The organism is Mammaliicoccus sp. P-M59 (assembly GCF_022386135.1).
Lineage (GTDB): Bacteria > Bacillota > Bacilli > Staphylococcales > Staphylococcaceae > Mammaliicoccus > Mammaliicoccus sciuri_A.
The window spans coordinates 403,701-461,371 of the sequence record NZ_JAJNJJ010000001.1 but is presented as its reverse complement, the minus strand read 5'-3'; the positions used below and the strand labels follow the sequence as shown (position 1 = coordinate 461,371).

Here is a 57,671-nt window from a genome sequence, read left to right as displayed (position 1 = left end):
CTAAATAATACTCACAACCCCAAGGGAAGTAATCAAAATCAAATGAAAATTGATTATTGGATTGCTCTGCTAAATGATCTAATACACGAACCCCTTCGTTAATAACTTCTTTACCAATACCATCACCTGGAATGACAGCAATTTTAAATGTTTTTTGTTGTGACATGATAAATAACCTCCTGTTTCTTTGTGATACATCCATTATTAAATAATGTATACGTTAATGTCAACATATAACTTAAAAAGAAAAATATTTCACTAAATTATTGACTTAATGTATACGTTAATGTACGATGATTGAAATGAAAACGCTATCAAATTTTGGAATAAGGGGTGTTTAGTATGGATAGTTCAATAATTACTTTAATATTTTTAGTATTTGCAATAGTTATGTTCGCTTGGGAAAAGATACCGTTAGCAGTAACTGCGATGATCGTCGCAATTGGATTAGTCATTACAGGCGTACTTAAACCTGAAGAAGCTTTTGCAGGATTCGTTGATAGTAACGTACTATTATTTATGGCTATGTTTATTGTTGGTGGCGCGTTTTTCGAGACAGGAATGGCTCAAAAAATAGGGGGAATCTTCACAAAATTTGCTAAAACTGAAAGACAATTAATTATTTCTGTAATGTTAATAACTGGTTTAATGTCAGGGGTACTTTCTAATACAGGTACTGCAGCAGTTTTAATACCAGTTGTAATTGGTATTGCAGCAAAATCCGGTTTTTCAAGATCTACTTTACTATTACCATTAGTTTTTGCAGCTGCAATGGGTGGTAACTTAAGTTTAATTGGTGCACCTGGTAACATGATTGCACAATCAGCGCTTAAACAAATAGGTGATGGATTTGGATTTTTTGAATATGCAAAAGTAGGATTACCAATTCTGATTATCGGTATATTATATTTCACTTTAATTGGACATAAATTATTACCTAAAAGAGAAGAAGTCGATCTTGAAGAAGATTCAATATATGCACAGGAAGTTGATTATTCAAAGGTTCCAAAATGGAAACAAGTTATGTCTTTAGGCGTATTGATTTTAACCGTTATTGCAATGATTTTTGAACAGCAAATAGGTATTGCGTTACATGTTTCTGCATGGATCGGTGCTTTAGTATTAATAGCGACGAGAGTTATTCCTGAGAAAAAGGCAATGAGATCAATTGATATGAATACGATACTATTATTTGTAGGTTCACTTGCTTTAGCAAATGCTATTCAAGTATCTGGTGCAGGAAAGGTGATAGCCAGTTCATTAATGAGTACATTAGGTAAAGACCCATCACCGTATGTATTATTATTTGTTATACTCGTGTTATCTGCTACTATGACGAATTTTATGTCTAACACAGCAACAACTGCATTATTAGTTCCGATTAGTATTTCTATAGCAAATGGTATGGGAGCTGATCCTAGCGCTGTATTAATGGCGACTGTAATCGGTGGTTCACTAGCATTTGCAACACCAATTGGTATGCCTGCCAATACAATGGTTTATGGTCTTGGTGGATTTAAGTTTAAAGACTATGCTATAGCGGGTATCCCACTAATTATTTTATCTATCATTGTTTCAATGATTCTATTACCAATATTCTTCCCATTTTATTAATTAAATCTGTTAATTTTATAATTTTTCTGTAACATATAAATAGAACGAAATCTTAAGAAGGTGGCGTTATTCATGAAAGTATTAATTGCACCAGATTCCTTTAAAGGTAGTATAGATGCACTCAGTGCTGCGCAAGCGATAGAACGTGGCATTTTAACAGTAGATCCTGAAACTAAAACGTTTCTTCTTCCAATGGCAGATGGTGGAGAAGGTACGATGATTAATTTAGTGCAAGCAACTAAAGGAACAGTAATTGAAGTTAATAGTATAGATCCATTATCAAGACCAATACAATCAAGTTATGGTATAACTGGCGATGGAAAGACAGCTATTATCGAACTAGCAACAAGTTCAGGGATTGATTTACTAAAACAAGAAGAACTTAATCCATTACATACGACCACTTATGGAACAGGCTTACTTATTAAAGATGCCATTGAAAAAGGTATTAAACATTTTATTGTATGCTTGGGTGGAAGTGCTACAAATGATGCGGGAATTGGTTTGTTACAAGCATTAGGTTATCAATTTTTAGATAAAAATGGAGTAGATATACCTTTAGGTGCAGAACATATTCATAACATTGTTACGATAGATGAATCAAATGTGATGCCACAAATACATGATGTGAAATTTGAAATTGCTTGCGATGTGACGAATCCATTCGTTGGTAAACAAGGGGCGAGTTATATATTTGGTCCTCAAAAAGGTGCAACTCCAGAAATCGTTGAAAGGCTAGATCAATCATTTATTCATTTTGCAGATGTTATTAAGACAATTAAAGGCAAAGTAATAAGCAATATAGAAGGTGCTGGCGCTGCAGGTGGAACAGCAGGTGGCATGTTAGCGTTCTTAAATGCAGAATTAAAAAGAGGTATCGAACTTGTAGTAGATTTTGTGAATTTTAAAGATATTATTAAAGAAAATAAAATAGACTTGATTATCACTGGTGAAGGTAAAATTGATGGTCAAACTTCTGGTGGTAAAGTCATATCAGGAATTGCACAAATTGCAAAATCTTATCAAATACCTGTTATTGCAATTGGTGGTACGGTTGAGAGTCCTTTATCAGCACTTCATGAACAAGGTTTAACTGCGGCTTTTAGTATTACTAATGGTCCTATGTCTTTAGAAGAAGCTATGAATAATGGTGATAAACTCATTGAACAACAAACTGAACAAATTTTTAGAGCGCTTAAATGGAAATAATGAAAAGAGGTGGGAAAAATCCCACCTCTTTTTTAATGATTATACCGATATTTCTGAACTTGATTAATAATGAAGACGCCACAAATCATGAATAAGATAGCTAAAATAAGTGTGAATTTAAAATCAATCATACTTGTAATAAGTAGTGCAATTGTTGTTATGGTACCGTTAAAAATTGCAATCGGTACTTGGGTCTTGTTGTGATCTTTATGATCTGCACCAGCACCTGTAGATGATAATATGGTCGTATCTGATATTGGAGAACTGTGATCGCCGAAAATACCTCCAGAAATAACAGCTCCAATACAAACTGCTAACGAAATGTCTAAATGATACCCTAATGGAATTGCGAGTGGCAACATAATAGCAAATGTCCCCCAAGATGTTCCGTTTGCAAAAGACATACAAGCACCGACTAGGAATATTAAAGCAGGTATTATAGCAGGTGGTATCGTGCCATCAATAACTTGAACGATGTAGTTAGCCGTTCCTAATTTATCCAATACACTTCCTAATGACCATGCTAATACTAAAATAACTAAAATATCTGTCATGTTTTTCATACCAGAAGTATAAATATTTAATGATTGACTAATTGTTTTAACTTTATAAAATAACATTAATAAGATAATAGAAATAGCTGCAAAGAAATAAGATAAACTTAGAGCTATTCTGAAATCTTTTCCTTCCACACTTTGGAATGGAAAGCCTTTTGGTGCTAATAATGTAAACAATGAAACAATTAAGATGACGATAGGTAACCAAATTAAAATAGGTTTACTTTTATTTTCTACATCTTTATCGACTTCCACACTTTCTCTTAATGGTTTCGCATTGTCCCAATAAATTTGTCCAGTATTCATTATTCGATCCTCAGCTGCTTTCATAGGTCCGAAATCTAATTTTAATAAAACAATAAGAGGGACGATTAATACTGCAAGGACTGGATAAATAAAGTATGGTAATGAAACCATAAAGGCATCCCATGAGGACATATCTATACTTAATTGTTTAAATTCTGTATCAATTAACCCCATAATATAAACGCCCCAACCAATAAACGGTACCATTACAGAAACTGGCGATGCTGTTGAATCAATAATCCAAGCTAATTTTTCTCGAGATATCTTCGCTTTATCAAATAAACTTTCATAAATTGGTCCAACAATTAAAGGTGTGCCCATTTCTGAAAAGAATATTATAATACCACTAAACCAAGCAGCAAGTTGGATTTTGATACGACTTTTCGCACCAGATATAAATCGATTGGCAAATGCTTTTGCACCACCTGAATTCTCAAGCAACGCAACAAAGCACCCGATAAACACTAATAAAATAAGTATTCCAGCATTATATTCATCTGCAACTGTGCTGTACAAATAATCTCCAAGTAATTTTTTTAATGAAGAAATTGGATGGAAACTCGATAACAAGAGTATGCCTGAAAATAATCCTAAAAATAATGAAACAATAACACTTCTCGTAAGTAATACCATAATGATGGCTATAATTGGAGGAATAATCGACCAAAAGCCAAAATGATCCATAAAAATACCCCCTTCAAAATATTCTGAAATATGTAATTATTTAATCTTCACATATAATTACAAATAAGTAAATATGATTTTAATAAATTAACAAAGATATGCATTCTTATACATAGTAGTTGTGACAATTATATATAACAAAATGACAAGTATAGTTGTCATTTTGACTATAATCATGTATATTAAAAATGTAGGTGGTGGTCAAATGAGAAATAGGGTAAAAGAGTTAAGAGCTCGGGAAGGATTTAACCAAACTGAATTGGCTAAAAGAGCAGGGATTTCAAGACAAACAGTTTCTTTGATAGAACGGAATAACTTTATGCCATCTGTATTGACTGCTGTTAGAATAGCAAGAATACTCAAAGAAAATGTTGAAGATGTTTTCATATTCGAGGAGGATGAATTATGAAAAAGAATAAAATTATGTTAATAGGTAACTTAATATTATATATGTTGATCGGTGGTCTAGTAGGAGGATTACTAACAAGTATTTTTAAAAAAGGACATGACTTTTTAGAAATTGAACTTACGACCTTGCAAACTGATATTACAGCCATTATTCTAGCAATCGCATTTATCATTTTATTTATCATTTTATTAAACGTTTATAAAAAAGCTGAAAAATATAGAAAATATGAAACAAATCCAGAAAATGAAGATGAAATAGAAATACAGTTAGAAAAAACATTAATTTATCCACCCATATTGCTTGGTATCATTATGACAATAGCATTAACAATATTAAATATCGTCATTAATTTAACAAAAGAACCAAGTATGATGTCATTATTAATTGCGATGATTTCATTAATAGCAACAGCACCGATATCATATATGCATTTATCTAAATTGAGAAAATTATACCCAGAGCGAAACTATCCAAAAGCAGGAGATAAACAATTAAACGAAAAAATGATTGATATGATGGATAGTGGAGAACAATATATTACATTAATTGCACTACAAAAAACTTATACACTGAACCAACAATTAATAATAGGATGTATAGCACTAGCATCAATATTCTCGGTTTCTTCAGATAATAATCAATTCTTTAGTGTGTCATTATTAATCATTTTATATTTAGTCAACACAATGTATTTCTCTAAAAAAGTATCAGAAACAATATAAAAAACTGCCTATTATGGGCAGTTTTTTGTTTAAATATAGGGGGATGTACAATAGAAGGAATCCAAGTCATAGCTTAACGACTGAGTAAAGCCAAGAGATAGCCTAAGTCATGGCTTAACGTCCTAATTAAGCCAAGAGATAGGTCAAGTCATGGCTTAATACTCAACTTGAGCCAAGAGCTCATCCACAATCATTTCCTCAAATCAAAACAAAGCCAAGAGACCTTAAATCTCTTGGCTTTTTTCCCATTTCTCAATATTCAATATTACAATGTATACGTATCAAATGATTGTAAGGCTTCTATTGCGCGATCTCTGTCTGTGCTTGATTTGAAGCTTAATCTTAATGCACCCATAATATCTTCTCTTACTTCTAATATTCGGATGTTTGTAATAGAGATGTGATTTTGTCCGAGTATTCTTGTTACTTCACTAATCATACCTGGTTTATCTGGGATATCAACATATAAATCGAATGTTGAAGTTAAGGCACCTTGTTCTTTAATAGGGAGTTGGTCTCTATATGTTTTGGCTGATTGATAAAAATCATGAATTAATGCTGGATTTCCTTCTTCAATCATTTCTTTCGTATGTGTCATTTGTTCAATCCAATTTTCCATAAGTGTGACAAGATGTTCTTTATTTTCTAATGTGATGTCACGCCACATATCTGCATTACTACTCGCGATTCGTGTGATGTCACGGAAACCGCCTGCTGCTAGTGTTCTGACATATTCGGATATTTGTGTATTTTCTTCATTCATATGAATTAAACTTGATGCGATGACATGTGGAAAATGACTGACGACACCTGTTACATAGTCATGTTCTTTTGCTGACATTTTGATGAATTTTGCTTTAGTAGGTTCTAGCAAATGTTTAACTTCACTATAAGCCGCTTCATTTTCCGCTTGATCATATATCAATACATAATAAGCATTCTCGAATAAGTGCTTTTTAGAATTTGTGACACCTGACTTATGACTACCTGCCATTGGATGTCCGCCGATTAAATGAATATCCTGTTCTAACAATTGTGATTCAAGTGAACTTAATCCTAATTTCGTACTACCTGTATCGGTAACGATTAATCCTGGTTTAGTATCAATTTCTAATAAGCGCTTACCGTACTCGATAGATTGTTGTACGGGTGTGGCTAATATAATTAAATCTGCTTGACGAGCACTAGAATCAAAGTCTGTTGCGATTTCATCTATAATTTTCATAGATAATGCGATTTCTGAATGTTTTTCAAAATAATCGTAACCTGTTATATGTAAATTTGGATGATAAAATTTAATATTTTGTATTAAACTCCCACCAATTAATCCTAGTCCAACTATAAATACGCGTTGCATAAAATCCCTCCAATACTTTAATAGTTTAAAGTAAGTTAGTGTGTGAAAGCAAGTGTTATTGATTTATTTTTTTAAAAGTATAGAATGATAATAAATGTATAAGGAGTGGTAATATGACAATTAACGTAAAAGAAACGATCGATACAATTAAAGAACTTGTTTACATTAATAGTCCGTCTGGATTTGCTGATCCAGCAGTTGAATATTGTAGAAAAGTTGCTGAGTCATTAAATTATGATACAAGTGTAACACACAAAGGTGGATTATTTATCAACGTACCAGGAAAAAATGATGATGCACAACGTCTGATTACAGCACACGTAGATACATTAGGTGCAATTGTTAAAGATATTAAAGAAGATGGTAGATTACAACTAGATTTAATTGGGGGATTTAGTTGGAATGCGATTGAAGGGGAATATTGTACCATCACAACTCAAAGTGGAAAAGAAATAACAGGTACCATTTGTTTACATGAAACAAGTGTCCATGTATATAAAAATAATACTGAAATTCCACGAAATGCCGAACATATGGAAGTCAGATTAGATGAAAAAACATTTAATCCAGAAGATACAAGAGTATTAGGCATTGAAATTGGAGATGCTGTGAGCTTTGATCCAAGATTTGTACATACAGAATCAGGATTTGTTAAATCTCGTCACCTTGATGATAAAGCAAGTGTTGCGATGATATTACAATTTTTGAAATACCTTAAAGAAGAAAATGTTGAACTTCCACATACGACACAATTTTATATTTCGAACAATGAGGAAATTGGATATGGTGCAAATTCAAGTATTTCTGATAAAGTTGTAGAATTTATCGCATTTGATATGGGTGCATTAGGAGATGGACAAGCTTCTGATGAATACACAGTATCTATTTGTGTGAAAGATGCTTCAGGACCGTATCATGTAGGTTTAAGAAATCATTTAGTCAATTTATGCAAAGAAAATGATATTGAATATAAATTAGATATATATCCTTATTATGGTTCTGATGCTTCTGCTGCGCTACATGCAGGCGCTGATATTCGACATGGATTATTCGGTGCAGGTATTGAATCTTCACATGCTTTAGAACGCACACATGAAGATTCTATTCTTGAAAGTGAAAAGTTATTAAGAGCTTATTGTTTATCAGAAATTAAAAACTAATCAGAATTTAAGGGTTGACATTTAAAATTTATTCTCGTATAGTGATATTTAATTAATCCGAAGAAATCATTCGGAATTTGAAAGATGAGTATCTCGTGTTGATAGTAGCAAATAGAAAGCTAATGGTTGATGTAAATTAGCACTACACACAAAGAGAGAATTGGGCTTTCAAATTATCAATTAAATGAAATTTAGAGTGAACATGAAATTCAATGTTAACTAAGGTGGCACCACGGTAACGCGTCCTTACAGATAGCGTATACTGTGGTGTCTTTTTGTATACCTAAATCAGTGGTCATAAGTATAAATTAAAACCTGTAGCAAACAGAAAGTTAGTGGTTGATGTAAACTAACACAGTTTAATTTAGAAATGGGGACCATGTAGAAATAATTAAATATTTAATGAGTGAATAAGTTTTATACTTATTAATGAAGGTGGTACCGCGCATAAGCGTCCTGTTTGATTAGGATGTTTATGCGCGGTTTTTTATTAAGGAGGATTAAGATGATTATTAAATTTAAAAAGTTAAATGCTGATATTACCCCAGAAACTTTAGGACAAATAAATCGTAAGAAAATGATTTTAGAAAGTGCCAGTACAGATCAAATGAAAGGTAGATTTTCGATTGTAGCTTTCGATGCAGTAGGAAAAGTGAACTTATTTGATGATTATTTACAAATATTCATAAATGAAGATGAACAACTTGTACATGAACATCCATATGAATCACTAGAGGATTTCATCAATAATATGAAAGTTGATGAAGTTCCAGAAGACTTAACGCATTTACCATTTATATCTGGGATGATCGGGTATTGTAGTTTCGATTTAATTAGATATCAAAATAAATTACTTAAACAAATTGAATTGCAATCAGATATCCCAGACGCTTCATTTAATCTCGTTGAATCAGTATATGTATTTGATCATTTTAAAGAAGAATTGTTTGTTATCGCATCGAACTTGTTTAGTCAGAATACGGAAACACAAGTTGAGCAAGAACTTAATAATATGATTGAAACATTAAAAGATATTTCACTATTTCAAAATAAAATTGATCACACATTAAGAGGTGAACTTGAAACAAATATAAGTGAAGAAGATTTCATGCAAGAAGTCGAATATTATAAATCACTGATTAGTAAAGGTGATATGTTCCAAGTCGTACCTTCAAGGATTTATAAATATAAACATTACTTTAACGAACAACATAAAGATACATTGAAACTTCAAATTTATAAAAACTTAAAAAGACAAAATCCAAGTCCATATATGTATTACATTGACGATGAAGAAAGAAGCATCATTGGATCTTCACCAGAAAGTTTCATTAAAAAACAAGGTGACATCATTACAACGAACCCAATAGCTGGTACTAACAAAAGGGGTCAAACAGAAGAAGAAGATAAACAAAATGAGATTGCACTGATTACAGATGAAAAAGAATTAGCTGAACATCGCATGCTTGTCGACCTTGGAAGAAATGATTTGAATATGATTGCTCAAACAGGTTCAGTTTATATGCCTAAGTTAATGACTGTTGAAAGATTTGAACATGTTATGCATATCGTCTCAATCGTCGAAGGTAAAATTAGACCAGACATTACACCGCTTCAAATGATTACAGCACTATTACCAGCAGGAACAGTATCAGGTGCACCTAAGACGAGAGCAATCACAAGAATTTATGAAAGCAGAAAAAGAAAACGCGGTATATATGCTGGTGGTGTTGGTTATATCAATTGCAACCATGATTTAGATTTTGCTTTAACAATTAGAACGATGGTTGTAGATAACGAATATGTAAATGTAGAAGCTGGCTGTGGTGTTGTATATGATTCAAACCCACAAAAAGAATTAAAAGAAACGATGATCAAAGCAAAAAGTTTATTGGAGGTTACACCATGATATTAGTAATTGATAATTATGATTCATTCACATATAACTTAGTAGATTTAATTAAGCAACATGATGATGTCGTGATCTATCATCCGGATGAGGCACCATTCAATTTAAATAATGATGGATTGGTTATATCTCCAGGACCTGGTCATCCTGATGATACAGAAGACTTAAAAAATTTAATAGAAGCATATAAAGATAAACCGATATTAGGTATTTGTTTAGGCGCTCAAGCATTAACGACATATTACGGTGGAGAAGTTGTCGTCGGGAAAGAAGTTAAACACGGTAAAGTAGATCAAATTGATATTATTGAAACTTCTAAATTGTATCAAGAATGCGAGCAGCATTTTAATATTATGAGATATCACTCATTAATTAGTGATGAAAAAACATTTCCTAACACTTTGAAAATTACAGGAAGAACGAAAGATTCCATACAATCATTTGAACATAAAATAAAACCACATTTCGGGATACAATTTCATCCTGAATCATTTGCTTCAGATCATGGAAATGAAATTATAAAAGCTTTTATCGACATAACAAAGGAAGGTGCAAATTATGAACACATTAAAACAACTCATTCAGTATCATGATTTATCGCAACAAGAAATGAAATCATTTGTAGATTTAATGATGGATGAACAAGCAGATGTATCATTGAAGGTTGCACATTTAGTGGCATTAAGTATGAAAGGTGAAACATCAGATGAATTATCGAACTTAAGTCAAAGTTTAATCGAAACAACATATAAAGAAAGACCATATTTAGAAGATAGTATTTGTGTTTGTGGCACAGGTGGTGACCATTCTGGCAGCTTTAATATTTCAACAACCGCTTCATTTGTTGTTGCGGCAGCTGGCTTAAAAGTTTTGAAACATGGTAATAAAAGTATTACATCTAAAACAGGTAGCATTGATATCTTATCTGCTTTAAATATTCAAACAACACCTATTAAAGATGCGACAGAAAAAGTAAACGAAACAAATTTAGCATTTTTAAGTGCAACTGAAACATATCCGATTATGAAAACTGTACAACCTGTTCGTAAATCAATACCAACACCGACAACATTTAATTTACTTGGACCAATGATTCATCCATATCATTTAGATTATCAAGTGATGGGCGTTTATGATGAAACGAAACTTAAAATTATTGCTGAAGCAATTTATAAATTAGGTAGAAAACGTGCCATTATCGTGCACGGTGCAGGTGGCATGGACGAAGCTACTTTATCTGGTGACAACATTATATATGAAGTGTCTCAAGATGAAGGCATTAAACATTATACTGTAAATGCTGAAGACTACGGATTACAATCAGCGCCAAACGAATCATTAAAAGGTGGAACACCTGAAGAAAATAAAGTTATTACTTTAGATATTTTAACAGGACAAGATCATGGTCCTAAAAGAGATGTCGTTGTATTAAATGCTGCTTTAGCGTTATATGCTGGTCAAAAAGTAGACTCTATCAAAGAGGGAATTACGTTAGCAGAGTCTTTAATAGATGAGAAACATGCATTAAATATATTAGAAGCTGTAGGAGGCAAAGTTTATGACAATATTGGATGAAATCGTAGAATATAAAAAAACATTACTAAATAATCAATATTATGAACAAAAATTAAATACATTGGAAAAAGTGGATGTACAACATAAAACTTCTTTCTTAAGTCGTACACAGCAAGATAATAAGTTAAATATTATTGCTGAATTAAAAGCAAAAAGCCCTACAGTATCAGATATTCCGAAACGAGATATGGCTACTCAAATAAAACTATATGAACAATACGGTGCATCTGCTATATCTATATTAACGGATGAAAAATATTTTGACGGTAGTTACGAAAGGTTACAAAGTTTAACGACAAAGACGACATTACCTGTATTATGTAAAGATTTTATTATTGATAAAAGACAAATTGACTTAGCACATCATGTTGGTGCCTCTATCGTATTATTAATCGTGAATATTTTGTCAAAAGAAGAACTCGAAACATTATACGCATATGCGACAGAAAAAGGTTTAGAAGTACTTGTAGAAGTGCATGATAAAGAAGAACTCGATATTGCACATGAAATTGGTGCACAATTAATTGGTGTTAATAATCGTGACTTAAAAAGATTTGTAACAGACGTTAAACACACGAATGAGATCTTAACACAAATTAAACCAGGTGTAACATACATTTCTGAAAGTGGTATTCGTACTTTAGATGATGTGAAAAGTATTATCGGTAGTGGTATAGATGGCGCATTAATTGGGGAGTCGCTAATGAAACATCCACACTTAGATGAATTTCTACCAAGTTTACGACTAGAAAAACAAGGTGAGCAACATGTTTATTAAATGTTGTGGCTTTCAAGATAAAGAGGCTATCGAAACAGCTGTCTTAAATCATGTCGATGCAATTGGATTTATCACGTATCCCAAAAGTAAACGATATGTATCTGTTGAAGAAATAAAGTCATTAAGTAAAGAAATTCCCCAAACGATTGATATCGTAGCTGTTGTTGTGAATTTAACAATGGTAGAAATTGATCAACTTATTCAAGAAACTTCTATTAATACACTTCAATTTCATGGTGATGAATCTGTATCATTTATACAAGTGGTTAAAGAAAAATATCCGCATATTAAGATTTATAAAGCTTTACCCGCTAATGATCAATTACTTGCTAATATAGAAGCTTTTAAAAATGATGTAGATTTATTTTTAATTGATACGCCTTCAAAAGATTATGGTGGTACAGGGGTATCTTATGACTGGTCCATATTAAATGAATTATCCAATATTCCGTATTTAATTGCCGGTGGTATTAATATAGATAAAATTAAACAAATCGAATCATTAAACTTTAATCATAATGGTTATGACATATCAAGTGGAATTGAAACGAACGGTCAAAAAGATAAAGAGAAAATTAAAGCATTACTAACATATGTAAAGGAATGATTGAATTGAATAAAAATATACAATTAGAAGCAGATGAATTAGGATTTTTCGGTGAATTTGGTGGCCAATATGTACCAGAAACATTAATGCCAGCTATACAAGAATTAAACGATACGTATCAACAATTAAAAAATGATCCGGAATTTCATAAAACATTAAATGCTTATTTAAAAGATTATGTAGGTAGAGAGACACCTTTAACATATGCTGAGCGTTATACAGAAGCACTTGGCGGCGCAAAAATATACTTAAAAAGAGAAGATTTAAATCATACTGGTGCTCACAAAATTAATAACGCATTGGGACAAGCACTAATTGCAAAGAAAATGGGTAAAAGGAAGCTCGTTGCTGAAACTGGTGCTGGTCAACATGGTGTAGCGAGTGCAACAATTGCAGCGTTGTTTGATATGGAACTTATAGTATTTATGGGTGAAGAAGATATTGAAAGACAAGCATTAAATGTGTTCAGAATGGAATTGTTAGGCGCTAAAGTTGTACCTGTAACAGACGGACAAGGTACATTATCAGATGCCGTAAATAAAGCATTACAATATTGGGTTTCACATGTTGAAGATACACATTATTTACTTGGATCAGCGCTAGGTCCTCATCCATTCCCAACTATCGTAAGAGATTTACAAAGTGTGATTGGTAAAGAAATTAAGAAACAAATATTAGAAAAAGAATCCCGATTACCAGATGCAGTTGTTGCATGTATAGGTGGCGGTTCAAACGCAATTGGTACATTCTATCCGTTTGTAAATGATGAATCTGTTAAATTATACGGCGTTGAAGCTGCAGGTGAAGGTGTAGATACTACTAAACATGCTTTAGCTATAGAAAAAGGGAAACCTGGCGTGTTGCATGGTTCTAGAATGTATTTAATTCAAGATGAAAATGGACAAGTCGAACTTGCGCACTCAATTTCAGCAGGATTAGATTATCCAGGTGTAGGTCCGGAACATAGTTATTATAACAATATAGGTCGTGTTCAATATCCGAATGCAAGTGATACTGAAGCGATGGATGCGCTTATTAAATTTACACAATTAGAAGGTATTATTCCAGCTATAGAAAGCGCGCATGCATTGAGTTACGTCGAGAAACTAGCGCCAACAATGGATAAAGACGAAATTATTGTTGTGACGGTTTCTGGTAGAGGAGATAAAGACATGGAAACAATTAGAAAGTATATGCAAGAGAAGGGGGATCATCATGCGTAAATTATTTATACCATATGTCATGGGAAACAAAGATTTTATAGATTCAGTCAAACTTATGGACGAAAATGGTGCAGATTATATTGAAATTGGCTTACCTTTCTCAGATCCTGTAGCTGATGGTCCAACGATTATGGCAGCCGGTCAAGAAGCGATTAAGCAAGGTATGTCTGTTAATAAAATCATTGATCAACTAATCGAACATAAAGATGAAATCAATACACCTTACTTATTTATGACTTATTATAATTTAATTGATGCATACGGTGTCGACGCTTTTATAGAACGAATTGCTGAAGCGAATGTTTATGGGTTAATCATTCCAGATTTACCATTTGAACTTGGACAAAGATTTAAAAAACATTTACAGCCTAAAAACATTAAATTAATTTCTTTAATTGCGATGACTTCTAGTGATGAACGAATTAAGCAAATAGCTGAGCACGCGGAAGGATTCATTTACACAGTGACAATGAATGCGACGACTGGTGATGGCAGAGGTTTCCATGAATCTTTAAAAGATAAAATTAAATTTATACAACAACACGCTAATGTACCTGTTGTTTGTGGATTTGGTATTAGAACTGAAGAACATGCTAAAGAAATAAAGTCATTTAGTGACGGCATTGTGATTGGTAGTGAAATTGTTAAAAGATTAAAAAATGATTCAATAGAACAAACTCAAGCATATTTGCAAAGTATTAGAAAAGCTTTAGATGAAGATTAAAAAAGCATAACCCTTAATAGAAGAAAAAGAAACACACTTCATGTATAATCGACATTAACAAATGAAAAGGAGTGTTTCTAATGAGCAAAAAAGTTCTCATAGTTGTTACAAATGCATCTCAATTTAAAGATGGAAAACCAACTGGGTTATGGCTAGAAGAAGCAGCAATTCCTTATAAAGTATTTATTAAAAATGGATTAGAAGTGGATATTGCATCTGTAAAAGGTGGTAGTGTTCCGATAGATCCAAATTCAACTCAAAATGACGAAGCTAAAGAATATCATGACGTATTAGAAAAGTTACAACAAACATATAGTATTAGAGACATCGTGTTTGAGAGTTATGATGGCATATTCTTACCTGGTGGTCACGGAACAGTATTCGACTTCCCAAATAATGAAGACTTGGAAGATATGCTAGCATATTATAGAAATAACGATAAGGTGATTGGTGCAGTTTGCCACGGTCCAAGTGCATTTGTTGGCGCTAAGCTTCCAAATGGGAACTATTTAGTGGATGGTGTTAAATTAACTGCTTTTACTGATAGTGAAGAAAAAGCAATGAATTTAGAGAATGATGTACCATTCTTGCTACAAACACAACTTGAAAAGCAAGGTGCTCGATTCGTTAAAGGTGCTGACTTTGAATCGCATACAGTTGCAGACGGTAAATTTGTCACAGGACAAAATCCAAATTCTAGTGAAGAGGTTGCCGAAAAATTTGTAAATGTATTAAAATAGTTTAGCAATATAAATAAAAACCTGCCATTTGGTAGGTTTTTATTTATGAAATAATGGTATAGTAATGAGTATTATTTTAGAATAAAGACAAAATATTGTATAATTGTAACAAATACATAAAAATGAGATTGGGAGTATTGTATAAATGAAATTTACAAATTTAACAACTGGTGAATTTGAAGCTTTTACAAATAAAATGCCGTACGCGCATTTTACACAAGCAGTAGGTAATTATGAATTAAAAACATCTGAAGGTACTTCAACACATTTAGTAGGGGTCAAAGATAATCAAGGTGAAGTATTAGCTGCATGCTTGTTAACAAGTGTACCAGTTATGAAGAAGTTTAATTACTTTTACTCAAATAGAGGACCAGTAATGGATTATGACAACAAAGAACTTGTTGACTTTTTCTTTAAAGAAATCGTGAGCTATTTAAAAAGTTATAAAGGATTATTCTTTAGAATCGATCCTTACTTGCCATATCAACTAAGAGATCATGATGGCAATATTAAGAAATCATTCAACCGTGATGGTTTAATTAAACAATTTGAATCATTAGGCTATGAACACCAAGGCTTCACAACTGGTTTCCACCCAATACATCAAATTAGATGGCATTCTGTACTTGATTTAGAAGGTATGGACGAAAAGACACTCATCAAGAACATGGATAGTTTGAGAAAAAGAAATACTAAAAAAGTTCAAAAAAATGGTGTTAAAGTACGTTACTTATCAAAAGATGAAATGCCGATATTCCGTCAATTTATGGAAGATACAACAGAGAAGAAAGATTTCAACGATCGTGGCGATGACTTCTATTACAACAGATTAAAATACTTTGAAAATGTAAAGATTCCTTTAGCTTATATAGACTTTGAAACTTACATTCCACAATTAGAAAAAGACCATGAACAATACAACAAAGATATTGCGAAAGCTGAAAAAGATTTAGAAAAGAAACCAGATAATCAAAAAACGATTAATAAAATAGACAACTTAAAACAACAAAGAGAAGCAAATGAAGCTAAATTAGAAGAAGCACGTCAATTACAACAAGAACATGGTGATACATTACCAATAGCAGCAGGTTTCTTCATTATCAATCCATTTGAAGTTGTATATTATGCAGGTGGTTCATCTAATGAATATCGTCACTTTGCAGGTAGTTATGCAATTCAGTGGGAAATGATTAAATACGCTTTAGATCACAATATTGACCGTTATAACTTCTATGGTATCAGTGGAGACTTCTCAGAAGATGCACCTGATGTTGGCGTTATTAAATTTAAAAAAGGTTACAATGCAGATGTTTATGAATATATTGGTGATTTCGTTAAACCAATTAATAAACCAGCGTACAAAGCATATACAACACTAAAAAAAGTATTAAAAAAATAAATGATTTTCAGTAAGAGAGGAATTTAGATAATATGAAATTTACAGAATTAACGGTTACTGAATATGATGAGTTCGTATCTGATAGTCGATACGAAAGTCACTACTTTCAAGTAAAAGAAAACATCAAGACGAGGGAAAATGATGGTTTTCAAGTTGTATTATTAGGTGTTAAAGATGAGAATAACCAAGTCGTTGCAGCAAGTTTATTCTCTAAAATACCAACATTAGGTAGTTATGTGTATTATTCAAATCGTGGTCCGGTAATGGATTATAGCAATCTAGATTTAGTGACATATTACTTCAAAGCACTTGAAAAGTACTTAAAACAACATCAATGTCTATATGTTAAAGTCGACCCATACTGGATTTACAATATATACGATAAAGATATTAAACAAATTAAAGAAGATGGCGCAAATGACCAAATCGTTGATCTCATTAAATCACTAGGCTATGACCATCACGGCTTTACGACTAAATATGATCCATCAAGCCAAGTAAGATGGATGGGTGTCTTGAACTTAAAAGATAAAACATTAGCAGAAGTTAAAAAAGGATTCGACAGCCAAAGAAAACGTAACGTCAATAAAGCGCATAATTATGGTGTTAAAGTACGTTTCTTAGAACGCGATGAATTAGATATATTCTTTAAACTATATAGAGAAACAGAAGAAAGAGCTGGCTTTATTTCTAAGACAGATGAATATTTCTTAAACTTTATCGATACATATGGTTCTAAAGCATTAGTACCATTAGCATATATCGATTTAAACGAATATATTCAATCAACTCAAGAGAATTTAAACGAATTAGAAACAAAACGCGATCAAATGATGGCTAAAGAAAACAAATCTGAAAAACAATTAAAGAAAATTGCTGAAACAGATCGTTTAATCGACCATGCACAGAAAGAATTATTAGAAACTAGCGAACTTATTAAAACAGATGGCGAAATCTTAAACTTAGCATCTGGGGTATTTTTCGACAATGCATATGAAATCAATTATTTCTCAGGTGGCTCAAGTGAAAAATACAATCACTTTATGGGACCATATATGATGCACTGGCATATGATTAATTATTGTTTCGAAAATGGATTCGATAGATACAATTTCTATGGATTATCAGGAGATTTCACTGAAGATAGCGAAGATTACGGTGTATATCGATTTAAACGAGGATTTAACGTTCAAATCGAAGAATTAATCGGAGATTTCTATAAACCAATCAATAAGAAAAAATATTTCTTACACAATGTAATCCAAAAAGTACGATCTAAAATTAAAAAGTAATCAAAAAAAGCTGAAATTCATTTTTCAGCTTTTTTGTGTTAAATATGGGGTTAATAGCATATATCATATTTATTTTATTAATTAGTTTACATAATATATATTATAGGAAGTTGAGTATATTGTCTTAGGGGACGCCTATTCTACATATATATCTAACTATTTTATATTGTTACATGTTTAACTTGTAACGCTTTATCAATTGCATATAGATCTGGATTCTTTAAAGCTTTCCATTCATCAAAGCCAAATTGTTTGTCGAAATGATTTAGTAATAATGACATGATGTTTCCATGTGTTACGATTAATGCATTTTCATTTACTGGTATTGACTTAAATACTTCTAAAATTCGCTGTTGAGCTTCTAAACTTGGTTCGCCATTATGTATACGATAATTAAAGTCACTGAAAGTCATTTTAAGCTCAGTTAGCCAATTATCTATTGGTAAGTCACTTAAAATGCGCTCATTTAAACGGATATCATAAGTTAACGGTGTTTGGTATTTTGCTAAATATGGTTTAATTGATTCATAAGTACGATTCATTTCACTGACATATATATGGTCAATATTGAGTTTAGCTAATACAGGTACTAATTGTTGTGCTGACTTAATGCCATCTGCTGTTAAAGCTGCATCAAAGTCTTGTCCATTAGCTTTGCAATGTCTTAATACATAAATCATACAATCACTCCAAATAGATTTTAGGAAAGCATATCATACATCATTATAAATAAAAACCACTATAAATCGAAATAAATACGATTTATAGTGGTTTATGCTATTGATTCATTTTGACATAACTTGCAATTGCTTTACTTGCAAATTGTGCGGTACCGTCACCAAATTTATTGATATTTTTAGTAAATCTTTCATCACTTACATACATATCACCAATACTACCAAACACTTCTAAACTATACTCGCAATCAATATTAGAATTTAAATATGTGTACCATCTTTGTACAATTGATTGAGCAATTTCTGAGTCTGGAGATTCATTTCTGTTAGCTGCAAATGCTCTAAAGATATCATTCATTTCTTCTTCTTTTGAAGCTTTTTCTTCTTTAGACCAACTATTAATACGATTGTTCGCTTTATCTACAGTTTTATTCCCCCACTTTTCACGTGCTTCATCTTCATATTCATTCTGATTAAACTCAAAGCCTATAAATTTATCTTCATTCGTCATGTTAATTTCTCCTTTCATATGTTTCGTCGTTTGATCTATCGTTTGAATCATTTGATCAATTCTTGTTCTTTTATTGATGAGCATCTTTTTATGCATATTTAATGCTTCTTCTTTATCAAACGAAGGATCATCAAGAATTTCTTTTATCTTTTTTAGAGGAAAATCAAGTTCTTTAAAAAATAAAATTTGCTGTAATCTGTCTACATTCTCGTCTGAATACAATCGATAACCAGATGATGATACATTAGACGGATTCAGTAAATTAATTTCATCATAATGGTGAAGCGTGCGCACACTTATACCCACTAATTGAGCAATTTCTTTAACAGTCATTTCCATTTACTTAACCTCCTCATAACCCTACTATAAAGTCTTACGTTACGTTAGAGTCAACTATATAATCAAAAAAATAAATAAAGTCAATTTCGTACATGTTATAATACATATAGAATATCATGTAAGTCAGGAGTTTTATAATGAATAAAGAGATACAACTTGAATTAAAATTAGAAACATCTCGTTTAATACTACTAGCTGGAGAACAAGTTTTTTCATACAAAGAAACAATAAAGGACGAAATGCTGAACTCAGTAGATACGTTAAAAGATTGGGTAGCGTTCTTCAACTATCAATTTGACGAATATAAAGTGACTGATTTTCTTAATAAATCAACTGACACACAGTATAACAAAGAATATTTTAGATACTTTATCTTTGAAAAAGACACGATGCAATTTGTAGGATCAGTTGTCCTTCAAGATATCGATCTAAGATTACCATCATGTGAAATTGGTTATTGGGCAGTCAATTCAGGTTTAGGCAAAGGTTATATAACAGAAGCTATTCAATATATTACGCAACATGTTATAGAAAACCATGGCTTTGTAAGAATAGAAGCATACATAGATGTTAAAAATACAAGAAGTATTAATACCATTGAAAGATGTGGATATGAACGAGAAGGAACATTAAAGAACTCAGATTTAAGCGCAGACCAACAAAGTATTATTAACGAAGCACTCTATGCAATCACTACACCTGTTTATTTTAAATAAAGAAAGATCGAGCGACTGGGATATATAAGAAATATCTCAGTCGTTATTTGCAAGTTTGGTGAGAAGTGCAAATACTGGTGTCGTTATTAGCAAGTTTGGCAAGAAGTGCAAATACTGAGGTCGTTATTAGCAGTTTTGGTAAGAAGTGCAAATACTGGTGTTGTTATTAGCAGTTTTGGCAAGAAGTGCAAATAACGAGTGTGTTAGTAACACTTCGGCCTAGTTTTGTAACTATAGCGGTCCATAATAACAGTTCAACCGAGTTTTGTAAATAACGCCCCCGTTACGAACAAGTTTGGCGAAAAGTGTTCACAAGAGCCCCGTTACGAACAAGTTTGGTCAGAAGTGTTCCTAACGCCCGACTAAGCAATCAAAAAACGACTAAGATATAGAACTATCTTAGTCGTTTCACTATTTATTACGTCTTTTTAATTCATTAAATTGACGTTCATCTTCTATTGTTTCATCTTGACTATGTTTTTCAGCTAATCTTTTTTGATTCTTTCTCATTAAGTACCATGTTAATAAGCATACAAATAAACTTACGATTGCCATAAATGCTGCATAGCCTAATAATGGTTCGTATGTAATATCATAAAAATTAGGTAATATAAATGCGATCATACCTAATACGACAAATGTCAAAATTGCACTGATGACGTGTTTTTTAAGTATTAATGATGATAATACAGAAAAAACAATAACGACGACAAATGAAATCCATAAGTAGTTTGGGAAATCAAAAATGTTCAAGATGCACGCCTCCTTTATCTAGTTGTACTGGTCTATACCCCTTTTATTTATGTTTAATTACGATATAGATAGAAATTTGATTATATCATATAAATTTAAATGTACATTTGCAATTTTGTTTAAATTTTACGGACATTAGCGCACAAATGTGACCATGATGCGCGAGATGAATTGTTCGAATAATCCGTTGTATCATATGACGTAGAAGATGTTTATATGTATAATATGTACATAAGTACATAAATAAGTAAATTTTAAAAAAGGGTGATTTGATGGGACAATTATTAAGAAGCGAAGTTCCAGTTCAAGAAACATGGGATCTTTCAAGTTTGTATCAAGACAATGATGCATTTTATAGTGCATTAAAAGAATTAGTTGAGAACGTTACAGCATTTAATGAAAAATATGTGAATCAGTTAAATGAAATATCAACGATTGAATCTGCTTTACGTGAACAAGCTGACCTTATTGTAAGTATTATTCACTTAAGTACATATGCAGAATTACTTTATTCGACTGATACGACAGATGAACAAAGTCAAAAAGTAGCTGCACAATTTTCTACTACATATGGAAAAGTAGCTGGTTTATTGTCATTTGTAGAGTCAGAAATTTTGCAATTAGATGATGAAGCATTCAATGCTTTAATTAAACAATCTGAGTATCCTAAATATTTAACATTGTTAAAACGTCAAAAAGAACATACATTACATCCTGAAGTAGAAAAAGCGTTAGCAACCTTCTCACCTACTTTTGGTGCGCCGTATGAATTATATGGTATTACGAAGATGTTAGATATTGAGTTTGGTACTTTTGAAGCGAATGGAGAAGAAATACCTTTAGATTATGTATCATTTGAAGGTGATTACGAAGTTGACTCTAATACGGAAGTTAGACGCAATGCATTTAAGAAATTTAGTGATGCGTTACGCCGTTATGAAAATACAACTGCAGCAACATACAACGCTCATGTTCAAAAAGAAAAAATTGAATCTGAATTACGTGGTTACGATTCTGTAATTGATTTCTTATTAGAATCACAAGATGTAACGAGAGAAATGTATGATCGTCAAATTGATGTTATTTCAGAAGAATTAGCACCACATATGAGAAGATATGCGCAATTACTTAAACGTACAAATAATCTAGATAAATTGAAATTTGAAGATTTACGTATATCATTAGACCCTACTTATGAACCAGATGTATCAATTGAAGGCTCTAAAGAATATATTAAAGAAGCATTAAGTGTACTTGGTGAAGATTATATGCAAATGGTCAATGATAGTTATGATAAACGCTGGATTGACTTCCCTCAAAACAAAGGGAAACAAACAGGTGCTTATTGTGCAAGCCCATACGGTGTTAATCCATTCATATTTATTTCATGGACAAGTAAAATGACTGAAGTATTTGTATTAGCACATGAACTTGGTCATGCAGGACACTTTAATTTAGCAAATGCACATCAAAATGTATATCAAGCTGATTGTTCAATGTACTTTGTTGAAGCACCATCAACAATGAACGAAATGTTAATGGCTAATAGTTTATTGAAAAAATCAGATGATCCGAAATTTAAACGTTGGGTTATTAGTTCAATTATTTCAAGAACGTATTATCATAATATGGTGACACATTTATTAGAAGCTAAATATCAAAGAGAAGTTTATAGACACGTTGATAAAGGTGAAGCACTCACTGCCCCACTTTTAAATAGTATTAAGAAACAAGTTATTTCTGATTTCTGGGGAGACGAAGTTGAAATAACTGAAGGTGCAGAATTAACATGGATGCGCCAACCGCATTATTATATGGGCTTATATCCTTATACGTATTCAGCAGGTTTAACAATCGGAACTGCTATGAGTCAAAGAATTGAAAAAGAAGGACAACCTGCTGTTGAAGATTGGTTAAATGTCTTAAAAGCTGGTGGCTCTAAATCTCCTGTTGAACTTGCTCAAATGGCAGGAATTGATATTACGACAGATAAACCACTTAAAGAAACAATCGCGTATATCGGTCACTTAATCGACGAGCTTGAATCACTAACAAACGAAATTGAATAATATCTTATCTAATATTAATGTAGAGACTGGTACATCTTATGGTGTGTGAGTCTCTATATTTTTATATAAACATACCTTATTAAATAACCGCATTATATATTATTCTAATTTTAATATTATTTGTGTTACAATATAATCAAACAAATTCGAACTTATTAAAAAGTTAATATATAGGAGGATCACAAGTGAAATTAAAAGTTGATAGGCACCGTTTTATAATGGATGAACTTAAAAATAATATGTCTGTGAAAGTATCTTCCCTTTCAGAGAAGATGAACGTTGCTGAAATGACAATTAGAAGAGATTTACAAGAACTAGAAAACAATGGTTTGTTAAATAGAATTCATGGTGGCGCTAAATTAATTGAAGATAATTTATATAATGAAAAGTCACATAAAGAAAAGCAAACTATTAATGTATCTAATAAAATGAAAATTGCTCAAAAGTGTGGAGAACTCATTCATAATGAAGATATTATATTTATCGGTTCAGGTTCTACAAATGAACTTATATTTGATTTTATAAAAGACAAGAACTTAAGCATATTTACGAATTCGCTTGATATATTCTTACAATATAAAGATTTATCAAACATTGATGTATTACTCGTAGGTGGTCGATTCAGATCTAAAACGGGTACATTTATCGGACACTTTGCGAATAAAATGATGGAAGACTTTCATGTAGCAAAAGCATTTGTCGGAGTTAACGGTATATATGGTCAAAAATTAACAACTGCTAATGAAGAAGAAGGTAAAGGTATTCATATCATTTTAGAAAATGCAAAGCTTAAATACATCACAGCAGACAGTACAAAATTCGGTGTTCAAGCATTATATAACTTCTATAATATTAACGATGTCGATGCTGTTATATCAGATGATGATGTAAGTGAAGAAATATTAAACACATATCCAAACAAGATTAAATAGTTATCAAAATGAATATTAAAAGAAACGCAATATAGAATAGCATATCGCTATTTTATATTGCGTTTTTTATTGACAGAAAGTATGTTTGATTTTATATTATAATTAACAAAAACGAACAATTACAAACATAGGAGGAAGTATATGAAAGTTTTTATTAATTGTATTCGTAAATCTAGCCCTTTAAAAGACAAGATTATTCAGGAACTATCTCATTCTAACATTGAATGGATCGATTTGTATGATGAAACACTTGAAGATGATGTGTTTGCAGTAACTGTAAATACTATAGAAAAAGTTAAAAATAATGAAGATGCTAAAGCTTTAATCATTGATGATTATGGCATTGCACCATTCATTATTGCGAACAAACATAAAAATATAATCGCTGCTTCAGTTTCAGATGACCGTTCTGCTTATATGACAGCACGTCACAACAATACAAAAATTATGATTCTTGCTTCTGAAATCGTTGGCCCTACTCTAGCGGTTAATTGCGCTAAAGCATTTGGAGAATCATCTTATGATGCTGGCCGACATCAAATCAGAATAGATATGTTAAATAGTTTGTGTTAAGGAGGAAGTTAAATGAAGATAGCTATTGGATGCGATCATATCGTTACGGATGAAAAAATCAAAGTATCAGATTTTATTAAAAGTATTGGTCATGAAGTGATAGATGTTGGAACTTATGATCATCAAAGAACACACTACCCTATTTATGGTGTAAATGTCGCAAAAGCTGTTACAGAAGGAAAAGCTGCCTTAGGTGTTGTACTTTGTGGTACAGGTGTAGGTATTAGTGTTTCAGCAAATAAAGTGCCTAATGCGAGAGTTGCACTCGTACGAGACATTACAAGTGCTCGTTTAGCGAAAGAGAAATATAATTGCAATATTATTGGTGTTGGTGGAACAATTTCAGGCATTGATTTAATAACTGATATCGTTGAAACCTTTATAAATGCTGAGTATATCCAAACAACGGAATCAGATCAATTAATAGAACGCATGAATCAATTGTTAACAGACGACCAAGCTCATTATGATTCCAATCAGTTTAACAAATATATTGATAAATGGAATAAAGGAGAATATGTGGATGAGGTGAAACATTGAAATTATTAACAATTACATTAAATACTTCAGTGGATATCGCCTATCAACTAGATTATTTTGAATTGAACCAAACGAACCGGGTTAAAAATGTTATTAAAACAGCTGGTGGCAAAGGATTGAATGTTACGAGAGTGGCAAACATTTTAGGTATTGATCATTTAGCTACTGGCATTATCGGCGGAACTACAGGCACTTTTATTAAGTGTGATTTAGATAAAGATCATATTAAACATGATTTTTATGAAACAAATATTGAATCGAGACAGTGTATAGCGATTTTAAATGGAGCACATCAAACAGAATTACTTGAACCAGGAGATCCAATTACGCAAGAAGATATTCAGGCATTTATTCAACATGTGACTGAACTTATTCAAGCGCACGACATTATTGCGATATCAGGTAGTGCTTTACCAGGCATGAATGTTGAAACTTATCAAATGCTTATTGATATTGCTGCTAGATACGGTAAGAAAGTATTGTTGGATGTTAATGGTCATACTTTAAAAGATTTTCTAAATCATGAAGGTCAAAGCTTACCTTATTTAATTAAACCTAATATCGAGGAACTAAATCAGCTATTTAATGTGAAAGATCATGATAATCATCAAGAGATTATCGAAGCATTGAAATCCCCTCTTTTAAGCCAAATTCCATGTGTGATGATTTCACTTGGTTCTAATGGTGCACTTTATAAATATCAGCATCAAATTTATAAAGTAAATATTCCTAAAATTAAAGCTGTTAACGCAGTTGGTTCTGGTGATAGTTCTATAGCAGGCTTTAGTTATGGACTCATACATAAACAAGATGTTCACTATGCTGTTAAATCAGCCATGGCTGCTGGAATTGCGAATGCTTTAGAACAGAAAACAGGATTCTTAACGAAAGAGAATTTTGAGTATTATTTATCAAAAATAAAAATTGAACAATTGGAGTGTTTTTAAATGGTTAAAAATTTATCAAAGCTCACAAACGATTTAGGACAAATTGCTGCACTTGCCATTGATCAACGCGGTGCATTAAAGAAAATGCTTGGTGAAAATGTAGCATCAGAAACGATAGAAGATTTTAAAGTCCAAATTTCTAAGACATTAACGAAATTTTCTTCAAGTATATTATTAGATCCTGAGTATGGATTACCCGCTTCAAAAGAAAGACATCCTAACTGCGGTTTAATCTTAGCTTACGAAAAGACAGGCTATGATAAAGCAACACCAGGTCGATTACCCGATTTATTAAATACATGGTCTGTACATGCACTGAAAGAACAAGGTGCAGACGCCATTAAATTACTCGTATATTTTGATATTGATGAATCACAAGAAATCAACGCACAAAAAGAAGCATTTGTAGAAAGAGTCGGTGCTGAGTGTGTCGCATTGGATATTCCATTTTTCTTAGAAATCGTATCATATGACGCAACAAATGATGATAATTTAAGCGAAACATACGCAAAAGTTAAACCTCATAAAGTTATTGAAGCAATGAAATTATTCTCAGAAGACCGATTTAAAGTAGACGTATTAAAAGTGGAAGTGCCAGTTAATATGAATTTTGTAGAAGGATTTGGCGATCATCCAGTATATACGAAAGCACAAGCTAGGCAGTATTTCTTAGAACAATCAGATGCAACACATTTACCATTTATCTTTTTAAGTGCAGGCGTATCACCTACTTTATTCCAAGAAACATTGAAATTTGCTTATGAATCAAAATCTAAATTTAACGGTGTATTATGTGGAAGAGCAACATGGGCAGGTGCAACTCAAGCATATGTTAAAGATGGTGAACAAGGATGCAAAGCTTGGTTAAATGATGAAGGTATTAGTAATATACAAAATTTAAATAAAGTGATTGAACAATATGCAACAGCTATAAGTTAATTAAATACCCCGCTTCTATTTATTCTAGAAGCGGGGTTTAGTTTGCTTTTTATTTTGTTTTATTCTCTAATGACTCAGATAGTGCTTTATACCATAGTGCACTTTTCTTGATATATCTTTTTTGTGTTTCAAAGTCTATATAGAATAATCCGTATCGCTTATTATAACCATTAGACCAACTAAACATATCTTGCAATGACCAAACAAAATAACCTGTTACATTAGCACCATCTTTAATCGCATCACTAATGCTTTCTAAATGTGTAGCTATATAGTCTATACGTGGTTGATCATCGATGATTGTTTGTTCATCTATAAATTGATCTTTATACCCTAGTCCATTCTCAGTGATCAGCAGCTTTTTATAATTTGGATAGTCTGCTTTAATACGCATAATCATATCATATAAACCTTTAGGATAAATATACCAATCCCAGTCAGTCGTTGGAACGTCATGGTTTTTAACAATTTCAGCTATTTGTTTAAGTCTAAAAATCGAACTACCTTTGTCCCCTGTACCATTATGATGTATTAAGCTATCCGCTTCGTTTGCTTTCACCCAATTACTTTGATAATAATTGATGCCTAAGAAATCTTGTAACTGACTAGCTTCTTTAATGATTGCCATTTCCGATTCTGTTATATCTAATGAACCATCATATATATTAAGTAAATGATTAATTACATCCATTTTCTCACTAGAATATGCGCCTAAAAATGTACCATCTAATAAAAATCCATTGATAAATGTATCTTGTACTTTAGCAGCGTTCACATTTTCTGGTTGTTCATCAATTGGATAAATTTGAGTTAAAGCATGTATAATACCGATTTCTCCGTCATAACCTTTCTCTTTATAGAGTTTAACTACTTTACTATGCGCAACAATAAGATTATGTTGAGCTTGGAGACACTTGACGACTTGATATTGTTCACCAGGTGGAAACGCGCCTGTTACATATTGACCTAAAGTATATGCGATAGGTTCGTTAATCGTCATCCAATATTGAACATCATCTTTAAATGTCTCAAAGCAATATGCTGCATAGTTCTCAAAATGTGTGATGTTCTTCTTACATAACCAATCCCCTTGTTTGAATAGTTCTTCAGGCGTATCAAAATGATGTAATGTCACATATGGTTCAATATTATATTTTCGACACGTCGCAAATACATTTTTATAATATGTTACCCCTTTTTGATTAACATCCCCATATCCTTTTGGAAATATGCGAGACCAAGCAATAGAAATTCTTAACGCTTTAACACCATGTTCTGAAGCTAATTTAATATCTTCTTCATATCGATTGTAAAAATCGCTTGCTGGATCTGGGCTGAATCTTCCTTGTTTCTCTAAAAATTCATCCCAAAGCACACGTCCCTTTCCATCTACTTTGCTTGACCCTTCTACTTGATATGCTGCAGTTGCAGCGCCTAGTACAAAAGTTTTTGGTAATTCTAACATGCTTATACTCCTTTAGTTTATTTTTCTTCTGATAGTAGTTTGTATATCTTCTCTATTGCCGCTTCTCCATCTCTTGTAAGTGCAATATATTCTTTACCTGTTGTTGTCATAAGAAGAGCATTATGTTGATCAGTATATTTCTTCATTTCATTTTTCATTGAATCCATTTGAGGGGCTAATATAACAATGTTCATATCTTTAATTAAATCCATATCTTGACCATATGCTCTCGCAGTAGCATTTAAATGAATGTTTTGTTCTTTAGCAGCTTTGTTTAACGAATTAGCGAGTATACCACTTGTACCACCACCAGCACATACGACTAATACGTTGACGTGATCTTTAATGTCATATTGAACTTTAGTATCAGTAGTTTCTACCTGACTATTTTCGTTTGACTCTACGTTTGATTGAGGCTGCACAATATTTTGACTTTCAATCGTACCGCGTTCTTCACTCACTTTAATGCGATCATATGCTTTAATAAATGGCATCCAAATCACAAAATCGAGTATCATGATAACGGCAATTAATAATAATGATAATGGCGCGAAGTTAGATGCCATATAAATACCTATAGGTCCTGGTGTCGGCCATGGTAAGAAATGCATGAAACCATTCATACCTAAATTCTCTACGAAGAATTTCAATACCCATGAGTTAAGAATTGGTGTCACAATAAAAGGTATCATGAATACAGGGTTTAAAATAATTGGCGCACCAAATAGTAAAGGTTCATTTACAGCAAACGTTGTAGGAATAAATGACGCTTTACCAACAGCTTTAAGTTCTTTAGACTTACACAAGAATATAAATATATATGGAACTAAGAATGTGGCACCTGTACCTCCAATCAGTGCTACAAAGTCTTGCGTACTTTGTGTTAATGCAATATGTGCATGTTGACCTTCTCTAAATAATCTTAAGTTTTCAACTTGGTTGTTATACATAATCGCAATAACAGCAGGACCTACTACAGATGGTCCATGTACACCTATAAACCAGAAGAATGCAATAAATCCGAATATAATCGCAAACCCTAAGTAACCATTTGCAGCAGTAAACAGTGGTGACAGTATAATTGTCGCCAATTCTGCTAAGTTACCATTGGCAATTTGACGAATCGCGATATCGATAATCCAGAATAAACCGACAGAAGCGGCAAACGGGATCATATCTTTAAACGCTTGTGCGATATTACCGGGTACTTGAGGTGGCATCTTGATTGTGATATTTCTACCAATAAAGAATTTATAAATGTTTGGTATTACAAATGCTACAATAAATGACGCGATAAGTCCTTTAGTACCAAGCATGTCAATACTTATACCGTCTTTAACGGGGTTCATCGCTACAATTAGTAATGAAGATTCAGCAGCTACGAATGTTGAAATGACATTGATTTGGTTCGTTTTAGGTAATTTTAAGTTTTTATTGTCAGTTAATGATTTCGTAACGGTTCCTGCCATATAAAGTGCTAACATACCCATCGTGAATTGATAAACTTTCATAATGGTTGTTTCGATATTTTTTGGCCAATGGAATCCCCACACGTTTGGTACGTAAGCAACTAAAATAAATAATGATGAAAATAAAATAACTGGCATTAATGCAACGAAGCCATCTCTAATTGCTGTTAAGTATGGATTAGAAGCCACTTTTTCAAAAAATGGTTTCATCTTTTCAATAAATTTAATTATCTTATTCACATGTATCACCCATTTTGTTTTAAAGTTTGAAGTTGTTCATAAATATCAATGATGTAATTTACAGAATCACGTAATGCCATCGTTGTCATTAAGTGATCTTGACCGTGTACCATAATAAAACTTAATTCAGATGATTCACCACTTGCTTCTTGAGCTAAACATTGGGTTTGTTCTTTATGTGCTTCCGTTATATATGTATTTGCACTTTCAATATGACTACGCGCTTCTTCGAATAGTCCATTTTTAGCTTTTTCCATAGCTGCCATAACTTCTCTTCTTGCATCCCCAGCTATCGCAACAATAGTGAAACCTACCATCATATTTTCTTCTCTACTCATCTCTTGTTGTGCCTCCTTTTTGTGATGATAATATGCGTTCTATATGCAATTGAAAATAGAACAAGTGATGTTGATTAATAACAATATTGAACTTTCTTGATATGGCATGATATAAGTCTTTTGCATACAAATAAGAATTTGGATAGTGTGTTTTTAAATGCTGTTGGAATGATATATCAATTTGTTGAGATAAGTCTTCAGAATAATCAAGAATGTGTTCTGTTAAATACTTTAAGTGCTGGATGAATCTATCATAATAATATTCATTGGACTTATTCCGAGTGATACCAATTTGATTTAAGCAATTGATTAAATCGTTCAGTTGAATATTTTTATTCTTATAAGCAGTTTGATTTTCGATACCCTCAGGTTGCTCAGCATTGATAAAATGTAATGCTAGATTATTGGCTTCATATGCTGGGAAAGAAATATTTAAATTTCGTTTAATAATCGTCAATGCGTATAAACTAGATTCAAATGCACGAGGATGAATGCTTTTAACATCAATAGAAAATGTCTGTATCTTTTGATTGTTTTGATGAATATTAACAGCGTGATGCAAATGGTGTGTTAACGTGACATAAATATAATCTTGAAACGTAAAATCAAATTTATGTTGAACATCATTTATGATTTCACAACATGTCGTAATAATAGGTACGGGTACATCATTAATTAAAGACTGTAAATGAAATCTCACTTCTTGATTATCGAGTCTAAAGATTTTCTCGGGTGTTTGATGAGATAAGAAATCACCTTTCTTTTTTGAGAACACGATTCCTTTCCCCATAGCGATAACTTCTTCACCATTTTCAGTGATGGCAATAGCAACATTATTGTTAAGGACTTGTTTGATTATCATAGGCAGCAATACCTCCAATCATTTGAAATAAAAAATACCACAAGACTTAGAGGTGATTGATGCACCTCAAGAATTGTGGTTTTCGCCTAATTGAATAGTCACGATCCAAATATTTAATTGTTTATTAATGTTCGATATTGTTACATTTATAATTTACAACGCTTTTTAAATTATGTCAATATTGTAATTAAATGGCATATAATCGTAATAAAAAAACCAAACTTAACTTCATTTAGAAGTGTCAGTTTGGTTTTATGATTAGTCTTCTTTTTTAACTTGAGCCCAACCTTTTTTAGTGATGGTAATTTTACCAGTCTCGATCGTGATCAATTTTTGTTTATATAATCTACCGATAGCACGTTTGAAACTTGCTTTACTCATATTAAAGACTTCTTTAATCGCTTCTGGGTTTGATTTATCCCAGAATGGTAATTCTCCGTCATATTCTACAAGTAAATCAAATATTACTTGACCATCTTCATCAAGTCTTTCATGTGCCAATGGTAAGAATGAACCATTTAATTCACCGTTTTCTTTTACGCCGATGATTCTAACGTCCATTTCTTCGCCTAGTCTTGGTTCATGTTTACGTTCTGATTCGTGTACAAATATTTTATAACCTTCTTCAGATAATAGGAAAGTACCTACTCTTAATAAGCGATATGGTCTTGCTGTTACATGTTGATGTAATAAAGATTCTTCAGCTGATTTGTACATCGTATCGACGATTGTTTCTGTTGCTAATCTCGCAAACATTTGACTATTACTATCTATTCTAAGTGTACAGAATATCATGTCACCGTTTTGTGGCCATAGTTCTTTAACTTTAGGTAGATCTTCCCATGGAATGAGTACTTCTCTAGGTAATCCTACATCTACTGCAGCACCATCACGGTCTACTCTCAATACTTTTACCCAATCATAACGGTCTTTTGTAATAGTTGGCATGTTTTGTGTAGCAAATAATTCTCCAGATCGGCTTGGATATACAAAGAAACTATAATCTTCACCGATTTCTAATTGATCGTCATCTTCGACTTCTGAAGCATTCATTTTAATAGGTTCGCTATTTGGTCCAAGTAAATGATAAGTTGAACCTTCCAATCTATCCACTTTTAAAAAGTCTATGCGACCTACAAGCGTATCTTTTTCGTGTGCCATGTCATTCTCCATTCATATGTTTTTCGTTTATTCATTATAACATGCATTTTGCTTCGTGTAACGACTGTTCAAACTCTTGCCCATTTTTGTTTTATTTATGATATAATTCATCGGTAGAAGTATTAATGAAAAGGAGTCATTTAATGTTACAAGTTACGAATGTAAGTTTACGTTTCGGTGATCGTAAGCTTTTTGAAGATGTAAATATTAAGTTCACACCAGGTAACTGTTACGGACTTATCGGTGCTAATGGAGCTGGGAAATCAACGTTCTTAAAAGTATTATCAGGCGAATTAGATTCTCAATCAGGTCACGTTTCACTTGGTAAAGATGAACGTTTAGCAGTATTAAAACAGGATCACTTTGCGCACGAAGATGAAAAAGTGATAGATGTTGTATTAAAAGGTCATGAAAAATTATGGCAAGTTATGACTGAGAAAAACGAAATTTATATGAAACCAGATTTCTCAGATGAAGATGGTATGCGTGCAGCAGAACTTGAAGGTGAGTTTGCGGAAATGAACGGATGGAATGCAGAAGCGGATGCATCTGTTTTACTTTCAGGTTTAGGTATTAAAGACGAATTACATGACAAAATGATGTCTGAATTAGAAAACAACCAAAAAGTAAAAGTACTTCTTGCTCAAAGTTTATTCGGTGAGCCAGATGTTCTATTACTCGATGAGCCTACAAACGGTTTAGATATTAAAGCGATTGCTTGGTTAGAAGATTTCTTAATTAATTTTGAGAATACAGTTATCGTCGTATCACATGATAGACATTTCTTAAACAATGTATGTACACATATAGCTGACTTAGACTACGGCAAAATCAAACTATTTGTCGGAAACTATGACTTCTGGTATCAATCAAGTCAACTTGCTACTCAAATGGCTCAAGATCAAAACAAGAAAAAAGAAGAACGTATTAAAGAATTACAAGACTTTATCGCAAGATTTAGTGCGAATGCTTCTAAATCTAAACAAGCAACAAGCCGTAAGAAAATGCTTGAAAAAATTGAACTCGATGATATTCAACCATCATCAAGACGTTATCCATTCGTTAATTTCACAATTGAACGAGAAATCGGTAACGACTTATTACAAGTTCAAGGTGTTTCAAAAACAATTGACGGTCAAAAAGTATTAAATAACGTTTCATTTACAATGAATCCTAATGATAAAGCTGTATTAATCGGAGAAAGTGAGATTGCTAAAACTACCCTACTTCGTATTTTAGCTGGTGAAATTGAACCAGATGAAGGAACAGTTAAATGGGGCGTTACAACTACACAATCATACTTGCCAAAAGATAACTCAGATTATTTTGAAGGTATTGAAATGAACTTAGTTGACTGGTTAAGACAGTATGCACCACCAGAAGAACAAACAGAAACATTCTTAAGAGGATTCCTTGGACGTATGTTATTTAGTGGTGAAGAAGTTAAGAAAAAAGCAAGTGTCCTTTCAGGTGGAGAAAAAGTGAGATGTATGTTAAGTAAAATGATGTTATCAAACTCTAACGTATTATTACTAGATGAACCAACAAACCACTTAGACTTAGAAAGTATCACTGCAGTCAATGATGGATTGAAGAACTTCAAAGGATCATTAATTTTTACTTCATATGACTTTGAATTTATCAATACAATCGCTAACCGCGTAATTGAAATCAAAGAAGACGGCGCAATTTCTAAAGAAATCAGTTATGAAGAGTACTTGAGAGATCAAGGTGTTTATAACTAATTAGCATATATGGAACTGAGACATGAGGACATGTCTCAGTTTTTTTGTTTTTGGGGAAAATGAGGGGGTGATGAGTTGTTTTTGGTGTTCAATGTTGCAAGTGAGCGTCAACTAGCAATGTTCAGGCGTTCAATGTTGCAAGTGAGGTTTGACTAGCAATGTTCAGGTGTTCAATGTTGCAAGTGAGGGCCGACTAGCAATGTTCAGGCGTTCAATGTTGCAAGTGAGAGTCCACTAGCAATGTTCAGGCGTTCAATGTTGCAAGTGAGCGCCGACTAGCAATGCTCAGGTGTTCAATGTTGCAAGTGAGCGCCGACTAGCAATGTTCGAGAGTTCAATGTTGCAAGACAGAGCAAACAAGCAACATAGATATCCTCTATTTATCAAGACATGCCAAACAAGATAAATACTGCCTCTCTATTTATCAAGACTGACCAAACAAGATAAATACACCCCCTCTATTTATCAAGACTGACCAAACAAGATAAATACAGCCCTTCTATTTATCAAGACATGCCAAACAAGATAAATACAGCCCTTCTATTTATCAAGACATGCCAAACAAGATAAATACACCCCCTCTATTTATCAAGACATGCCAAACAAGATAAATACACCCCCTCTATTTATCAAGACATGCCAAACAAGATAAATACATCTCCACTTTTTATAAATACACCACCCATTTCTTACCAACCCCACCCCATTCCTAAAAACTCCCTCCATCTCCTCCACACTCATCTAAAATGAATATGAATGAATATTAATATTCTAAAAGGATCAACCAAATAGTAAGAACTTTTTGAAATTATCAGTTTTCTCTCTTTACATCAATATTCTTTGTATGTATAATGAATGCATACCAATTGAATATGTTTTTGATGAGGCGCATCAATCATTAGTAACTCCCCTATTGGACTGCAATCTTAAAGGAGTGAAAGGGTGCGATGCCGAAACATTATATTTTTGCAGAAATATGGTGTTGGACATTTAGGTTAAGAGCTAGTTGTCTGTCATTATCTTAAGAATAATGGAGTGCATCACTTGTATATATAAATTAAAACAAGTTCGAATGCCGAACTTGTTTTTTTATTTATATTACAGCGTTCGTCTCCGATTTATAGGAGGAATTATTTTGAGTCAGAGTGTTTTAAAATTTGGCGGTACGTCCGTTGGTGATTTTGACAAAATTAAAAATATCGCACATATGTTGAAATCACGTGTTGATAATGGAGAACAATTAGTAGTGGTTGTGAGTGCTATGGGTAAGACGACAGATTCTTTACTTGAAAATATTAGCTCACTTACGACGCAACCTAAAGATGAGCATTTAGCGATGCTTTTAACGACGGGTGAACAACAAACCATTTCATACTTATCAATGGTATTGAATGATATTGGTGTTCAAACGAAAGCAATGACAGGTTATCAAGCTGGTATCAAGACGATTGGTCATCATCTGAAAAGTAAAATTGCAGAAATTGATGCACTACGTTTTGAAGAAGCTTTTGAAACAAATGACATTCTTGTCGTTGCAGGATTTCAAGGTGTAAATGATCATCTGGAAATTACGACTTTAGGACGCGGCGGTTCTGATACAACTGCAGTAGCCATTGCAGCAAGTATAGATACATCTTGTGAAATATATACAGATGTTGATGGTGTATATGGAACAGACCCTAGAATCTATAAAGAAGCAAAGTTACTCAATGAAGTTTCATATGAAGAAATGATGGAAATGAGTGCTTTAGGTGCTGGCGTATTAGAATCTAGAAGTGTCGAAATTGCAAAAAATTATAACATACCATTATATCTTGGTAGAACATTATCAAACGTGAAAGGAACATGGATTATGCCACAAACAGAGATATTAGAGAAAAAAGCAGTTACAGGAGTCGCACTTGATACACATATGATTCATGTTACTTTAACTTATCCGATGCAAAATTTTGCATTATTACAGAAATTATTTGATTCATTAGAAGCACAATCAATGAATGTTGATATGATATCTCAAATTGAAAATCAACAAGGATTACAGCTTTCGTTTACGATTAAAGATTCAGACGTATATCAAATCGAACAAATCATTGAACAACTTACTGAGGAATACCCTCACTTACGTTACAAAATGAGAGATAACTACGCTAAACTTTCAGTAATCGGAACTGGCATGAGAGATATGTCAGGAATAGCTTCAAAAGCATTCCGCACTTTAATTAGTCATGACATCAACTTCTATCAAACAACAACTTCTGAAATTAGTATTTCTTATGTTGTTGATCGTGAATTAGGAGAAACTGCCGTTCGAACTTTAAGTGAAGCATTTAATATATAATGAATGATGGAGTGAACAAAATGACAAAATTAGCAGTTGTAGGCGCAACAGGTTTAGTAGGAGAAAAAGTATTAGAAGTATTAGATAGAAGAAATGTACCATTTGATGAACTTGTATTATTTTCATCACCTAGATCAGCAGGTAAACAAATCGAATTCCAAGGAAAAACTTATACTGTTGAAGCATTGACAGAAGAGAAAACAGATGGCAATTTCGATTACGTTATTATGAGTGCTGGTGGCGGTACAAGCGAGAAATTCGCCCCACTATTTGAAAAACATGGTGCAATTGTAATCGATAATTCTAGTCAATGGCGTATGCATGAAGATATTGATTTAATCGTTCCGGAAGTGAATGTACCAAAATTAAATCGTAAAATTATTGCAAACCCTAACTGTTCAACAATTCAATCAGTTGTACCTTTAAAACCTTTATTAGATCAATTTGGATTGAAACGTGTTGCTTATACAACATATCAAGCTGTATCAGGATCTGGTTTAGCAGGTCGCGAAGATTTAGCTAATGGTGAAAAAGGAGAAGCACCAAAGAACTACCCTCACCCAATTTATAATAATGTGTTACCACATATAGATGTATTTTTAGAAGATGGTTATACAAAAGAAGAACAAAAAATGATCGACGAAACTAGAAAAATCTTAGATCAACCTTCTTTAAATGTAACAGCAACTTGTGTACGTGTACCTGTTCAAGACAGCCACAGTGTGCATATAAACGTAACTTTAGATAAAGAAGCGACTGTTGAAGATATTCGTAACTTATTTAATGAAGATGACCGTGTTGTCTTAGTAGATAACGTAGAAAATAATGAATATCCATTAGCGATTCATTCTACTGGTAAAGATGAAGTATTCGTTGGAAGAATTCGTAAAGATGATTCTTTAGACAATACATTCCACATCTGGTGTACTTCAGATAATTTATTAAAAGGTGCAAGTTTAAATGCCGTTCAAGTGCTAGAACAAGTATTAGAATTAAATAAAAAATAACGAGGAGTGTTCAGTATGTCACATATTTTTAACGGTGTGGGCGTTGCCCTTACGACACCATTCACAAATGAGGATGTAGACTACGAAGCCTTTGAAAATCATATAGAATTTTTAATAGATAATGGTGTTAAAAGTATTATTATTAACGGAACAACAGCAGAAAATCCTACCCTTACAACAGAAGAAAGAAATACGTTATTAGAATGTGGGATTAAAAAAGTAAATGGCCGTGTTCCAGTTATAGCAGGTACAGGTACAAACAATACGCAAGCTTCTATCGATGCTTCCATAAAAGCTAAAGAATTAGGTGCTGATGCGATTATGTTAATCACACCTTATTACAACAAGACGAGTCAACGTGGATTAATCGCGCATTTTACAAAAATTGCGGATGAAGTTGCATTACCTGTTGTACTTTATAATGTCCCATCAAGAACAAATATGACGATAGATATTGAAACGGTGCTTAAACTAAGTGAAAATCCATACATCGTAGCTTTAAAAGATGCGACTGGAGATTTAGAATATGCAAAAACTTTAAAACAACAATTACCAAGTGACTTTGCATTATATAGTGGTAACGATGACAATATGTTGGATTACTATCAATTAGGTGGAGCGGGATTAATTTCAGTTGTAGCAAATGCTATACCACAAGAAACACAACAATTATATGATTATGTCGTTAATGATCAATTAGAACAAGCAAACACTTTAAATCGTGATATTACCGAATTACTTGATCATTTAAGTGTAGATGTTAATCCAGTGCCGATTAAGTTATTAACGTCTGAATTAGGTTTCGGTCATTATGAAGTAAGATTACCGCTTGTTACATTGGAAGAACAAGAAAGAAACGTTTTAAGTGAAGCATTTACTAAGTTTAAAGATGGTGTAAAACAATGAAGATATTATTAATCGGATATGGCGCAATGAATGAACGCGTCGCAAGATTAGCAGAAGAAAGAGACAATGAAATTGTTGGTGTTGTCGTAAAGGATTCAACGAAATCTTATCCCTACCCTGCTTTTGAATCTATTTCAGAAGCACCAGAAGCGGATGTGGCGATAGACTTTTCAAATCCTGAATTATTATTGCCATTATTAGAAGAAGACTTTACATTACCTTTAGTTATCGCAACAACTGGTGAAAAAGAACAAATCATAGAAAAGTTAAAAGAAAAATCTCAGAACATGCCTGTATTTTTCAGCGCAAATATGAGTTATGGCGTGCATATACTCAAAGAAATTATTCAATATGCTGTACCATTATTGGAAGACTTTGATATTGAAATGTTAGAAAAGCATCATAATAAGAAAGTCGATGCACCAAGTGGTACACTAGTTCAATTATATGACGCGATTAAAGAAAAAAGAGCACAATCAGTACCAGTTTATGATAGACATGAATCAACTACTAAACGTGAACCTGCAGAAATTGGCATTAGTTCACAACGTGGTGGTACAATTGTTGGAGAACATCAAGTATTATTTGCTGGCCATGACGAAACGATTGAAATCACACATCGTGCGCAGTCTAAAGATATCTTCGCTAATGGCGCAATTAATGTAGCAGATGTTCTAGTTAATAAAGAAAACGGATATTACACATACAATAATTTAAATGAGGAGAGAATTTAACATGGTTAAAGATTTTACGGCAGAAGAAATTATACAATATATTAGTGAGGCAGAGAAAGTAACGCCTTTAAAGGTTTATGTAAACGGCACATTTGAAAATGTTGAATTCCCAGAGTCATTTAAAGTATTTGGTTCTGAAACATCTAAAACAATTTTCTGTGATGCTAAAGATTGGAAGAGCTTTTATGAAGCAAATCAATCAGCTATTACGGATTTAGAAATTGAACAGGATCGTCGCAATTCAGCAATTCCATTAAAAGACTTAACAAATACAAATGCAAGAATCGAACCAGGTGCTTTCATTAGAGAACATGCAGTTATTGAAGACGGTGCTGTTGTGATGATGGGTGCTACAATCAATATCGGTGCTGTTGTTGGTGAAGGTACAATGGTAGATATGAACGCTACTTTAGGTGGACGTGCAACAACTGGTAAAAATGTACACGTTGGTGCTGGATCAGTATTAGCGGGTGTTATCGAACCACCAAGTGCATCACCTGTTGTGATTGAAGATGACGTATTAATCGGTGCAAATGCTGTTATCCTTGAAGGCGTTAGAGTCGGCAAAGGTGCAATCGTTGCAGCTGGCGCTATTGTAACGAAAGATGTTCCAGCTGGTGCAGTGGTAGCTGGTACACCTGCTAAAGTTATTAAACAATCAGCAGATGTTCAAGATGGTAAAAAAGAAATTGTATCTGCTTTACGTAATTTAAATCAATAATATCATTTTAGTCGGGGCGGGACTGCGATATCATTTTCCTTAAATGAAATTTCTATCCCGCTCCCTCTTTCTATACATAATACAAAGGACTGAGTTAAATGTCTGAATTAGAATTTGTGAAAAATACAAGAAGGTACTTACATCAACATCCAGAGTTAAGTATGCAAGAATATGAAACAACAGCGTATATTGAAGACTTCTTAAAACAATTAAATATTCCATACGAACGCCCTATTCAAACAGGTGTCATTGGTTATTTAGAAGGCAATTCGAATCATACAATTGCGTATCGAGCGGATATCGATGCCTTACCTATTCAAGAAGTAAACGATGTACCTTATAAAAGTACGGTTGATCAAGTAATGCATGCATGTGGACATGATGGTCATACAACAGCGTTAATGCTTTTTACACAACGTTGTAAAGCTTTATATGATAAAGGTGAATTACCGCATAATGTCGTATTTATATTCCAACCTTCAGAAGAAACTGAAGCTGGTGCAAATCAATTAATCCAATCAAACGTGTTTGATAAATATAATATAGAGAAAATCTATGGCGTACATATTATGCCATTTGAAGATGTTGGCACAGTAGCCTTTAAAAATGATGAAATTACAGCTAGTGCAACAGAGTATCGATTTTACTTAAAAGGAAGTTCAAGTCATGTTGCCAGCAAAGAAGATGGTAAAGCAGCATCAGAAGCGATGATGCATGTACTATCTCAAGTTACACAAATTCAGCAATTTCATTTAAATGGTTTAAATCGCAATATTGTTCATGTTGGACAATTCAATGTTGGTGAAGCCATTAATACCGTGCCAGAGAATGGATACTTAGAAGGTACGATTCGCACATATGATACAAATGATCTTGAAATTGTTAAAAATCAAATGCAAAAAATCGCAGAAAGTGTTGAATTGTTATTTGGTGTTACATGTACAGTTGATTTTGCAGAAGGATATCCACCTACTACAAATGATGCACAATTATATGATGGCGTTAAAGAAGCTTTAACGAGCCTCGACTTAACATTACATGAACTTGAAAAGCCTTATTTATTTGGCGAAGACTTTAGTTTCTATCGTCAATTAGCACCAAGTTATTTTGTCTTTTTTGGAACACGTAATGTTGAAAAAGATTATATTTATGGTCTACATACAAATAGACTCAATTTCGATGAAGAAGTATTGATCAGTGTCGCTGATTACTATACAGCACTATTAAATCAAGGAGCGGACAAATAATGGTAGCACGTATTACGATTGATGAACAAAATTTTATAAAAAATGCTAAAAATGTTATTAAAGATAACAAAGTTATGGCTGTCGTGAAAAACGATGCTTATCATTTTGGATTAGAATTCGCAGTTAAATCCTTTATTCAGGCTGGTATTCAATCATTCAGTACGACATCACTTCATGAAGCGGTAAGAATTCGTGAAATAGATAAACAAGTGAATATCTTTTTGATGAATCCTTCAATCGAATTTGAAACATTAAAGGCACATAACATTGCGATGACGCTACCTTCATTGACGTTCTATCATGAACATTTAGAAGATTTAGCAGGCGTTAAATTACATTTAGAACTTGAAAATCTACTACACCGTTCTGGTTTGAAAGATCAAGATGAAATGTTGCAAGTACTTAAACATAATGAAAACTTACCTATTGCAGAGCAAGCGATTATCGAAGGTATTTGGACACATTTTGGATATGCAGATGAATTTGGTGGCGATGAATATGAAACAGAAAGACAAGCTTGGATTGATTGCTTATCATTTATATTAGACCATGGTTATGCCTTCAAATTTATTCACGCACAAAATAGTGCAAGTTATGTAAGAGAAGACGGATTGTTTAATCAACATACACATGCGCGTCTTGGTATTATACTTTATGGGTCAAGACCTTATAGTACCCTCCCTACTACACTTACTGAACAAAACTTTACAGTCACAGCTAATGTGATACAAGTTCGCCCTATTAAAAAAGGAGAAACTTGTGGTTATAGTTTCCAATATACAGCTGATAAAGATTGTAACATTGCTGTAGTTGATATTGGCTATGGAGACGGTATACTTAAGACAAGAGCGAAACATGATGCGCTTATTAATCAAAAGCGCTATCCAATTAGAGGATTGATGATGAGTCACATGTTCGTTGAAGTAGATGATACAATCCAAAGTGGTGATCAAGTCGTGATGTATAGTAACGATATAAGGATTGATGAATTTACATTTAAAGGTGTTGGTGCAAATTCTGAGCAAATCAGTGCATTAAACCATCATTCATTAATAAAGGAGATTAGATAATGACAGTTAAATATAATGACCAAGGTGTTCTTACAATGGGCAATGTATCATTACAAACGATAGCTGCAAGTTTTGGTACCCCTACTATCGTATATGATGAGGAACAAATTAGAACACAATGTAGAAGATTCCATGAAGCATTTAAAGAAAGTGGCTTATCATATAATATCTCTTATGCTTCTAAAGCATTTAGTAGTATTCAATTGTTTAAATTGATGGCAGAAGAAGATATGGGGCTAGATGTTGTATCTGAAGGTGAATTATATACAGCTTTAGCAAGTGGATTTGATCCAAGTAAAATTCATTTTCATGGTAACAATAAGACGAATGAAGAAATTGAATATGCGATTGAAAGCGGCGTTGAATATTTCGTCATTGATTCATTAGATGAAATCACACGTATTAATAGATTAGCTTCTAAGCCTATTAAAGCTGTATTAAGAGTTAATCCTGGTGTTGAAGCACATACACATGAATTTATCCAAACAGGTCAAGAAGATAGTAAATTTGGCTTGTCTATTAAACATGGTACCGCACTTGAAGGCGTTCGTGCTTTGCAAGCATCAGATAAAATAGACTTTAAAGGTATTCACTTCCATATTGGATCACAAATTTTTGAAGCAGATGGTACTATCAACACAATCCAAATCGTATTTGAATGGTTAAAGGAAAATGATATTGAGATTGAAATATTAAATCTAGGTGGCGGTTTTAGTATTAAATATACTGAAGCGGATAAAAGTTACCCTATTGAAGATGGTATTAAATTGATTACAGATGCCATTAAAGAAAATAGTCAAAAATATGATATGGCTATTCCAGAGATTTCTATAGAGCCAGGACGTTCAATTGTTGGTGAAGCGGGCGTTACGTTGTATCAAGTAGGAACGATTAAAGAGATTCCAAATGTTAATACGTATGTATCGATTGATGGTGGTATGAGTGATCATATTAGAACGGCACTTTATGATGCACAATATGAAGCGTTGTTAGTGAATAGAAATGATGAAGATACACATGAAGTCACAATTGCTGGTAAGTTATGTGAATCAGGTGACTTAATTGGTAGAGATATGAAACTTCCTAAATCTACAAAAATCGGTGATTATATAGCTGTTTTATCTACAGGTGCTTACCACTACTCTATGAGTTCAAATTATAATCAAATGCTTAAACCTTCAGTTCTATTTGTGAAAGATGGAAAAGCAAGAGAAGTTATTAAGAGACAAACATTAAAACAATTGATTATGAACGACGTAAAATAATCAGCTGAAATTATGAAATTTATTATTAAATAATAACAATATGATAACGCAAAAAGAAACCCTAACATCGTTAGGGTTTCTTTTTAGTCGTTCAAATTCATATATATTATAGTTTTACAACGTTTGCAGCTTGTGGGCCACGGTCGCCTTCAACTACTTCGAATTCTACTGCTTGACCTTCTTCTAAAGATTTGTAACCTTCTTGGTTAATTGCTGAGAAATGTACGAATACGTCATTTTCTCCTTCAATTTCGATGAAGCCAAATCCTTTTTCTGCGTTAAACCATTTAACTGTACCTTGTTTCATAATTGTGAAACCTCCAAGACTAAAATTCAATATGCGATATTCGCATATTACAAAAAACACAATTAATTAATAATGTTATTTGCAATATGGAATAACGATATTGCTATTTCTTATTATACGTCACAGAATATTCAAATGCAATACCATTTAAGATATTTTCAGAATTTATTATTTTGGTAATGGCGTATAAATTGAATTGTCATTTAATATAAGAATACTATAAAATATTTGCATATCTTCTTCGCAGTCTTCGCAATACGAAAGATCACAATTATTATAGAATGCATGTATATTATGTTTACCTACGAGTTCATTCGTAAACTTCGTTTGATATTGATTAAGTAGATTATGATATTGGCTAACCATTTCTTCATAGTCCTGACATTCAATTTCTTTAATGATATAGTCTTTCCAATCGTCAAACAGCCACCATCCCTCATAATCTGTTCGGATTGTTACGATTTTATACATCTTAAAATCTCCCCTATTTAGAAAATTGCCCTAGAGTTAATTTAAATCTTATTGAATATTAAATCAAGAAAATAGCTTGTGGATTTGTTTCTAATTATTAGTTTTTTTACACTGAGCCCTTTATAATAAAGATATGAGGTGATAAATATGAACGGAAAACATATTAAAGTTTTTGGACGTGTACAAGGTGTTGGGTTTCGATTTTTCACTGCTCAACTCGCTAAGAAACATAAAATAGTTGGTACCGTTGAAAATGTCAGCGATTATGTAGAAATATACGCAAGTGGTGAAGAAGATCAATTAGAACAATTTATTAATGGTGTTATCCAGGGAGTAGCGCCAGCTTCAGTTGTAGAAAATTATACAATCGAAGATACCACTTTAGACGAAAAAACTAAGCATTTCAAAACGTTATAAATTAGGAAGATGACAATGAAATATAATTTATCATATGTATTAGGTGCGTTATTAGCAGTACCTATATCATTTATTGCTTTTTTATTTAGTGTTTTTCAATTAGATTTAAATTTTCTTATAGATATGGCTGTATTTGCAGGTACTTACATTATTAGCTTTTTACCCATACAATGGTATAGTTCAAGACGTTATTTAAAAGAAATGGGTTTAACGCGCCGAGAATTCCATTTTATTAGAAAGCAATTAAACGAAGCGCAGCCTAAATTGAAAAGACTTTATAAAAATTATATGCGAATAAGATCATATAAAGAATTCAAGAACTTAAACGAAGTTGCTAAATTGGCACGTACAATTTATAACACGGTTAAACAGTCACCTGAGAAATTTTATAAAGTAGAAAGCTTCTTCTACTCTCACTTAGATAATACTGTGAATTTAATTGATAATTACACGCTATTACAACGTATGCCAAATAAATCTAAAGAAGAAAAAGCTAAACTTAAACAAACAAAGCTCACGATTGATGAAAATAAACGAACACTCGTTGCCGATTTAAAAGAGTTAAATGAATCAAGTTATCATCAATTAGATATTGAAATGGAACTTGCTGATATTGCTAAACAAAGAAATAACTATAGAAAAGGCATTCCAGAATCAACGAAAGAAAAAGTAAATTTAACAAAAACTCATAAAAAATATGAATATGAAATGGAGCGTAACAATGACTGAAACGAATAAGAACTTATTTGACGACCTTATTGATGACCCATTTAAAGATTCATCAGAAGCGTTAACACCACAAACTTCAGAAATTACAGAACAGCAAAACCCTTCTGATGTCACATCAACTTACGAAAAGACATTCTCAGATGAAGATCAAAGAAGAATTGACGAAATTGCTAAGCAGATTAAACCTTTAGATAATGATGGTCTTCTACTTTATGGTCAACAAGCTCAAAATAAATTATCACAGTTCTCACATCAAATGCTAACACAAGTACAATCTAAAGATGTAGGTCCTATTGGTAATTCGTTAAGAAATTTAATGAATAAATTAAAAGAAGTAAATCCAGATGAATTACAAAAACAAAATCAATCTAGATTGAAACGTATTTTTAGAAGAGCTGAGCGTTCTGTAAATGAAATGTTTAGTAAATATCAATCTGTTGGTGCACAAGTCGATCGAATATCTGTAGAACTTCAGAAATCTCAAAATATGCTAATGAAAGATGTTGGCTTATTAGATCAATTATATGAAGAAAATAAAGCCTACTTTGATGCATTAAATATTTATATCGCCGCAGCAGAAAAGAAACGCGACGAGTTGAAACAACATAATCTTGTAGAATTAGAACAAAAAGTTAAAGCATCTAATAACCAAATGGATGTACAAGAACTGGCAGATTTACAACAATATATTAATCGACTAGAAAAGAGAATTTATGACTTACAACTTTCTAGACAAATTACATTACAATCTGCCCCACAAATTAGAATGATACAAAACATTAACCAAACATTAGCTGAAAAAATTCAAAGTTCTATTTTAACGAGTATTCCATTATGGAAAAATCAAATGGCAATCGCGTTAACACTTTTAAGACAACAAGGCGCGTCAGAAGCTCAGAAAAAAGTAACAGATACAACTAATGAATTATTGCTGAAGAACTCTGAAATGTTGAAACAGAATGCGATTAGAACAGCTGAAGAAAATGAACGAGGCATCGTTGATATTGAAACATTGAAGACGACTCAAACTAATATAGTAGATACAATTCAAGAAACATTGCGCATACAAGAAGACGGCACACGTAAACGTCAGCAAGCAGAACAAGAATTACAAAGCTTAGAACAAGACTTAAAAACAAAATTATTACAACTCAAAGACGAACAGCAGCAATTGAGAAACACATTTAAATCATAAATAATAGACCCACCAACAAACTTTGCATTTGTTGGTGGGATTTTTGTTGTGTGGATTTGTGGATGTAAGTATGAGAGTATTCGAGGTGTGCGTTGTGAAGGCTTAGTTAAGTGAATAGATTGCCTATGTCTTGGCTTAAGTGTTGAATAAAGCCAAGAGATGGCTCAAGTCATGGCTTAAGTGCTGAATAAAGCCAAGAGATGGACCAAGTCATAGCTTAAGTGTTGAATAAAGCCAAGAGATGAGCGAAGTCATGGCTTAAGTACTGAATAAAGCCAAGAGATGGACCAAGTCATGGCTTAAGTGTTGAATAAAGCCAAGAGATGGACCAAGTCATGGCTTAAGTACCGAATAAAGCCAAGAGATGGACCAAGTCATGGCTTAAGTGTTGAATAAAGCCAAGAGATGGACCAAGTCATGGCTTAAGTATTGAATAAAGCCATGACTTGGTTATAAATCTGAGTTATACCCAACAAACTCACACCTCCTACACCGCCTACTCATCCATACACCCCTCTTACATAAATTGGCCTAAGAAATACCCCATTAATGTTCCGACGTAATTTCCGATTACATAACCTAAAGTACCGATGATTAAAATAGGTCCGACTAATCCGTGCCAACCTTTAGATATTGCTAACGCTGCTGCTGTTGTTGGTCCTCCGGCATTAGCGTTACTAGCTAGTAACATTTCCTCTATATTGAATTTGAACAATTTTCCGAAGAACAGTGTTATAGATAAATTGAAAATCAAAATAACGGCAACGAAAATAAATAATAATGGTGCTGTTTTGATAATGATTGGTATTGATGCTGGTACACCTATTACGACAAAGAAAATATATATTAAAAATGTACCGAGTTCATCAGAAGCATTTAAATTCTCGAAGAATTTACTAAATAGTGCCACTGTAACAAGTGTTAATGTTGTTAACAATAAAAATTGGTCACCTATAATACTCACTAATATTTCCATAAAGTGATTGTTTTTAGGAATGTATTCATTAACAAGTTCTGAAATTTTAAAACTTATCGCAACTAACGCAAATGCTATTGAAATCGAATAAGCAATATCTTTTAAACTTATTTCGTTTCGTTTCCAATATGCTTCTGCTTGATTACTGTTCGTATCATCATTTGATGTATAAAGTCTTTTAAAATATTTTTTAACAAATTTCATATTCGGTAGCGTAATCAATACAATGAAGTAGAACGCCATTACACTATTATCGGCTACAACTGTTGCGGAAACTAATTCTCCTGGTGTTTGGAATTTCGTGCTAAGTGCTGCAAAATTTACACCACCACCTATGTAACTACCAGTCATCATAGCACCTATTTTATCTAGTTCAGGTATAAATTGGTGAAGTAATAAAAATCCTATTGTAACACCTACTACAGTACCTACTGAACTGATAAGAAATATAAATAAAAGTCTTCTACTTTCTTTCCATATTTTAAATATGTTTGATCTAAATAAAAGTAAAGGAATGGCTAATGGAATAACATATTCCCATACTTGATCATAAACTGGAGATTCAATCGGAATGATATTGAGATTGGATAATATCATCGCACCAATTAATGCAATGATAGCGCCTGTTAGTTTTGCTGCAAATTGATACCTTTGTTCTAAAAAGATACTTAGCGCTGCAATACCCACTAGAATTGCCCATAATAACCATGTTTCATCTTTGTTTATAAATGCATTTAATATCATGAAAACCAACCCCTTTTTATCTTGTTATCAATATGATGACATAAAAAATAAGAATCTTCAAAATAATTTTGAAGATTCTTATACAACTTACGAATATGTGATTGGTGCTTGATTCTTAACTTTACCAATTATAAATCCAATAATGAATCCAACGATTGAAAATGGAATCCATTCCATTTGGTAAGTTGATAATGGTAATTGTTGAATAAATCCAATTTTAGCCCAACCCATTTGGTTTACAACTGATATTAATGAAATAATTGTTACAAGTGCTACTGATAATTGCTGTGCGATTGGTGGTGTACCAACGTACTTAGCAAGAACAATTAATAATACAGCTGTAATTGCGATTGGATATAACACTAATAATACTGGTAGTGAACCTTTAATTACTGTAGTTAAACCTTGGTTTGAAAGGATGAAACTAACTAATGTAAAGATTGTTACAAACCATTTGTATGAAATTTTAGGTATAATCTCGTGGAAGAATTCACTCACTGATACGATTAAACCTGTAGCTGTTGTTAAACAAGCTAATGCAACGATAATACCGATTAAATATTTACCAAACTCACCGAATGCTAATTGAGCGGCTGTTGTTAAGAGATAAGTACCGATATTTTGACCGTTATCGTTTAATTCTTTAAGTGTCTCAGCTGAAACGTTCATGTGATTTCCGATCCAACCTAATGAGATGTAAATAAATCCAAGTGCAATTGCTGCAATAACACCTGCATAAATTGTTTGTTTGAATAATCCTGTTTCTCTCGTTACACCTTTACTCTTAATTGCTGTAATAACAATTAGTGAGAAAGCAATAGCTGCGATAGCATCCATTGTTAAGTAACCTTCAACGAAACCTTTACCAAAGCTTGTTCCAGCACTACTATATACTGCAGTATCACCTGCAACAGGTGCTTCTCCACCTAATGAGAAGAATGCTTTAATAATTAATGCTGTAATTGAAATTAATAATAATGGTGTTAAAATCGCACCGACTTTATCGACCATTTTACTTGAGTTGAAACTTAAGTAAAAGACAATGACAAAGTAAATCAGTGAGAAAATAAATAAAGCCATTGAACTATTTGTATCAAAAATTGGTGTAATACCCATTTCGAAAGATGTTGCTGCTGTACGTGGTATTGCGAATAATGGTCCTATTGTTAAAGAAATTGCAACTAATAATACAATTGCAAAGACTGGATGAATTTTACTTAATGAAACTCTGTATCCCTTTTCCTCAATTGAACCTGCGATTACACCAATAAGTGGCAAACCGATTCCCGTAATGACAAAACCAAATATTGCTGGCCAGAAGAAATGACCGCTCGATAATCCTAATGCTGGAGGAAAAATTAAGTTCCCGGCACCAAAGAATATCGCAAATAACATAAACCCTACTACAAAAATATTCTTGTTCATATATTTTACTCCTTTTACGTCTTACAATAATTAATATTCTATCATTGGAGTTAGTTTTCGTCTATATGAAATTTCTGAAAATTTAAAAAAGAATGTTATTATTTAAGTTTGTTAATTATATAGATTGCAACAGTAATTTTTTCAATAACGGTGCCAACTGGTATGGTAAATTTTCAACACCTTCTACAAATAAACTTTGTTTACCATAGATGTTATGAACAGTCTTTTTCGTTGCTTCATCAATCACGTCTTGATTAAGGAATACATTAAAGACATAAATCCCTTGTTTATCAGCTTCTATTACAGCTTCATGTGTATCTATAATGCCATCTTCTGCATAATCAAATGCTGAAGGTTCACCATCAGAAAATACAATTAAGAATTTTTGAGACTCAGATCTTTGAAGTAAATGTTGAGTTGCAACTCTTAAAGCGACACCATCTCTATTATCATCTTGAGGTTCTAGCGTCATAATTCTTGCGTCATTCTGTTTAAGTGTTGATTCATTATATAAGATAAGTTCTTCAATAGTATTAGGTTGATTTAATTTATCAGCTTCAAAAGCATCTTCACTAAAACCAAGAATTTCATGTTTTATATCTAAATTTTTCAGTGTTTCATGGAATAAGACGACACCTTTTTTAGTTTCTTCCATTTTGTCGTGCATACTTGCTGATGCATCAACTAATAATGTAAATGTTGCATCTAATTTTCTACTAAATGCATCTTTTTTGAAGAATAATTTATATTGATCATCGATAAACCAATTTAGAAGATTTTTTTGTAAGCGACCTTTAGTTAAGTTCTCTCTTATATCACTATATTGATGATTCATTGATTTTTGGATTATGCTTGTTAAATCTTTAATTTCAAACTGAACACTATCGACAGCTTCTTTATAAGCTTCCATATGCGTTGGTAAAATATCTGGTCGATTGAAAGTTAGAGAAACATTTTGGTTAATACCTTTAAGTTGATATTGCTGATTAAGACCTTGGGCACCGCCCTCTTCATCATCTAAAGTATTGTTAGAGCTCTTACCTTTTTTCTCCATCATATCCGTCATATCATCGCCAGCGTCACCTTCTCTATCATTATCTGTCAAAATGTCGCTATTTTCACCTTCGTGAAGTTCCATTTCTAAATAAGATTTGCTGTCAGTTTGACTATCGTTCGTCTTTGTTTCAGCATCTGCAGATTCAATGTCGTCTGGATCATGATCTTGTTCATGACTTTGATCAGTGTTAGCCGCATCTTGACGTTTTAAATCTTCTAAAGTCCACTCTTCTTCATAAGAACGATAAATACGCTCTGGAATATGATAATACTGGTTAAGCATATCTTCTTTTAATAAATAATCTACTAAAATCATAATACTTACAGCTAAATCATAACTGTCTTCTGATGATTGCAAGTTGAATATTTGCGTTAATCGATTAAACACTTGTACGAGTGCATCATCAAAATCATCATTTATTGAAATATTGTTGATGAAATTTTCATTTAAAATAGCATGTTCTATTGCTAAAAATAATAAGTCTGTATAAGTTGTCTTCGTTTGATAAACATGAATTTGACTATTATTTTGTTTGATTTTGACGTTCAATCTATGCTTAAACAACTTTTTAGTGACTGGACGTTTAGACATAATCAAATTTGAAAGACGGTATTCTTCAATAAGCATAAATAATTGTTTAAAAAAGCTCATATGATCAAATGACTCATCTAATACTTCTTTATATATAGCTGGATCTGTATGTTTAAATCCTAAAGTATCTAACATGATGTCGGATTTTAACCCTGCATTTATAATGTGTTCAGGTCGATGTAACCAAGTGAAACTAACATTACATGTATTGTTGATAGGATCATAGTGTTGGAATTTTTGGAAAGAAACTTTAACGTTTGGATCTTCAAGTAATAATTTAGCTAAATCAGTTAACATCATTATTTGTTGTGCATCGATTTGTTCGTCATTAAATAATATAAAACGATCACTCATGATATTCTCCTTACTCGAAAATTAATTCAATTGCATTTTGTATAGCTTGTTGTTCTCTTTCGTCGTCTATTTTGTCTATAATAGCGCGTTTAATTGCACGTCTTACTGGAATGACAGTTGCTAAATCAGCTAAGTCAATCAATGCTCTTATACTCGCTGACTCTTCTGAAATTTGACCTTGGCTCGACATAATGCGTAAATCCTTATTAAATTGAACGATTGAATCGATGATTTCATCATCTTGTAATGCACTTTGTTCTTTAATAATCATTTTTAATGTTTCGCCATCTATATAATCAATATCCAAGACAACGAATCTGTTTTTTAATGCTTCGTTCATTGGTAATGTTCCGATATAGCCTACATTGATTGCGGCAATAACTGAAAATCCTTCTTTAGCTTGTACGACTTCACCAGTAAATGGATTCGTTAATGCTCTTCTAAAGTCTAATACACCATTTAAAATAGGTAACGTTTCTGGTTTCGCCATATTGATTTCATCGATATATAAAATATCACCATTCTTCATCGCTTTAATAACAGGTCCATCGATAAATACGATTTGTTGATGACCTTGTTCATTTGTTTCAATTGTTTTGAAACCTAATAAACTTTCTGCATCTAAATCTACAGAACAGTTTACAGAATGCATCGGTTTGTTTAAATCTCTCGCAAGTGTTTCAGCGAGTTTCGTTTTACCTGAACCAGTCGGTCCTTTTAAAAGTATATTCTTATTAAGCTTTATCATAGACAAAGCGTCATCATATATTGTTTCATCGTTGTTTAAATATTTATTAAAATTAGCCATTGTGTTCTCCTTTAGTACATTTTATAAACTTAAAAAAGAGTCCGGAACATATAGATGTATCAGACTCTTATCGTATATTTATACTTCTTTAAAGTATGTTTTGTAGTAGCCGCCAACATGACCAGAATTATCAATGATTTGATAATATTCTTCTGTTTCATTAACGACATCGTATGTTTTACCTACTGTTAACATATCAGATACTTTAAATTTTTGTGCATCTGTATGTGTAACTTCTACTTGTTTAATAACGTGATTTTCTTTCCAAGTTTCATGTAACATAAATAAACCGCTCCTTTAATTCACTGTGTCATATGTAATTGTAATGATGATGCCAGTTAAGTCACGCACATATAACGAAATTAAGCCGGCTTCATGTTGAATAATATGATGATCCATTTCAATTCCTTTAACGTGATTAACAATTTTTTCAAAATGATCGATATCATCAATGGAGATTGCTACTCTTTCGATAGGTGGATTCAATGACTCAATCGCATCTGGATAATCAATCAAATGTAACTCTCCGCCATTTCCACCAGCACCGACTTTAAATACGATAGCTGACTCATCATCTATTGTCTTGTATTCAGCAAACAATTGCAACTCAAAAATATTATTTAATAATGAGCCAGTTGCTTGAGTCTCAGGTGATTTAACCATGACCGGCCCAATTCCTTGAATTTGATGAATAGGACTAATTGGACCACCATCATATGCAGTTCCAAGAGGTACACCAGAATTTTGTTCATCAGAAATAAGATGTAACGCATGTCCATTATTATCATAAAATTTAAACAGATGCTTACCATTTAATTGTTGTACAGACTCATATTTAACTTGATGATCATCAAATTGTTGTTTATATTCATATAATGCGTAATCAGTCGGTACACGTAAAGCAATCCCGTGAAAATGCGAATCTAGTTCTTCTGAATCACCAGAATATTGCTTGAAAATCAGTCTCGTACCAGGTGCAAGATTTGCATCACCGATATGTAAGATATTCTTTTCATGGTTCATCAAGGTATTAAGCCCTAAAATATCTTTATAAAATGACTCTGTTTCTTTAATATCAAAAGTCCATAATGTAACACTTCTTAGTCCATTCATGAATATCTCTCCTATATATGAATTCCTATAAATTATATCAAATAAATTCAAAGTATGACAAATCAATCAAATTGAGAATAATGAAAAATATATTTTTGGGTTGTATGGGTGTCGTTACGAACAAGTTTGGCTGAAAGTGTTCATAAGATCCGCGTTACGAACAAGTTTAGTCGAAAGTGTTCATAAGAGCCCTAGTATTTACACTTCTTACGAGTTTTGTAAATAAAGACCCCGTTATTAGCAGTTCTGGCCCAAAGTGCAAATACTGATACTGTTATTAGCAGTTCTGGCCCAAAGTGCAAATACTGATACTGTTATTAGCAGTTCTGGCTCAAAGTGCAAATACTGATACCGTTATTAGCAGTTCTAGCTCAAAGTGCAAATACTAGTATCGTTATTAGCAGTTCTGGCCCAAGGTGCAAATACTGCCCCCATTATTAGCAGTTCTAGCTCAAAGTGTAAATACTGCCCGCGTTATTAGCAGTTCTGGCTAAAAGTGCAAATAACCTCAATCCATATTAACTTTTATATAATAAAAGCCACCAATCCCCCATGAAATTGGTGGCAAAATCCTTTATCTATTTTTCTTACTCAATCGTTCTTCCATTTGTTTAATTTTATCCTGATTGACTTTCAAGTTTGCTTTGATTTGTTCCATTTTCTTCTTTGCTCGTTCCCTGCTGCCCTCATCTTCTGCAGCACGTTTTTCATAGTAATACGCGTCTTCTTTCCAACGTTCATGTATCGATTTACCCATATTATCCCCCATTTAAAATTATTGTTTTAATTAAATACTTTCTTTATAGTAAGCCATTTTTAACTAAAAATAAAACCCCAACTCAGAATTGAGATGATTCATAAAACGAAAAAATACAACGACGATTTCCGTCGTTGTATTTTCCCTTAATCCGATATTAAGATTCCAATAATAAATCTTCTGGATTTTCAATTAAATCTTTAATTGTTTTTAAGAATCCTACTGCTTGTTTTCCATCAATAATTCTGTGGTCATAGCTTAACGCGATGTACATCATCGGTCTATTTTCCATACGATCTTTATCAATTGCAATTGGTCTTGTAACAATTGAGTGCATACCTAAAATAGCAGCTTGTGTACCATTGATAATTGGTGTAGACATTAATGAACCAAATACACCACCATTAGTTATAGTGAATGATCCACCCATCATGTCATCTAAGCCTAATTTTTTGTCTTTAGCTTTAACAGCTAAGTCTACGATATCTTGTTCGATTTCAGCGAAGTTTTTCTTGTCACAATCTTTAACGATTGGTACTACTAAACCTTCTTCTGTAGAAACGGCAATACCGATATCATAGAATTGTTTAAGTACTAAATCAGTACCATCAATTTCAGCATTTACATCAGGATATTTCTTCAATGCTGCAACTGCTGCTTTAGTGAAGAATGACATGAATCCTAAACGAGTACCGTTATGGTCTTCTTGGAATTTTTCTTTCTTACGTTTACGTAATTCCATTACGTTAGTCATATCAACTTCATTAAATGTTGTTAACATAGCTGTATTATTAGATACTTCTAATAATTTCTTAGCTATTGTTTGACGTCTACGTGATAATTTCTCACGAACAACAGGTTTAGAAGGATTGTCATTAGATTTAGCTTGTGCTGGTTGGCTTTTCTCAGCTGGTTTAGCTTGTGGTTGAGGTTTAGCTGCACTTTCAACGTCTTCTGGACGAATAACGTCTCCTGCTTGAGTCTTAACCTTGCTTAAGTCGATACCTTTTTCACGTGCTAAACGACGTGCTGATGGTGTTGCTTGAATTCTTTCATTTGAAGATGCTGTTTCTTCTTTAGCTTCTGTAGCTTCTGGTTTACCTGCATCTTCTTTAGATGGTTCTTCTTGCTTTTCAGGTTTAGCATCGTTTGAAGCTGGTTGTGCTTCTCCGTCTGAAACGACAGCAATGACTGAACCTACTTCAACAGTATCGCCTTCTTCAGCTTTGATTTCAGTTAGAACACCTGCAACTTCTGAAATGACTTCAACATTTACTTTGTCAGTTTCAAGTTCGACGATATTTTCGCCCTTTTCAACTTGGTCACCAACTGATTTGAGCCATTCTGAAATTGTTCCTTCTGTAATTGATTCTGCTAATTCTGGTACTTTTACCTCTGACATGATTCTTTTCCCCCTAATTATGTTTTAAAGCTTCTTGGATTACTTTACTTTGTATAAGTTTGTATATTTCGCCGTCGCCTTCTGCAGTTGAAGAACGTACTTTACGACCGTGATATTCAAGCTCTACTTTGCGATCTTCTAGAATGTCTTGAAGTTTTAAGCTAACGAATGACCAAGCACCTTGGTTTTTCGCTTCTTCTTGAACCCAGCGAACTGTTTCTAGATTTCTGAATTCAGAAAGAACGTTCTTTATCTCTTCTTTAGGGAATGGATAAAGTTGTTCAAGTGCAATTAGACAAAGTTCATCGTTAGGATTTTTTTGTAATTCAGTTTTTAAGTCAATAAACATTTTTCCTGATGAAATAATAACTTTCTTAACTTTAGTCTTCTTATATGGTTCAACTAAAATTGGTTCAAATTGTCCTTTAGTGAATTCTTCAATTGGACGAGAAACAATTTTATTTCTTAATAAGCTTTTTGGTGACATTAAGACTAATGGTCTCATTTTATCTGTGTTAAGATATTTTGCATGTCTTCTTAATAAGTGATAATAGTTAGAAGCACTTGTTAAGTTAGCGATTGTCATGTTGTTTTCGCCAGCTAATTGTAAAAATCTTTCCAATCTTGCTGATGAATGTTCAGGACCTTGTCCTTCATTACTATGTGGTAAGAATAAAGCTAAACCACTCTTTTCTCCCCATTTAGCATTGCTGTTAGATAAGAAGTTATCGAATATCATTTGTGCCATATTTGCAAAGTCACCGTATTGCGCTTCCCAAATATTAAATGATTGTGGATGATCAACATTATAACCATATTCAAAACCAACTACTGCAGCTTCAGATAATGGTGAGTTATGAATATCGAATGATGCTTTACCATTCGGTACGTGATGTAATGGAATAAATAACTTACCATCTTTCTCATCATGTAACACAGCATGTCTATGCGCGAATGTTCCACGTTCTGAATCTTGTCCAGTTAATCGAATTGGTGTACCATTTTGTAAAATTGTCGCAAATGCAAGTTGTTCAGCATGTGCCCAGTCTACAAGACCGTCTTTTTCAAATGGTTCACGACGTCTATCTAATACTTTGTTTAACTTCTTGAAGACTGTGAAATCTTCTGGATAATCAAACATTGCATCATTGATCGCTTTTAATTCTTCATAAGTAGCGTTTGCTAACTCATAATCTTGTCCTTCACTGATGTTATCAGGTAAAGTCATTTCTGGATTATCCATTTCAGCATCTTTATCAATCTTGTCATGAGCAGCTCTTAGGCGTTTCGTTACATCTTCAAAAATTTCATTCATTTCAGCTTCTGTAATAATGCCTTCTTCGACAAGCTTTTTACCATAAATATGTTCAATAGATGGATGTTCTTTAATCGCTTTATACATCATTGGATTTGTAATAGATGGTTCGTCCATTTCGTTATGTCCATAACGTCTATAACCAACTAAATCGATGACGAAATCTTTATTGAATTTCTCT

At 32.7% G+C, this 57,671-nt stretch carries 56 protein-coding genes and 1 riboswitch (2 of these 57 cut by a window edge); of the genes, 34 read left to right on the top strand and 22 right to left on the bottom strand.

The annotated features are described in order from the left end of the window. Window positions 1-166: the 5' end (the start) of a tartrate dehydrogenase gene (locus tag LQ617_RS02255; protein WP_037587972.1), read on the bottom strand. Its footprint begins 929 nt before the window's first position; 166 of the gene's 1,095 nt are visible here — the first part of the coding sequence; the start codon lies at window positions 164-166; its stop codon lies off the left edge, out of view. Between the two features lie 176 nt (window positions 167-342). On the opposite strand from LQ617_RS02255, the gene LQ617_RS02250 reads away from it, so the two are divergent. Then, entirely contained in the window at window positions 343-1,614 is a 1,272-nt protein-coding gene (locus LQ617_RS02250) for an SLC13 family permease (RefSeq protein ID WP_239739397.1), read from the top strand. Window positions 1,615-1,686: 72 nt separating this feature from the next. Beyond that, window positions 1,687-2,823 (top strand): glycerate kinase, encoded by a 1,137-nt coding sequence (locus tag LQ617_RS02245; RefSeq protein WP_204255065.1) that lies wholly within the window; start codon window positions 1,687-1,689, stop codon window positions 2,821-2,823. A gap of 32 nt (window positions 2,824-2,855) precedes the next feature. On the opposite strand, the gene LQ617_RS02240 is transcribed toward LQ617_RS02245, so the two are convergent. Then, window positions 2,856-4,370 carry a Na+/H+ antiporter NhaC family protein gene (locus tag LQ617_RS02240; protein ID WP_239739394.1) on the bottom strand — a complete coding sequence of 505 codons (1,515 nt, stop codon included), beginning with the start codon at window positions 4,368-4,370 and terminating at the stop codon, window positions 2,856-2,858. 205 nt (window positions 4,371-4,575) lie between these two features. Between LQ617_RS02240 and LQ617_RS02235 the strand changes: the two genes are divergently transcribed. After that, a complete protein-coding gene (locus LQ617_RS02235; protein WP_025905978.1) occupies window positions 4,576-4,779 on the top strand; it encodes a helix-turn-helix transcriptional regulator in 204 nt (67 codons plus the stop codon). After that, window positions 4,776-5,501: a DUF3169 family protein gene (locus LQ617_RS02230; protein ID WP_239739392.1), complete on the top strand. Its 726-nt coding sequence runs from the start codon at window positions 4,776-4,778 to the stop codon at window positions 5,499-5,501. Before LQ617_RS02235 ends, LQ617_RS02230 begins: the two co-directional genes overlap by 4 nt. A 265-nt stretch (window positions 5,502-5,766) precedes the next feature. Here LQ617_RS02230 and LQ617_RS02225 read toward each other — a convergent pair whose 3' ends face one another. After that, complete coding sequence (locus tag LQ617_RS02225) at window positions 5,767-6,858, bottom strand: prephenate dehydrogenase (RefSeq protein ID WP_049318928.1); 1,092 nt, start codon at window positions 6,856-6,858, stop codon at window positions 5,767-5,769. Window positions 6,859-6,971: 113 nt separating this feature from the next. Between LQ617_RS02225 and LQ617_RS02220 the strand changes: the two genes are divergently transcribed. The 11 genes from LQ617_RS02220 (at window position 6,972) to LQ617_RS02170 (ending at window position 18,265) form a co-directional block, all read left to right on the top strand. Further along, complete coding sequence (locus LQ617_RS02220; protein WP_239739390.1) at window positions 6,972-8,018, top strand: M42 family metallopeptidase; 1,047 nt, start codon at window positions 6,972-6,974, stop codon at window positions 8,016-8,018. 505 nt (window positions 8,019-8,523) lie between these two features. Then, window positions 8,524-9,927, top strand: a complete 1,404-nt coding sequence (locus LQ617_RS02215) for an anthranilate synthase component I (protein ID WP_239739388.1) — start codon at window positions 8,524-8,526, stop codon at window positions 9,925-9,927. Continuing rightward, a complete protein-coding gene (locus tag LQ617_RS02210; protein ID WP_239739386.1) occupies window positions 9,924-10,520 on the top strand; it encodes an anthranilate synthase component II in 597 nt (198 codons plus the stop codon). The genes LQ617_RS02215 and LQ617_RS02210 overlap by 4 nt, the downstream gene beginning before the upstream one ends. Then, window positions 10,486-11,502 (top strand): anthranilate phosphoribosyltransferase, encoded by a 1,017-nt coding sequence (gene trpD, locus LQ617_RS02205; RefSeq protein WP_037587985.1) that lies wholly within the window; start codon window positions 10,486-10,488, stop codon window positions 11,500-11,502. The genes LQ617_RS02210 and trpD overlap by 35 nt, the downstream gene beginning before the upstream one ends. Next, on the top strand, window positions 11,486-12,280 hold the full coding sequence (gene trpC, locus LQ617_RS02200) for an indole-3-glycerol phosphate synthase TrpC (RefSeq protein WP_037587988.1): 795 nt from the start codon (window positions 11,486-11,488) through the stop codon (window positions 12,278-12,280). The genes trpD and trpC overlap by 17 nt, the downstream gene beginning before the upstream one ends. After that, window positions 12,270-12,887: a phosphoribosylanthranilate isomerase gene (locus LQ617_RS02195; RefSeq protein WP_239739384.1), complete on the top strand. Its 618-nt coding sequence runs from the start codon at window positions 12,270-12,272 to the stop codon at window positions 12,885-12,887. The genes trpC and LQ617_RS02195 overlap by 11 nt, the downstream gene beginning before the upstream one ends. 5 nt (window positions 12,888-12,892) lie before the next feature. After that, entirely contained in the window at window positions 12,893-14,110 is a 1,218-nt protein-coding gene (trpB, locus tag LQ617_RS02190; protein ID WP_103361024.1) for a tryptophan synthase subunit beta, read from the top strand. Then, a complete protein-coding gene (gene trpA, locus LQ617_RS02185) occupies window positions 14,103-14,834 on the top strand; it encodes a tryptophan synthase subunit alpha (RefSeq protein WP_126477877.1) in 732 nt (243 codons plus the stop codon). Before trpB ends, trpA begins: the two co-directional genes overlap by 8 nt. Window positions 14,835-14,914: 80 nt before the next feature. Next, complete coding sequence (locus LQ617_RS02180) at window positions 14,915-15,574, top strand: type 1 glutamine amidotransferase domain-containing protein (RefSeq protein ID WP_037587994.1); 660 nt, start codon at window positions 14,915-14,917, stop codon at window positions 15,572-15,574. 145 nt (window positions 15,575-15,719) lie between these two features. Next, window positions 15,720-16,973 carry an aminoacyltransferase gene (locus tag LQ617_RS02175; protein WP_037587997.1) on the top strand — a complete coding sequence of 418 codons (1,254 nt, stop codon included), beginning with the start codon at window positions 15,720-15,722 and terminating at the stop codon, window positions 16,971-16,973. Between the two features lie 32 nt (window positions 16,974-17,005). Continuing rightward, window positions 17,006-18,265, top strand: coding sequence for an aminoacyltransferase (locus tag LQ617_RS02170; protein WP_239739383.1), 1,260 nt, complete (start codon window positions 17,006-17,008; stop codon window positions 18,263-18,265). Between the two features lie 161 nt (window positions 18,266-18,426). Here LQ617_RS02170 and LQ617_RS02165 read toward each other — a convergent pair whose 3' ends face one another. Both LQ617_RS02165 and LQ617_RS02160 read right to left on the bottom strand, forming a co-directional pair. Then, window positions 18,427-18,945, bottom strand: coding sequence for a histidine phosphatase family protein (locus tag LQ617_RS02165; RefSeq protein WP_239739381.1), 519 nt, complete (start codon window positions 18,943-18,945; stop codon window positions 18,427-18,429). A gap of 97 nt (window positions 18,946-19,042) precedes the next feature. Further along, window positions 19,043-19,792, bottom strand: coding sequence for a MerR family transcriptional regulator (locus LQ617_RS02160; protein ID WP_037588003.1), 750 nt, complete (start codon window positions 19,790-19,792; stop codon window positions 19,043-19,045). A 137-nt stretch (window positions 19,793-19,929) separates the two neighbouring features. Between LQ617_RS02160 and LQ617_RS02155 the strand changes: the two genes are divergently transcribed. Continuing rightward, window positions 19,930-20,508 (top strand): GNAT family N-acetyltransferase, encoded by a 579-nt coding sequence (locus tag LQ617_RS02155; RefSeq protein WP_206179450.1) that lies wholly within the window; start codon window positions 19,930-19,932, stop codon window positions 20,506-20,508. 411 nt (window positions 20,509-20,919) lie between these two features. Here the strand turns inward: LQ617_RS02155 and LQ617_RS02150 are convergent, their stop codons facing one another. After that, window positions 20,920-21,261, bottom strand: a complete 342-nt coding sequence (locus tag LQ617_RS02150) for a hypothetical protein (protein ID WP_126477873.1) — start codon at window positions 21,259-21,261, stop codon at window positions 20,920-20,922. 272 nt (window positions 21,262-21,533) lie between these two features. On the opposite strand from LQ617_RS02150, the gene pepF reads away from it, so the two are divergent. From pepF to lacD, 6 genes are all read left to right on the top strand, one after another. Next, window positions 21,534-23,330 (top strand): oligoendopeptidase F, encoded by a 1,797-nt coding sequence (pepF, locus tag LQ617_RS02145; RefSeq protein ID WP_107578078.1) that lies wholly within the window; start codon window positions 21,534-21,536, stop codon window positions 23,328-23,330. Window positions 23,331-23,515: 185 nt separating this feature from the next. Then, on the top strand, window positions 23,516-24,262 hold the full coding sequence (locus LQ617_RS02140; protein ID WP_172965063.1) for a DeoR/GlpR family DNA-binding transcription regulator: 747 nt from the start codon (window positions 23,516-23,518) through the stop codon (window positions 24,260-24,262). 141 nt (window positions 24,263-24,403) lie between these two features. After that, complete coding sequence (locus LQ617_RS02135; RefSeq protein ID WP_191836583.1) at window positions 24,404-24,835, top strand: RpiB/LacA/LacB family sugar-phosphate isomerase; 432 nt, start codon at window positions 24,404-24,406, stop codon at window positions 24,833-24,835. Between the two features lie 12 nt (window positions 24,836-24,847). Then, entirely contained in the window at window positions 24,848-25,375 is a 528-nt protein-coding gene (gene lacB, locus LQ617_RS02130) for a galactose-6-phosphate isomerase subunit LacB (protein ID WP_191836584.1), read from the top strand. Continuing rightward, window positions 25,372-26,322: a 1-phosphofructokinase family hexose kinase gene (locus LQ617_RS02125; RefSeq protein ID WP_239739379.1), complete on the top strand. Its 951-nt coding sequence runs from the start codon at window positions 25,372-25,374 to the stop codon at window positions 26,320-26,322. The genes lacB and LQ617_RS02125 overlap by 4 nt, the downstream gene beginning before the upstream one ends. After that, window positions 26,323-27,261: a tagatose-bisphosphate aldolase gene (gene lacD, locus LQ617_RS02120; protein WP_239739369.1), complete on the top strand. Its 939-nt coding sequence runs from the start codon at window positions 26,323-26,325 to the stop codon at window positions 27,259-27,261. 49 nt (window positions 27,262-27,310) lie between these two features. Here the strand turns inward: lacD and lacG are convergent, their stop codons facing one another. The 5 genes from lacG to LQ617_RS02095 all read right to left on the bottom strand — a co-directional run bounded on the left by lacG (window position 27,311) and on the right by LQ617_RS02095 (window position 32,796). After that, window positions 27,311-28,726: a 6-phospho-beta-galactosidase gene (gene lacG, locus LQ617_RS02115; protein WP_239739367.1), complete on the bottom strand. Its 1,416-nt coding sequence runs from the start codon at window positions 28,724-28,726 to the stop codon at window positions 27,311-27,313. Window positions 28,727-28,743: 17 nt separating this feature from the next. Further along, window positions 28,744-30,435 carry a lactose/cellobiose PTS transporter subunit IIB gene (locus LQ617_RS02110; RefSeq protein ID WP_239739366.1) on the bottom strand — a complete coding sequence of 564 codons (1,692 nt, stop codon included), beginning with the start codon at window positions 30,433-30,435 and terminating at the stop codon, window positions 28,744-28,746. Window positions 30,436-30,440: 5 nt separating this feature from the next. Next, a complete protein-coding gene (locus tag LQ617_RS02105; RefSeq protein WP_037588016.1) occupies window positions 30,441-30,773 on the bottom strand; it encodes a PTS lactose/cellobiose transporter subunit IIA in 333 nt (110 codons plus the stop codon). Further along, complete coding sequence (locus tag LQ617_RS02100; protein ID WP_239739365.1) at window positions 30,766-31,635, bottom strand: CAT RNA binding domain-containing protein; 870 nt, start codon at window positions 31,633-31,635, stop codon at window positions 30,766-30,768. Before LQ617_RS02100 ends, LQ617_RS02105 begins: the two co-directional genes overlap by 8 nt. Window positions 31,636-31,893: 258 nt before the next feature. Next, a complete protein-coding gene (locus tag LQ617_RS02095) occupies window positions 31,894-32,796 on the bottom strand; it encodes a CvfB family protein (protein WP_126477863.1) in 903 nt (300 codons plus the stop codon). 143 nt (window positions 32,797-32,939) lie between these two features. Here LQ617_RS02095 and LQ617_RS02090 point away from each other — a divergent pair, with 143 nt between their 5' ends. From LQ617_RS02090 to lysA, 9 genes are all read left to right on the top strand, one after another. Further along, entirely contained in the window at window positions 32,940-34,541 is a 1,602-nt protein-coding gene (locus LQ617_RS02090; protein WP_037588021.1) for an ABC-F family ATP-binding cassette domain-containing protein, read from the top strand. Between the two features lie 873 nt (window positions 34,542-35,414). Next, window positions 35,415-35,590: riboswitch (Lysine riboswitch) on the top strand. A gap of 86 nt (window positions 35,591-35,676) precedes the next feature. Continuing rightward, a complete protein-coding gene (locus tag LQ617_RS02085) occupies window positions 35,677-36,879 on the top strand; it encodes an aspartate kinase (RefSeq protein ID WP_037588022.1) in 1,203 nt (400 codons plus the stop codon). A 20-nt stretch (window positions 36,880-36,899) separates the two neighbouring features. Then, a complete protein-coding gene (locus LQ617_RS02080; RefSeq protein ID WP_191836590.1) occupies window positions 36,900-37,886 on the top strand; it encodes an aspartate-semialdehyde dehydrogenase in 987 nt (328 codons plus the stop codon). A gap of 15 nt (window positions 37,887-37,901) precedes the next feature. Continuing rightward, a complete protein-coding gene (gene dapA / locus LQ617_RS02075; protein WP_239739362.1) occupies window positions 37,902-38,792 on the top strand; it encodes a 4-hydroxy-tetrahydrodipicolinate synthase in 891 nt (296 codons plus the stop codon). Continuing rightward, window positions 38,789-39,526, top strand: coding sequence for a 4-hydroxy-tetrahydrodipicolinate reductase (gene dapB / locus LQ617_RS02070; RefSeq protein WP_037588027.1), 738 nt, complete (start codon window positions 38,789-38,791; stop codon window positions 39,524-39,526). Before dapA ends, dapB begins: the two co-directional genes overlap by 4 nt. Before the next feature lies 1 nt (window position 39,527). Beyond that, on the top strand, window positions 39,528-40,247 hold the full coding sequence (gene dapD, locus LQ617_RS02065) for a 2,3,4,5-tetrahydropyridine-2,6-dicarboxylate N-acetyltransferase (protein WP_239739360.1): 720 nt from the start codon (window positions 39,528-39,530) through the stop codon (window positions 40,245-40,247). 98 nt (window positions 40,248-40,345) lie between these two features. Further along, window positions 40,346-41,494 carry a M20 metallopeptidase family protein gene (locus LQ617_RS02060; protein WP_196308248.1) on the top strand — a complete coding sequence of 383 codons (1,149 nt, stop codon included), beginning with the start codon at window positions 40,346-40,348 and terminating at the stop codon, window positions 41,492-41,494. Further along, complete coding sequence (gene alr / locus LQ617_RS02055; RefSeq protein ID WP_191836592.1) at window positions 41,494-42,564, top strand: alanine racemase; 1,071 nt, start codon at window positions 41,494-41,496, stop codon at window positions 42,562-42,564. Before LQ617_RS02060 ends, alr begins: the two co-directional genes overlap by 1 nt. Next, a complete protein-coding gene (gene lysA / locus LQ617_RS02050) occupies window positions 42,564-43,829 on the top strand; it encodes a diaminopimelate decarboxylase (protein WP_191836593.1) in 1,266 nt (421 codons plus the stop codon). The genes alr and lysA overlap by 1 nt, the downstream gene beginning before the upstream one ends. A gap of 106 nt (window positions 43,830-43,935) precedes the next feature. Here lysA and cspA read toward each other — a convergent pair whose 3' ends face one another. Both cspA and LQ617_RS02040 read right to left on the bottom strand, forming a co-directional pair. Then, a complete protein-coding gene (gene cspA / locus LQ617_RS02045; protein ID WP_016912585.1) occupies window positions 43,936-44,136 on the bottom strand; it encodes a cold shock protein CspA in 201 nt (66 codons plus the stop codon). Window positions 44,137-44,304: 168 nt separating this feature from the next. After that, a complete protein-coding gene (locus tag LQ617_RS02040; protein ID WP_037588036.1) occupies window positions 44,305-44,607 on the bottom strand; it encodes a DUF1033 family protein in 303 nt (100 codons plus the stop codon). A 147-nt stretch (window positions 44,608-44,754) separates the two neighbouring features. Between LQ617_RS02040 and LQ617_RS02035 the strand changes: the two genes are divergently transcribed. The 3 genes from LQ617_RS02035 to LQ617_RS02025 are packed head-to-tail and all read left to right on the top strand — an operon-like array spanning window position 44,755 to window position 46,948. After that, on the top strand, window positions 44,755-45,024 hold the full coding sequence (locus LQ617_RS02035) for an acylphosphatase (protein ID WP_037588038.1): 270 nt from the start codon (window positions 44,755-44,757) through the stop codon (window positions 45,022-45,024). Window positions 45,025-45,039: 15 nt separating this feature from the next. Continuing rightward, a complete protein-coding gene (locus LQ617_RS02030) occupies window positions 45,040-45,753 on the top strand; it encodes a 5-bromo-4-chloroindolyl phosphate hydrolysis family protein (RefSeq protein ID WP_239739358.1) in 714 nt (237 codons plus the stop codon). Then, window positions 45,746-46,948 (top strand): toxic anion resistance protein, encoded by a 1,203-nt coding sequence (locus tag LQ617_RS02025; RefSeq protein WP_239739765.1) that lies wholly within the window; start codon window positions 45,746-45,748, stop codon window positions 46,946-46,948. Before LQ617_RS02030 ends, LQ617_RS02025 begins: the two co-directional genes overlap by 8 nt. Window positions 46,949-47,465: 517 nt before the next feature. Here LQ617_RS02025 and LQ617_RS02020 read toward each other — a convergent pair. From LQ617_RS02020 to LQ617_RS01980, 9 genes are all read right to left on the bottom strand, one after another. Further along, window positions 47,466-48,668, bottom strand: a complete 1,203-nt coding sequence (locus tag LQ617_RS02020; protein WP_239739357.1) for a DUF819 family protein — start codon at window positions 48,666-48,668, stop codon at window positions 47,466-47,468. A gap of 87 nt (window positions 48,669-48,755) precedes the next feature. Continuing rightward, window positions 48,756-50,093, bottom strand: a complete 1,338-nt coding sequence (gene brnQ, locus LQ617_RS02015) for a branched-chain amino acid transport system II carrier protein (protein WP_239739356.1) — start codon at window positions 50,091-50,093, stop codon at window positions 48,756-48,758. A gap of 115 nt (window positions 50,094-50,208) precedes the next feature. Then, complete coding sequence (locus tag LQ617_RS02010; protein WP_239739355.1) at window positions 50,209-52,095, bottom strand: vWA domain-containing protein; 1,887 nt, start codon at window positions 52,093-52,095, stop codon at window positions 50,209-50,211. A 10-nt stretch (window positions 52,096-52,105) separates the two neighbouring features. Further along, window positions 52,106-52,903 (bottom strand): ATP-binding protein, encoded by a 798-nt coding sequence (locus LQ617_RS02005; RefSeq protein WP_191835557.1) that lies wholly within the window; start codon window positions 52,901-52,903, stop codon window positions 52,106-52,108. Window positions 52,904-52,981: 78 nt separating this feature from the next. Next, the gene (locus LQ617_RS02000) at window positions 52,982-53,185 is read right to left on the bottom strand and encodes a DUF6501 family protein (RefSeq protein ID WP_025905040.1); all 204 of its coding nucleotides are present in this window, start codon (window positions 53,183-53,185) and stop codon (window positions 52,982-52,984) included. 15 nt (window positions 53,186-53,200) lie between these two features. Further along, a complete protein-coding gene (locus LQ617_RS01995; RefSeq protein WP_239739354.1) occupies window positions 53,201-54,016 on the bottom strand; it encodes a VOC family protein in 816 nt (271 codons plus the stop codon). 574 nt (window positions 54,017-54,590) lie between these two features. Beyond that, complete coding sequence (locus tag LQ617_RS01990) at window positions 54,591-54,773, bottom strand: hypothetical protein (protein ID WP_191835559.1); 183 nt, start codon at window positions 54,771-54,773, stop codon at window positions 54,591-54,593. Between the two features lie 157 nt (window positions 54,774-54,930). After that, a complete protein-coding gene (gene odhB / locus LQ617_RS01985) occupies window positions 54,931-56,175 on the bottom strand; it encodes a 2-oxoglutarate dehydrogenase complex dihydrolipoyllysine-residue succinyltransferase (RefSeq protein WP_025905223.1) in 1,245 nt (414 codons plus the stop codon). A 13-nt stretch (window positions 56,176-56,188) separates the two neighbouring features. Next, window positions 56,189-57,671, bottom strand: partial view of a 2-oxoglutarate dehydrogenase E1 component gene (locus LQ617_RS01980; protein ID WP_204170195.1) — the 3' portion only. Its footprint extends 1,304 nt past the window's final position; only the last 1,483 of its 2,787 coding nucleotides appear in the window; its start codon lies beyond the right edge, outside the window; it ends in the stop codon at window positions 56,189-56,191.

Excerpts from the sequence above, each read along its gene's own strand:
- LQ617_RS02135 (WP_191836583.1), top strand. The coding sequence starts at position 24,404 with ATGAAAGTTTTTATTAATTGTATTCGTAAATCTAGCCCTTTAAAAGAC.
- trpD (WP_037587985.1), top strand. The coding sequence starts at position 10,486 with ATGAACACATTAAAACAACTCATTCAGTATCATGATTTATCGCAACAA.
- LQ617_RS02250 (WP_239739397.1), top strand. The coding sequence starts at position 343 with ATGGATAGTTCAATAATTACTTTAATATTTTTAGTATTTGCAATAGTT.
- dapD (WP_239739360.1), top strand. The coding sequence starts at position 39,528 with ATGGTTAAAGATTTTACGGCAGAAGAAATTATACAATATATTAGTGAG.
- LQ617_RS02225 (WP_049318928.1), bottom strand. The coding sequence starts at position 6,858 with ATGCAACGCGTATTTATAGTTGGACTAGGATTAATTGGTGGGAGTTTA.
- pepF (WP_107578078.1), top strand. The coding sequence starts at position 21,534 with ATGGGACAATTATTAAGAAGCGAAGTTCCAGTTCAAGAAACATGGGAT.
- LQ617_RS02245 (WP_204255065.1), top strand. The coding sequence starts at position 1,687 with ATGAAAGTATTAATTGCACCAGATTCCTTTAAAGGTAGTATAGATGCA.
- LQ617_RS02025 (WP_239739765.1), top strand. The coding sequence starts at position 45,746 with ATGACTGAAACGAATAAGAACTTATTTGACGACCTTATTGATGACCCA.
- LQ617_RS02175 (WP_037587997.1), top strand. The coding sequence starts at position 15,720 with ATGAAATTTACAAATTTAACAACTGGTGAATTTGAAGCTTTTACAAAT.
- trpA (WP_126477877.1), top strand. The coding sequence starts at position 14,103 with ATGCGTAAATTATTTATACCATATGTCATGGGAAACAAAGATTTTATA.
- LQ617_RS02030 (WP_239739358.1), top strand. The coding sequence starts at position 45,040 with ATGAAATATAATTTATCATATGTATTAGGTGCGTTATTAGCAGTACCT.
- LQ617_RS02215 (WP_239739388.1), top strand. The coding sequence starts at position 8,524 with ATGATTATTAAATTTAAAAAGTTAAATGCTGATATTACCCCAGAAACT.
- LQ617_RS02040 (WP_037588036.1), bottom strand. The coding sequence starts at position 44,607 with ATGTATAAAATCGTAACAATCCGAACAGATTATGAGGGATGGTGGCTG.
- LQ617_RS02155 (WP_206179450.1), top strand. The coding sequence starts at position 19,930 with ATGAATAAAGAGATACAACTTGAATTAAAATTAGAAACATCTCGTTTA.
- LQ617_RS02230 (WP_239739392.1), top strand. The coding sequence starts at position 4,776 with ATGAAAAAGAATAAAATTATGTTAATAGGTAACTTAATATTATATATG.
- lacD (WP_239739369.1), top strand. The coding sequence starts at position 26,323 with ATGGTTAAAAATTTATCAAAGCTCACAAACGATTTAGGACAAATTGCT.
- LQ617_RS02160 (WP_037588003.1), bottom strand. The coding sequence starts at position 19,792 with ATGGAAATGACTGTTAAAGAAATTGCTCAATTAGTGGGTATAAGTGTG.
- LQ617_RS02080 (WP_191836590.1), top strand. The coding sequence starts at position 36,900 with ATGACAAAATTAGCAGTTGTAGGCGCAACAGGTTTAGTAGGAGAAAAA.
- dapB (WP_037588027.1), top strand. The coding sequence starts at position 38,789 with ATGAAGATATTATTAATCGGATATGGCGCAATGAATGAACGCGTCGCA.
- lacB (WP_191836584.1), top strand. The coding sequence starts at position 24,848 with ATGAAGATAGCTATTGGATGCGATCATATCGTTACGGATGAAAAAATC.
- LQ617_RS02165 (WP_239739381.1), bottom strand. The coding sequence starts at position 18,945 with ATGATTTATGTATTAAGACATTGCAAAGCTAATGGACAAGACTTTGAT.
- odhB (WP_025905223.1), bottom strand. The coding sequence starts at position 56,175 with ATGTCAGAGGTAAAAGTACCAGAATTAGCAGAATCAATTACAGAAGGA.
- brnQ (WP_239739356.1), bottom strand. The coding sequence starts at position 50,093 with ATGAACAAGAATATTTTTGTAGTAGGGTTTATGTTATTTGCGATATTC.
- LQ617_RS02210 (WP_239739386.1), top strand. The coding sequence starts at position 9,924 with ATGATATTAGTAATTGATAATTATGATTCATTCACATATAACTTAGTA.
- LQ617_RS02195 (WP_239739384.1), top strand. The coding sequence starts at position 12,270 with ATGTTTATTAAATGTTGTGGCTTTCAAGATAAAGAGGCTATCGAAACA.
- LQ617_RS02095 (WP_126477863.1), bottom strand. The coding sequence starts at position 32,796 with ATGGCACACGAAAAAGATACGCTTGTAGGTCGCATAGACTTTTTAAAA.
- LQ617_RS02100 (WP_239739365.1), bottom strand. The coding sequence starts at position 31,635 with ATGATAATCAAACAAGTCCTTAACAATAATGTTGCTATTGCCATCACT.
- LQ617_RS02005 (WP_191835557.1), bottom strand. The coding sequence starts at position 52,903 with ATGGCTAATTTTAATAAATATTTAAACAACGATGAAACAATATATGAT.
- alr (WP_191836592.1), top strand. The coding sequence starts at position 41,494 with ATGGTAGCACGTATTACGATTGATGAACAAAATTTTATAAAAAATGCT.
- LQ617_RS02090 (WP_037588021.1), top strand. The coding sequence starts at position 32,940 with ATGTTACAAGTTACGAATGTAAGTTTACGTTTCGGTGATCGTAAGCTT.
- LQ617_RS02000 (WP_025905040.1), bottom strand. The coding sequence starts at position 53,185 with ATGTTACATGAAACTTGGAAAGAAAATCACGTTATTAAACAAGTAGAA.
- cspA (WP_016912585.1), bottom strand. The coding sequence starts at position 44,136 with ATGAAACAAGGTACAGTTAAATGGTTTAACGCAGAAAAAGGATTTGGC.
- trpC (WP_037587988.1), top strand. The coding sequence starts at position 11,486 with ATGACAATATTGGATGAAATCGTAGAATATAAAAAAACATTACTAAAT.
- LQ617_RS02220 (WP_239739390.1), top strand. The coding sequence starts at position 6,972 with ATGACAATTAACGTAAAAGAAACGATCGATACAATTAAAGAACTTGTT.
- LQ617_RS02035 (WP_037588038.1), top strand. The coding sequence starts at position 44,755 with ATGAACGGAAAACATATTAAAGTTTTTGGACGTGTACAAGGTGTTGGG.
- LQ617_RS02240 (WP_239739394.1), bottom strand. The coding sequence starts at position 4,370 with ATGGATCATTTTGGCTTTTGGTCGATTATTCCTCCAATTATAGCCATC.
- dapA (WP_239739362.1), top strand. The coding sequence starts at position 37,902 with ATGTCACATATTTTTAACGGTGTGGGCGTTGCCCTTACGACACCATTC.
- lysA (WP_191836593.1), top strand. The coding sequence starts at position 42,564 with ATGACAGTTAAATATAATGACCAAGGTGTTCTTACAATGGGCAATGTA.
- LQ617_RS02105 (WP_037588016.1), bottom strand. The coding sequence starts at position 30,773 with ATGAGTAGAGAAGAAAATATGATGGTAGGTTTCACTATTGTTGCGATA.
- LQ617_RS02060 (WP_196308248.1), top strand. The coding sequence starts at position 40,346 with ATGTCTGAATTAGAATTTGTGAAAAATACAAGAAGGTACTTACATCAA.
- LQ617_RS02170 (WP_239739383.1), top strand. The coding sequence starts at position 17,006 with ATGAAATTTACAGAATTAACGGTTACTGAATATGATGAGTTCGTATCT.
- LQ617_RS01995 (WP_239739354.1), bottom strand. The coding sequence starts at position 54,016 with ATGAATGGACTAAGAAGTGTTACATTATGGACTTTTGATATTAAAGAA.
- LQ617_RS02010 (WP_239739355.1), bottom strand. The coding sequence starts at position 52,095 with ATGAGTGATCGTTTTATATTATTTAATGACGAACAAATCGATGCACAA.
- lacG (WP_239739367.1), bottom strand. The coding sequence starts at position 28,726 with ATGTTAGAATTACCAAAAACTTTTGTACTAGGCGCTGCAACTGCAGCA.
- LQ617_RS02235 (WP_025905978.1), top strand. The coding sequence starts at position 4,576 with ATGAGAAATAGGGTAAAAGAGTTAAGAGCTCGGGAAGGATTTAACCAA.
- LQ617_RS02180 (WP_037587994.1), top strand. The coding sequence starts at position 14,915 with ATGAGCAAAAAAGTTCTCATAGTTGTTACAAATGCATCTCAATTTAAA.
- LQ617_RS01990 (WP_191835559.1), bottom strand. The coding sequence starts at position 54,773 with ATGGGTAAATCGATACATGAACGTTGGAAAGAAGACGCGTATTACTAT.
- LQ617_RS02020 (WP_239739357.1), bottom strand. The coding sequence starts at position 48,668 with ATGATATTAAATGCATTTATAAACAAAGATGAAACATGGTTATTATGG.